The following is a 57,671-nucleotide window of genomic DNA, read 5'->3' as shown; positions in this document are numbered from 1 at the left end:
ACCGCATGGACCGGACGAGCGCTGTTTAGGGCGTACGCAGACCCCTCGCCGGCGACGATTGGACCGGCAATCGGCACGTGCGTAGTAGCGCTGATCGTGCTGAACGCGGCGTTTGCTGCTATCGTCGGAATCCGATGGTCGTTGGCTGCACTCGTGTTCCTCCTCCCTGCGATGGGTCTCTCGCGGGTGTTCGACGTTACCTGATAATCGCGACCGCTCGACGTCACCCGCTAGTCGCGGTCGTTCGATGACCCTGCTAGTCACAAGCGTTCGACGTTGTCAGATGCGACGGTAGAAGAGTGGGGTGATATACGAACCCAATTTGGGGAGCCGGTGTTACCGCTCGAAGTCATCGGTGCGGTGTTCGAACAGTCGTTCGCCCGTTTCCTCGCAGGTTACGGCGATGACTTTCTGTGACCGACAGCACGATTCGACCACTTCCTCGCTCATCTCCGTACTGCCACCCGTAGTCGGGCACGTCTCAAGGAACATCCGGAGCCCGTTTAGGAGCCGTCCTTTCTCCCGGGAATCATACGCATTCCAGTCGGAGACCCGCGAACGAAACAACCGGTTCGCCGCGATATCTGCGACGAGTGCGGGACGGGAAGCCCACCTCCCAACTTGGGCCGATTCGGAGCGGAGGCGGTGAGTCTCACCGTGTACAACGAGTTCGAAAGTTTCGGAATCGCCCTCGAATCCGAACGCGCTGGCGATTTGTGCCGCGGAAAGTTCCGAGTCGGCAATCGCTTTGCTTTCCTCGAGCCAGTCAGCTTCGAACGCCTCGGTAAGGCAGAGATCATCGCTCTCCGAACAGGGTTCGAGTACGTCGTGTTCGAGAAAGAACCGCTCGAGGTCGATCGCCTTCGTCGTCGGTTTACTGGCTGTCGGTTCGCCATCACGGGCACCGGCGTTGGTGGTATCGGTGGTGTCGCGGTCAGCGTCGATATCGGTGGTACTGCCGTCGGCGTCGATATCGGTGATCGCAGTGGTATCGCCGTCGGACGGTGATTCGGTCGCCGGATCGAGTCCACTCGAGACGACAGGCTCGGACCCCTTACCGAACCACTCGAGGACAGTCTGTGGAAGGTATCGTTTCGTTAGTGTCGGCGTTCCGGGAACGAGGTATCCCCGTAAATAAATCGCAGCGATGGATACGACGGCGGTTAACAGTCCTGCAATTTTCGATTTGCGAGCGACCAGTACACTGAGTACGGCCCCAATAGCGAGATTCAGTACCGTACACGGTTCGCATCGATTCTCGCCGGTGAATTCCGGTTGACGGACGGCCTCGAGTATCGATTTCGCCATTCTGTATTCGGGAAAGGAGTGCCACGGTATCTCTCTTTTGTTTACCGTCTAGCCGTCCACGGAACCCGCGAGTGACACGGGCCGATCCGAAGGGCCAACGGGGCCACCGAACTATCGGTTACGCTGAACTCGGTGACTCGGTTCGGGAGGGCGATGTCGGGAGGGCGAGTCTGAAAGCCGACTCGGAAAACGCGATAACAGTGTTCCAGTGACGGATACGAATCACGAAGCGGTCAGGGGAAGTTATTTCATGGTTTGAACGAATGCGTCCATATGACTCGACTTGCCTTCTCGACGAACGCGTACACCACCGTTGGACTCCCCGAGGCCGTTCGCCGAATTTCGGATCACGGCTACGACGGCGTTGAGCTCCTGGCTGACACGCCACACGCGTTCCTCGCCGATTTCGACGAATCCGATCGAAAAGAACTCAAAACCGCGCTCGACGAAACCGGGCTCGAGGTGTCGAACATCAACGCCAATACGGCGACCGGCTACTACGACGACGCTCCCCCCTCGTCGTTTTTCGATCCGACTATTATCACGGCCGACGACGAGGACAGAGCCTGGCGCGTCGAATACACGAAGCGGGCGATCGACCTCGCAGTCGCTGTCGACTCCCCGGCTGTCTGCCTCGCAACCGGCCGTCCGCTGCCCGGAAACCCGCCCGAAGAGGCCAGACGGTACCTTCTCGAGTCGCTCGAAGAAATTACGGCGTACGCCGAATCGGCCGATGTCTCGGTCGGAATCGAATTCGAACCCGAACTGCTCGTCGAGTGTACTGACGAAGTGCTTCGCCTCTGTGAGGAGGTCGAAAGCGATGCACTCGGCGTCAATCTCGACCTCGGTCACGTCGCAGTCTACGGCGAGGAGCCAGCCGAAAGTATTCGACGGTGTGCTGGCCAAATTACTGGCATTCACCTCGAGGATATCGTTGGCGGTCGGCGAGGGAAACACTACCACCGGATCCCCGGCGAAGGGGACCTCGACTTCGAAGCGATGTTTGGGGCGCTCGATGATATCGGATACGATGGGTTCGCAACCATGGAATTGTATACCTATCCCGATTCCCCCGACCAAGCGGCGGCATCGTCTTACGACGCTCTAGAACAGTACGTCTCTTGAGGACAACGGCAACTCTGAACTACTCTATCCTACTCGCCAGCTAAGATCGGTAGAATACGCCGACTATGGTCGTTCTCACCGAACGCGCTTTTGGGAACGATCCCGTTTCGGGCCGAACTGAGCACGGGCGGTACAAAAATCGCCGATCCTCCGTAGCGCGAGGAGGCGCAACTTACCAAGAACAGATTTCGAACGGACCCGTCTTGATCAGCGGCGCTCCTGTAAAACGAAAGCACATACTTGAGAATCACGTGAATAATTTAAGAACACAGTATTGAACGGTTCGAACGGCACCTGCTTCTACTAGTTGAAAGTTAGACTTCATTAGACGGAACGCGGCGGTCGGCGACTGAATAGTAGAATTTATAATGTACGAGAATTAACTCACATGCGAGATAGAACAACACATTAGGGCGTTACGATTGTACTATTGTAATATTAGACCCTATTTTCGGTGAAAATGTTGAAAAACTCCAGAAGTATATTTATTGGACTTGTAGTAAATTTGTATGGTGTGGTTTCCCGCCAATTCTCCACCATCATAACGGTATTATAACAGTATTAGATGGTTTTGTAATACACAAGTACCGATCTTTACTGGTGGTCGAGTAGAAACTAATCTCCGAAACCATAGGAGGGTTTTTATGTATGTGATTGGAGGTACCAAATATGGCAACCGGTGTTTGGATAGTTGGTGCGAGGGGAAACGTAGCGAGCATGTCGATGGTGGGGGCGCGTGCGATCGCAAGGGGTGAAATAGATACGACTGGTATGGTTACGGAGCGAGATCCGGTTACATCACTCGATCTTCCGGATATCGACCAACTAGTTTTTGGGGGTCACGACGTACGAACCCAGAGTATCGAGCAAACGGCACAAGCAGCACACGAAGCAGGGTCCGTCCCAAAACGGGAGACCCTTGAAGCGGTGCGTGAAGACCTCCGCGAGATAGACGAGCGGGTTACTATTGGAACTGCACAGCGTTGTGGACGGGTCGTAGAGGAGCTATCCGACGAACAAGCGACGGAAGAAGCAACGATACGCGACGTTATCTCGCAAATCCGCTCCGATTACGACGATTTCGTTAGAAAACAGAACGTCGATCGGTTAGTGGTCGTCAACGCCGCCTCGACCGAGCCGATGATCGAATCACCGGAGCAGTACGAAACGCTGGCGGACTTCGAAACTGCGATCGAAAACGACGACCGGAACCTTCCTGCGAGCACGCTTTATGCATACGCCGCACTGGTCGATGGACATCCGTACATAAACTTTACACCCAGTACCGGATCGGCGCTGGGTGGACTTCGGGAATTGGCTGACACGCGAAATGTTCCACACATGGGACGGGATGGGAAGACCGGAGAAACACTGGTCAAGTCGGCGCTTGCACCGATGTTCGCGGGGCGAAATCTTCGAGTTCTCTCGTGGGAGGGACACAACATCCTCGGAAACACCGACGGACAGGTTCTCGAGGACGACGCAAACGCCGCTGGAAAGCTCTCGACGAAAGGCGACGTTCTCGAGTCGATCCTTCCGGAAATCGGCCACAACCGGGTTCGGATCGACTACACGCCATCGCTCGGTGATTGGAAGACAGCATGGGACCACATCCATTTCGAAGGGTTCCTCGAGACGGAGATGAAGATGCAGTTCACCTGGGACGGTTCGGATTCGGCGCTCGCCGCACCGCTTGTCCTCGATCTAATCCGTCTCGCCGTTCACGCCGACGAACACGGTGAGGGAGGGCTTCAGCCACACCTTGCATCGTTTTTCAAAGCGCCGATTGGAGTCGACGAACACGATTTCTCCCAACAGCTGAACCGACTATACGACTACGCTGAACGCCACAATCAAGTGGATTAGTCGAACACATCCATGACAGATACCACCCATTCAGATTCCGATCTCACGGAGGGACCGACGAACAGCCACGACGATTCACTCGGAACTCGAGACGGTGAGAACGACGCCGAACGGGTCATCGTTCTCGACATTGTCGGACTGCAACCGCACCATATCGACGACGAACGGACACCGACGCTTCGTTCGCTCTTTCCGAGCGAAAACGTCGCTGACCTCCGTCCGCAGTTCCCCGCCGTTACGATTCCGGCCCAGACGACGCTCGCGAGCGGACAGAGGCCTCGTACGCACGGTGACGTGTCGAATGGAGAGTACGATCGCGAACGGGATGTCGCCGAATTGTGGGAGCGCGACCGCGACGACCGAACTCGGATCTGGGAGGCTGCAAGCGACGATGCCGGGTTGACGACCGGTGTGCTGTGCTTTCAGCACTTGATCGGAACGAGTGCTGATATCGCAGTCACACCGTCGCCGATCGAAGACGAGGACAACAATATCCTCGAGATGAACTGCTGGACGAACCCCGATGACTTCTACGACGAACTGCAAGAAGAGTACAATCACTTCCCGCTACACAGTTACTGGGGTCCCGGCGCAAGCGCGGAGAGTACGGAATGGATCCTCTCAGCCGCCACCGAAGCCATCGAACGAGCGGATCCCGACCTCCTCTGGATATACATCCCCCATCTGGATTACGTCGGACAGAGCGACGGTCCCGGATCCGAGGCGTTCAACGACGAACTGGCAGTCGTCGACGACCTCGTCGACGAGTTCGTGTCCGGACTTACCGGAACGGATCGCTGGGAGCAGACCGTCGTAAACCTCGTGAGCGAGTACGGGTTCCACGACGTGGAGACGCCGATTTTCCCTAACCGGGCGCTTCGTGAGGCCGGCCTCCTCGAGACGGACGCGAACGACGACGTCGATCTGTCACGGTCGGACGCCTTCGCGATGGTCGATCACCAGATCGCACACGTCTACGTAGAAGACGAGGCGATCGACCAAGCGCGTGCTGTCATCGACGACCTATCGGGAGTCGACGTCATACTCGACGAGTCGGGGAAGGTCGAGTACGGCGTTGATCATCCAGATTCCGGCGAATTCGTCTTGGTCGCAGAGAAGAACGCCTGGTTCCAGTATTACTGGTGGGACAATCCCGAGGAGGCACCGCCATACGCTGGGGATATGGATATCCACAAAAAACCAGGGTTCGACCCCTGCGAGCTGTTCTTCGGAGACGAGGGCCTGGTGTCGCTGGATCCGACAAAGGTGAGCGGTTCACACGGTCGCGTCGACGAATCGGCGTACGGTTGCTACGGGCTCGGCGGTCCAGCAGCGCCGACACTCGAGCTGGACGAAACTGCGGATGCGCTGGACGTGACACCGACGATTACGGATATGCTCGGGATCACCGAGTCGGTTTCCATACCGTTCGAACGGTCGTCGTTACTCGAGTAATCGAAACCGCGCGGGTGCGGCTTTCAACTTCTAAATCAAACCAATTAACGCCGTTGCCCGCAATTGGCGGGAGTAACCGATTTAGCTGGGTCGGTTCCATGCCCGTATCGGTACCGAGCGGGCTTTTCGTTCGATCGAAAATGGCCGCTAGGGAAAAGACCGAGACTGATCCGGGCGCTGAGCGACTCCGGAAACTAGATAGAAAATTGAACCATGATGCGGTGTCTCACCACAAGGTTTTTTTAGGTTGGTTCTACAGTAGAGGTGTATGTCTAATCAGAGGACTGGAGAAGAGAGTGCATCCAACAGCAGTAACAAACGCCGCCTCCTTCAGGGGATTGGAGGACTCGGTGCGATCGGATTAGCTGGTTGTGCGGACGAGACCGATGACGACGAAGAGGAGTCAAACGGGGGAGCCGAGCCCGACCCGGACGCCGCGACGAATTGGGACAACTACTCCGTCACCGAACTGGACGTTCACGACAATATGATGTCCATGGACGTCGCTCCCGACGGGCGCGTCTTCTACATCACCCGTGGCGCTACGTTCGGGCAGGAAGGGGATGGGACAGCTCGAGTCAACTACGTCGATCCGAACTCCGACGAGACGGGGACTGCACTCGAGCTTCCCGTCCGTATTACGGACGAAGACGGTGGGCAGGGGCTCGTCTTTGATCCGGACTTCGAGGAGAACAATTACGTCTACATCTTTTATACGCCGACGGAAGACGCCACGGAAGACATCGGCGAAAGTCCATACGCGGAGTGGTACGATCCCAGCCAGGACGAGGAACACGACGGGATCGACTACTCGTACATGCTGGTGTCCCGGTTCGAGATGGAAGACGACGAAATCGACGCCGACACCGAAGAAGAGATCATCCGCATTCCGTATCAGCGTGACCTCTGTTGTCACCTCGGTGGATACCTCGAGTTCGGGCCAGAAGGGGAGCTCTACATTTCGACCGGCGACGACTCCAACACGTTCGAATCGGACGGATTCGTTCCGATCGACGATCAAGACGCCCGACATCCGGCGTTCGACGCCCAGCGCACCTCCGGAAACACGGCTGACCTTCGCGGGAAGATACTCCGAATCATCCCGGAAGACGATGGTTCGTACTCGATCCCGGACGACAACTTGTTCACCGAGGATCAGGGCTACGGTGACGAAATCGAGGAAGGACTCGTCAAACCGGAAATTTACGTGATGGGACTGCGGAACCCATACACCATTGCTGTCGACGAAGAGACTGGCCTTCTCCACGTCGCTGACTACGGACCGGACGGCGAAGAGTGGGATAGCGATCGTGGACCGATGGGGCTCATCGAGTATCGACAGATCTGCGAAGCGAGCAACGCCGGTTGGCCGTTCTTCCACGCGTATTATCCGTACCGACGATACGATTTCGCGACGGAGGAATCCGGTCAGCCGTTCTGGCCCGACAACCTCAGAAACGATTCTGCGAACAATACAGGACTCGAAAAGCTCCCACCGGTTACGCCAGCCGACGTCTGGTTCCCGGAGAGCTCGGACAGCTACGTCGAAGCCCCAGACTGGGTCGATATGCCGAAACCCGGCGAAGTCTCGTGGCCCGAGTTCCCGGACGGTGGGTCCGCAAACACGGGACCACGCTACCGACACTCCGACGAATACGGAGAGGGTGCATTGGATCCGTACTTCGACGGCAAGCAGTTCATCATGGCACCGTTCAACGACAACTGGATGGGATACATCACGTACAACGACGACGGAAGCGTCGACGTGAACGAATTCCTTCCGGACGAGGACTTCGAGACCCCAAACGATATGGAGTACGGTCCAGACGGTCGATTGTTCCTTCAGACGTACGGACCAGGATTCAGCGGCGAAGACGGCCGAATATTCATGATCGAATACGAAGCCTAACGAGTCACCTGCAAACGGTGTACTAGGATCGGCGAACGAATAGCACGGATCGCCGCGAAAAAGGGCGACACGTTCTCCATTTCTCTCGGCCGCGTTCCACGTGTTGGCTTCCCGATCAGCCAAAGTCGAATACGAACGGGACCGACTGCGAGAACCCGAACCGGAACCGGAACCGGAACGACCGACGGGAAATCGGTCAGGAAGTGTTGACCCACTCGTTCCGTTCGTCAGCCCGTTCGATAGCGTCGAGCAGTTCCTGAACGCGGTACCCCTCTTCGAACGACGGGGTGTGATCGCTACCCTGTGCGACTGCCGAAAGGAACTCGTAGTTCGTGTGAACGAACGTGTGCTCCCAGCCGAGGATGTGCCCTGCGGGCCACCAGTGATCGACGTACGGATCGCTCTCGTCGGTTACGAGAATCGACTGGAAGCCTCGATCGTTCGCTCCCTTGTACTCGAGTTCGTTGAGGTTCTCGAGTGAAAATCGGAGACTCCCGTTCGAACCGTTCACTTCGATACTGAGATCGTTCTTGTGGCCAGTTGCGTACCGGCTCGCTTCGATATTAGCTGTCGCTCCGTTCTCGAGTTCCGCCTGAGCCGTAAACGCGTCATCGACGGTTACGTCTCTGACTTCGGAGCCGTCAGGTGTTGGTCGTTCCGGAACGAACGTCTGTAAGTTGCCGCTGATTCGTTCGATATCTCCAGCTTGCTGGCCGACGAGAAAGCGGATCAGATCGATCGTGTGCGATCCGAGATCGCCGAGCACGCCGCTGCCTGCCATCTCCTCGTCGAGTCGCCAGCTCCACGGTGCAGACGGATCTGCCAACCAATCCTGAAGGTATACGCCACGAATGTGGCGAATATCACCGAGCTCGCCAGACTCGATCAACTCCTTGGCGTATTGGATTGCGGGGATAAATCGGTAATTGAACGTCACTCCGGATGTCCCCGAGGACTGACGTGCCGCATCACGCATCCGAGTTGCATCTTCGAGGGTATGTGCGAGCGGCTTCTCGCAGAATACCGACGTTCCAGCCTCGAGCGCTTCGACCGAGGGGTCGGCGTGAACGTGGTTCGGACCGAGGTTGTAGAAGACGTCGACCTCATCGATGACCGCTCGCCAATCGGTGCTCGTCCGTGCGAATCCAAGTTGATCGGCGGCGTCGTCGAGTGCTTCCTGGTCCCGTCCGATCAGTACGTCCCGTTCGACTGCCGGCGCATCCGGAAAGAACATCGGCAGTCGTTCGAGCGCGTTCGAGTGTGCTTTTCCCATGAATCGATACCCCAGCATTCCGATGGATAATTCCTCAGTCATTGTTGTATTACGTCCAGTAAACTTCGCCAGGTGTCGTTTCGAAGACTGTTCGGTCGAGTAGCTCGATCGCTTTCTCTAATCCTTCTCGAGAAGACGTAAGGGAGTCCTCGTGTTCGATCGAAAGCGCACCGTCGTATCCGACCATCCGCAAGGTCGAGACGACATCCTTCCAGAACTCCTCGCCGTGGCCGTACCCGATGGAGCGGAACAACCACGACCGATCGGCTTCGTCAGTGTACGGCGTCGTGTCGAGAATACCTTTTTCGCGGACCTGTGACGCGTACGTCTTGACGTCCTTTGCATGGAAGTGGTGGATCGCATCGGCATCGCCGAGCAGACGAATAGCGTCGGTGATATCTATTCCCTGCCAAATCAGGTGCGACGGATCGAAGTTCGCACCGATCCGGTCGTTCGTCGCCTCTCGAAGTCTGAGTAATCCGCGAGGCTCGTGGACGAGCATGTTCGGGTGCATTTCGATTCCCACGTTGACTCCGTGGTCATCCGCAAACGCTGCGAGTTCGGACCAATAGGGGATCGCAACTTCGTTCCACTGGTACTCGTGAGCCTCGTGGTGTTCGTTCGGCCACGGCGCAGTAATCCAGTTCGGCACCTCGTCGTTGGGACCGCCAGCAGGCAAGCCGGAGAACGTGTTTACGGTATCGACGCCCAACTGCGATGCGAGTCGAATCGCTTCGCGGAGTTCGTTGTCGGCATCTTCCGACTTTTCATCGTCCGGATGGATCGGGTTATTGTGTACGGACAACGCCGAGACGTAAAGGTCGTGCTCATCGAGTGCGTTCTGGAGCTCCTCCTGGCTCTCCTCGTTGTCGAGATACTCGGCTCGAGGGAGATGTGCGTCGCCGGGAAACCCGCCACAGCCGAGTTCCACAGCGCCCACACCGTGATCGGATAGGTATGCGAGCGCATCTGGCAGTGATTCATCGGCAAGCGCTACGGTTAGAACACCTATGTCCATAGTTACACTGTTACGAACAACTACCTAAAATATGACGATATAGTCATTTCCTAGCACGGTAGTCGCTGATTTTCGACTTCCAGATGGAGTGTAACGAGACCGGCAGCTGATCGAACTGTCGTTTCGCAGGTTCATCGGCCGCTAACAGAACGGCGTGGGAAGTGGTGAAAGCTATCTCGAACATGAGTAATTTTATAATGTATGAAAACTACCTGGGTAGTGTAATGGTACCAAACATGGATACGCGGAACGGATCCGATGATACGCAACGCCATTCGTCGACGACTGGGGTTAGTCGACGAACGGTTCTCGCATCCGGGGCGGCCGGAATCGGAACTGCAGCGCTGGCCGGGTGTATGGATGGCGCCTCCGGGGGAGGAGAAACGAACATCGCTGTCATTTCGAGTCCTGCCGGCTTCGGCGACAACGCGTTCAACGACAATGCGGTAAGCGGTCTCGAAGACGCTGAGGACGACTTCGATCTCGAATTTACGCAGGTCGAGGAGCGAAGCGAGTCCAATTATCCGTCAGTGCAGGCCAACACCGCCGACGGTGACTACGATCTCATCATCTGTATCGGTGACAACCACACGGACGCACTCGTGGAGAACGCCGACGAGTATTCGGACCAAAACTGGATGCTGATCAACAACGTTGTCGAAGGTGCCGACAACGTTTCCGGATGGATCGAAATGAACAACGAGATGTCATTCCTCGCTGGCGTCGCAGCCGGAACGCTCACCCAGGAAGACATAGAGCACGAAGACAGTTCCACCGATCCGGACGAAGACATCGTCGGGTTCGTCGGTGGCGAACAGATCGACTTGATCGAAGCGTTCGAAGTCTCGTACATCCAAGGCGTCGAGTGGGTCGACGAAGACATCGAGGTTCTCGACGGCTACGGCGGGAGTTTCGACGACGCGTCAGCAGCGGCGAATCAGGCAGAGTCCCAGATGGACGCCGGAGCGGACATCGTTTGGCACGCCGCTTCGTCCGCCGGGGAGGGCGTTTTCTCCGCCGCACAGGACAACGGCCGCTTCGCGCTGGGCGTCGACACCGATCAGTCCGAATCGGAGGATTATCAAGACGTCATCCTCGGTTCCGCGGTGAAGGCCCTCAACCAGGCGACCTACGACATGGCAGAAGCAGTCACCGAAGACAACTTCGGTGACTTTGTCGGCGAACAGAACCTCAGCCTCGAAAACGGTGGAATCGATTTCGTCGTCGGTCAAGCCTTCGACGGTGATCTCCCCGATACACTCGACGAGAACCTCGAAGAAGCGATTCAAGCGTTCGAAGACGATGAGATCGATCTCGAGTGCGGACCGACCGGTTGTTAACGGCGCCGTCTTTTCAGTTCATATTTATGGGTGAGTTTCCAATAACAAACCATGACTACAAGTAACGCACCTCCAGCCGTCCAACTCGAGGGAATCACCAAACGCTTCGGGGATGTCGTCGCTAACGACGAGGTCGATCTCACGCTGGAGCAGGGCTCGATTCACGCGCTGCTCGGTGAGAACGGATCAGGAAAGACGACCCTGATGAGCGTTCTCTACGGATTGTACGATCAAAACGAGGGAACGATCACCGTCAACGGCGAAGAACAAACGTTCAATTCTCCCCGAGACGCGATGAGCGTCGGAGTCGGAATGATCCACCAGCACTTCCAACTCGTCGAGCCGATGACCGTTCTGCAGAACATCATTCTAGGTCACGAGCCGACTGAAAACGGATTAATCGACGAGTCCGTCGCCAGAGACGAAATCGAGGATATTTGTTCTCGATACGGGTTCAGTATCGACGAGGAGTTAGATACCCAAATCCGCGATCTCGATCTCGGGGACCGACAGCGCGTCGAAATCGTCAAAACGCTGTACCGAGGTGCGGAAATTCTCATTTTCGACGAACCGACGGCAGTTCTCACTCCACAGGAGGTCGAGGGGTTAATCGACCTGCTGAACGATCTCGCGGATGCCGGCCACTCGATGATATTCATCTCGCACAAACTGGATGAAGCGTTGACGGCGGCCGACGACATTACTGTTCTCCGGGATGGAGAATCTGTCGGCACCGTCAAGGCCGCGGATACTACCGAACAAGATCTAGCGCGGATGATGGTCGGTCGAGAGGTGATGTTCGATCGACAGTCACGGGAACCCACCTCAGGCGAACCCGTTCTCGAGGCGAACGAGGTCCACGTTCGGGACGACCGCGATATCGAGAAGGTTTCAGGCGTCGACCTCACCGTTCGATCCGGAGAAATCCTGGGCATCGCGGGCGTCCAGGGGAACGGTCAGACCGAACTGGTCGAAGGATGTACCGGACTGCGATCGCTCGAGTCGGGATCCGTCCGGTTTGCTGGCGAAGACGTCACAGAAATGAGCCGTCGGCAACGTATCGAGGAAGGAATCGCGTACATTCCCGAAGATCGACAAACGGAAGGGCTTGTTCAGGATTACAGCCTCGTCCGGAACGCACTGCTCGGGAACCAGACCATCGAACCGTACGTCAACGACGGCGTTATCGATTGGACGGCCGTCCGCGAGCACGCGGAAGATATCATCGAGGAGTTCAACGTTCGCCCGCCGAACGCCGACGCCGAAGCGGCATCACTGTCCGGCGGCAACCAGCAGAAGTTCATCGTCGGCAGAGAGATCGGCCACGATCCGGATCTCATATTCGCGTCGCATCCGACACGCGGTGTCGACATCGGCTCGATCGAGTTCATCCACAACCGGCTACTCGAACTCCGCGAGAACGGATTGGCGATCGTCGTCGTCTCGTCGAAACTCGAGGAAATTCAGAAACTCTCCGATAGAATCGCAGTTATGTATGAAGGCGAATTTATCGATATCGTCGATCCGGACAACGTAACGGAAGAGCAACTCGGCCTCCTGATGGCCGGCCAGCGTCTAGAAAATGAAGGAGAATTATCGGAACAAGAATCGAAGGGAGGAGCACAGGCATGAGCAGCGCTGACTCGAGCGGAGCCAGAACGGTACTCGACCGCGCCGCAGATCGGATGTTAGACGCGGGCGTACTCGAGCGGGTCGGGATCGCGATTGCCTCGACGACCCTGGCGCTTTTGATCGGTCTGGGTATCGTCGCCATGTCCGGGTACAATCCAGCGTTGTTCGCCAACCAGTTGATTATCGGCGCGATCGGAAGCGAGGCGGCGATGGCACGAACGTTACGGTTATCGACGCTGTTTATTCTGACTGGCGTCGCTGTGGCAGTCGCATTCCGAGCGGGCGTGTTTAACATCGGCGTTCAGGGTCAGTTCATCGTCGGCGGGATCGCGACCGTCATGCCGATCGTTTGGCTCGCACCGCTTCTCCCGAGTGGGCCGATCGGGGGTGTCACACTGATAGTAATCGGGACCACCTCGGGCATTATCGCAGGTGGGTTGTACGCGGCACTACCCGGCGCGTTGAAAGCCTACGCCGGGGCGAACGAGATTATTACTACCATTATGCTGAACTTCATCGCGATCGGTATCGTTGGCTGGCTCGTTATGGGCTGGTTCCAAGATCCGAACGCGCCATCGACGAGAACGGAACAACTTCCGGAGTACGTCGGATTCCCGCAGATCGTCTTTAGCAGTTCGAGTTTCTCGATCATCGGTCTCGGTATCACGATTGCTGTGGTCATACTCGTCGCGATCGTCATCGAACGCACCGGCTTCGGGTACGACATGGTGACGAGCGGTCATCAGCAGTCGGCGGCGACGTACTCCGGCGTGGACGCCAAACGAACCATCGTCGCGACCATGACCTTCTCCGGGATGGTCGCCGGTCTCGCCGGAGCGATCTTCGTAATCATGATAACTGGAAATTTCACCAATCCGGACGGAATTAGCACTTACGGGTTCGACGCCATCGCCGTAAGTCTCCTCGCGGCGAACAACCCGATCGGCGTCATCCCAGCAGGGCTTTTGTTCGGCGGGCTCGATTCCGCCGGATCGCACATCCAAATTCACAGCGACGTCCCGGCTCAAATGATCGACGGTATCGTCGGACTCGTCGTTCTGTTCGTCGCCGCGCCGGAACTGTTCCGTATGGCCGCTGCTCGAACGGGTCTCGGAGGTGACGACCGATGAGCGTCGCTAGTTACACCAGTCAACGACGGGTTCAGATCGGTACCCTCGGTCTCGTTGTTCTCATCCCCCTCATCGCCGTCGGTATCGAGACGTCGCTCTTTACCTACGGGTTCCTCAACAGATCGTTAGCGGTCGCGTCTCCGATCGCAATCGCGGCTATCGGGGGACTGTACGCCGAGAAAAGCGGCGTGTTCAACATCGGTCTCGAGGGGTTCATGATCTTCGGAGCGCTGACCGCAGCGGTAACGATGTTCGGACTCGGTGGCAGTTCGCCGGGACAGGGCTATATTTGGATCGCTCTCGTCGCTTCGGTACTAGTTACGGTAATACTGTCCGCCATCTTCGCCGTGTTACTCATTCGGTACAAAGCAGATCAGATCGTCGCCGGGTTAGCGGTCTGGTTTATCGGCCTCGGATTCGCGCCGGTCATTGCAACCCTCATCTGGGGGCGCAGAAGCAGTGGTGGGCTCTCGAGTATTAACAATGTCGTCGTCCCGGGACTGGCTGAAATTCCCGTCATCGGGCCGATATTCTTCGATCAATCGCCACTTATTCTCTTGACCTTCGTTTTCGTCGCCGTTTCCTGGCTCTTCCTTTACCGAACTCAGTACGGCTATTGGATTCAGGCTGCTGGCGAGAACCCGGAAGCGCTGGATACCGCCGGTATCGACGTCAATCGCGTCCGATACGCGGCGACGATTTTCTCCGGCGCGATGGCGGGATTAGCAGGTGCTGTGTTGCTCGCTCACCTCGGTAGCTTCAACGCTTCCGGAGACACGACAGTTGACGGGCGCGGCTGGCTCGGTATCGTCGCGTACCTCTTCGGGAATTACAATCCGATCGGGGCAGCCCTCGCAGCGCTCCTGTTCGGTGGACTGGATATGATAAGCGTTCAACTCCAGACACTCGGAATCAACCTCTCGAGCAGAATCGTCAACTTGGTCCCGTACGTCATCGTGGTCGTCGTGCTCACCGTCTGGGGGAAGACACAGATGCCTTCCTCCGTCGGAGACCCCTACGAAAGCGAAGACTAGCCAGCAAGCGATTTTTGCTATTCTGGAGCAGTGTCCCAGGACAGGACCGCGGCATCGGTATATCGATGCTGAAAAATGCGTTAATCGCCTTTCCGGTTGCCCGACGACTAGGGGTTTTGCTTATTCGATCTGGATCTCGCCGACCATTGCGCTAGAGTGGGGTTCACAGACGTATTCGCTCATCTCGGACGTCGCTTCGATCTCAAGCGTTTGTTCGTCGCCGAGGTTTCGAGTGATTTCCGTTCCGTAGTCTCGGACAGTATCACCGTTGTCATCTCGTACGACGATATTGTGCGGACCTGCATCGTCGTTTTCCCACGTGAGATCGTACTCATCGTCCTCGAAGAGAATCAACGTCGGATTTTGAACGTCGGCGATCATCTCAGGCTCTACGCCGACCCAACCGGAGGCGTCACCGAGCAATTTGATCGATTCAACGTCTTCCCACTCAGCCGGGTCGAGATCTTGTTCTACTTCACCGTTATCGTCGCCGTTGTCCTCGCTTTCGTTGCCGTTCTCATCGTCGTCACCGTTTGTTCCGTCACCGTTTTCCTCATCAGCTTCGTCGTCGTCATCAAGACATCCTGCTAGAAACGCTACAGAAGTGATTCCTCCAGCGAGCTTCAATGCTGTACGGCGAGATGTATGCTTAGCCATCAGTAAATTACCAGCATTCGTGGATAATAAACGTTTTGTTGTGGCTGGGCCCGGTTTAGCGGTGAGAATCCGGCACCGTGAGCGTATCCGTCAGCGTTCTGTTTAGAAAAGGAAGTAACACGAATTACCATTCAAAACCACCATTAGCGATTAATCATGATATTGGTTATTGATATGAGATAACATACGAAAAGAGTGTATGATAGCCATATATAACTACCGTAGAGAGTATATATCTGTAGTTACTAAAGTAAAATACTCTCTCATTCAGCATGTACGTACCAAGGAAAATTAGGAAAAAGAATTTATAGAGATATATAACCGGATTGAAGAACCTACTACGCCTGTAGTTACATTATCTGTAATTTTAGCAATATCGCGCTCACATTCGGATTCTTATGTATCTTATATTGTATTACAGAGAACGTCTCTTATAACGAAGAGATTCTTCGAGGAATCTCTTAAACTACTTCGATTTCACCGATCATCAATCCCGCGTGAGGTACACAGACGTACTGAGCCATCTCAGCGGTCGCGACGAACTCGAGCCACTGGTCTTCGTCGGGGTCGTTCGTCATTTCGGTAGACAGATCGTCGACGACGGCGCCGTCTCCGTCCCTGATTTCGACGTTGTGAGAGCCACCGTCGCCTGTCGTCCAGCCGAGTTCGTACGTTTCACCTTCGGCGAGGGTCAGCGTAGGATTCTCCTCGCCGTCGATTTCCTCGGGCGCGATACCGATCCATCCAGCCGTCTGGCCGTCGAGTTCGATGGCCGTGCCCGGTTCGATCGCTTCGTCCGGAACCGTGCCCTCGTCCTCGTCGCCGTCCTCGAGTTCGTCCGATTCCTGCGGGCGGACCCACGTGTTACGGAACTCCACATCGCTTCCGTCCTCACGAAGCCGAAGCGGCTGTTCGCCGTGGGGCTGATACGACTCGAGAGCGCCCTCGCCGTTCGGTCCGTCGACTTCGAGGCGAGTCTGGACGGCTACGCCGTTCAACAGCGCCGTCACCTGTGCCGGCTTCTCGAGTTCGCCGTCCTCGAACCGAGGAGACTGCCAGAGAATTTCGAGTTGTTGCCACTCGCCGGGTTCTCGAACCGCGTCGTGATGGGGCGAGGCCTGGTGGGTGTAGGCGCCGGCCCATTCGTCGGGCTCGACGGGGTTTTCCCACGTATCCACGATGTTGATTTCGTAGTCGCCCATCATCAGGACGCCGCTCGAGCCGCGTTGGGTTCCTTCATCGTCGACGTCCTCCGGGGTACGGTATTCGACGTGGAACTGTGCGTCACCGTACTCGTCGTCGCTCTCCCAGTCGCCCTCGCCCGACTCGAGTGTGAACGCGTCGTCGATGAGGATATCGGCGTCTTCGGGCGGCTCGCCCGTCGTTCCGAATCCTCCGGGCTCGACCTGTTCGGGCTCCTCCCAACCGCCGCCGGACGTATCGTATTCGGGAATCTCGTCCGGGTGCTCGCGGTCCTCGACTGGCCGTTCGGGGAGGTCGCGATACCAGATGTTCCGGAAGTGAACGTGGTCGTCCTCGGCACCGTGGTCCTGCAAGGCAAAGGGCACCTCCTCGAGGAACTCGCCGTCCTCATCCTGCGGGTGTCCGAACTCGTCGTCGTCGAAGTCATAGAGCGTGTCGTACCAGACGGGCCCCGGGATGTCGAGGTGCATCTGGACGGCCACGCCGTTGAAAAACACCGACGTCTGCGGATATCGAACCACTTCACCGTCCTCGAATCGGGGACCGCGCCAGATAATATCGAACTCTTGCCACTCTCCCGGCGGACGGATCGGCAGATCGAGCGGGGCGCTGCCGCCTCCCTCCTCGGCCATGTAGTACGATCCGGCGTACCCGCTCGGATAGGTCGGGTTGTCGTAGCTCTGGAGGATCTGGATCTCGTACGTCTCCATCATGAAGACGCCGCTGTTTCCTGGCCCCTGGCCCTCGCCCTCGAGACCCTCGGGAACGCGCCACTCGAGGTGGAGGTGGACGTCGCCCATCGCCTCCTTGGGCCGAAGGTCGCCAGTCCCGAGCTCAACTTCGAAGTAGTCGTCGTGTTCGATCCACTCGGCATCCTCTCCGTCGGGGTAATGTTCCCAGTCATCGAGCGTGGCGTCGTCACCGTTCCAGAGAACCGTCGCGTCCGCCGGCGGATCGCCGCTGAGCCCGCTTGCACCGGGTTCGACGCGTTCCGGAACCTCCGCTTCCGGTGAATCGCCCTGATATTCGATCACGTGGATTCCTGAATACATTCCCATCGTGACGAGTCGACCGTCCGGCAGAAGGTCCATGTCGTACGCGCCTTCGATGGGGTTGTCGGGAAGGAATTCGTCGATCTCGAGGCTTCCGTCTTCATTGTAGGTGAAGTAACGAATAACGTCCTCGTTGCTCGGGTTCATGAAGAACTGTTTTCCCTCGAAGTACGGATCGAGGGCACCATCTCCGTAGTCGTCGGAGTAGCGGTAGGCAATGCCCGCGTCAGCCGAACCGCCAGCGTCCAACTGCGGCCAGGTGGTTTCACCGGGTCGTGGCATATCCGCCCAAGGGGAAACATCCTCGTACGTTTCGAAGTTCTGGGGATGCCAAGCGAGTGCCGGTGTCACGTTCGGAATGTTCTCGATACCGGTGTTGTTCCGCGACCGGTTGCGGAGATTGTCAAACCAGAACGGCTGTCCCGGCTCGCCGGCCTCGAAGTCGTACTGCCGGTTCGGGTAGTATCCCTTGAAGAACGGATAGCCAGCGTTGCCCGGCTTGTCGAACAAGTGGTAGGTCGCCTGACCCACCGTTCCGAGATTCGAATCCCACTCGGTCGCGTCGTTGCCGTAATCACCGATGAACAGGAATCCGGTGTGATCGTCGACGGTGATCGTGAACGGGTTTCGAAGCCCCATCACGTAGAGTTCCGGGAGGAACTCCTCGTCGTCGTACGCCTCGCCGGTTTCTCCTTCCCACCATTCTTTGAGGTTTCCATCCGGGATCTCGTAATCACCGTCATCCGTGGGCGTGATCCGCAACACGCTCCCGCGCAGATCAGCCGTATTTCCGGAGGTCCGCTGCGCATCAGAGACGGCCGCAGGCCGGCCACCGACGTGGCCCTCGCGTTCGTCGGTCATCGACCAGTTGACTTCGTCGTCGGGCGCGCCAACGTTGTTGGAGTCGTCGCCCGTCGTGATATAGAGGTCGCCCTCGGGCCCGAACTCGAGATAGCCGCCGATGTGACAGCACGTCTCGAGCTGGAGTGGAATTTCGATGATGACTTCCTCGGACTCCGGATCGAGAACGTCCCCGTCCATTTCGAACCGGGAGACTCGCTGGAGCATCGTCGTGATGTCCTCGTGATACGGATTGTCGACGAGGTCGAAATCCTCGCTGGAGGGATGGTAGTAGACGTACACGTAGCCGTTTTGCTCGAAATCCGGGTCGATAGCGACGCTCTGACCGCCGAGTTCGCGGGCGTTCCCCCCCGTTATCTCCTCGGAACCGACGATGACGTCGAGTTCGAGCGCGACTTCATGCTCGCCGGTGTCGGGGTCGACGTAACAGACTTCGGCGACGTCGTCCCCGTGGGCAACGAAATCGGCACCGCGGCCAATGTACCAGATTTGGCCGTCAGGATCGACTTCCATCGCCATCGCTTCGCCGCTCGCTTCCTGACCGAGGTCGTGGACGTCGTAGTTAGCCCAATCGGTGGCTGCGTCTGCATCGGCTTCCCAGTCGTGCTCGCGGTGCCAGAGGACCTCATCGTCGACTTTCCCAACCGTCAGCGTTGCGCTCCGTTCGTCGTCTTCGGTAGCGACGATGACGGTGTACTCACCCGGCTCGAGTTCACTCGTATCGACGCCTTCAAACGTGACGGTATCACACTCGCCGGATTCGAGGCAAAGATCCTGTGAATCGACGATCTCATCGTCGATGAGCAGCGAAATTTCCTGAGATGCCTCGACGTTTCCGACGTTAGTGATCGTCACGCTGATGTCGACGGATTCCCCCTGGTCGACCGTCGTCTCCGAGAGCTCGAGGGTGTCCACCTCGAAGACCGCTTCTTCGGGCGCGCCGACATCGATGTCGCCCTCCATATCTTCCGGGTGTGGTTCACAGAGGTACGTCGACATCGCTTTGGTCGCCGTAAACTCGACGGTCTCCGTCTCGCCCGACTCCGAGATCCCGTCGGATGCGATGAGTTCCTCACCGTCGTCATCTACGATTGCGAAGTTGTGAAAGACACCGTCGGTATTCGTCCACTCGAGCGTGTACGCTTCGTCTGCAACTACCGAGAGATCTGGATTCGTTTCTCCTTCTATCGCCTCCGGCGAAACCCCCACCCACGCGTACTCGAGATCTCCGTCATCTCCCGGTGGTCCGGCGTGATCCGGCGGTCCAGCGTCGTCCGGTGCGTTGGCATGGTCCGGTGGTCCGGCGTGATCCGGTGGCCCTTGTCCGTTCTCATCCTGTATGGCTACTGCTTCGAGTTCGATTGTGTTAGTGCTCATTATCTTGTGTCGTTACTGACTCGAGTCTCCGATTGCGATTCCTAATCCGTTCACACCAGTGGCCGGTCGCCCATCGAAACGCGTCGCTGAGGGGAGTTTTCCTCCCTGGATAACCGGCAGCAAACTATTAGTAGTTACTATCCCTCGACTGATTTTGTCTCTCATGGTCCCATTCCAACAGTACTATCGAGAGCATATTATAAATAATTAACTACTAATATACTGAATAGTATTGATTTGGTTACATCAACTACTAGCAGTTGATTTGGCTAGTCCAGCACCAGTTCCGGAGTATTTTCGTCCGCTAGTAGTGCCGGCTATCGGTATCTCTCGGTCGTAATCGCGTAATCTCATTCCAATCGACTAACGAGTACATCGGCGGGACGATCACTCGTCTAGGCGCGGTAGTCAGTTCGCGATCCTCGCTGGCTGAATTTTTGCATTCGACGTAGCTCCAGGTCCCGTAGATGGGTTATTTTATTAAGCCACTCGCCGCGTTTTACGTTGGAATTGGCGTTCCCAAACGATGGAGTTCCCGTGACGTACGTGATACGAGAATAATGATAGTCAACGGCGATCTTAACGGTTTGGATGAATTTGGGCCGGGAGCGTAGACAAGATCGTTCAATGGAAGGAACCGACCCATTGGCTCCTTCGACGGACCGACGATAGCCGGAAACGCTCCAGTTCTGGCTAGTAATCCTCGCTGTCGTTTCACGAAACATACCGTCGTGAGGCGGAACGGGGCAATCACTGTTTCACCGGAATAACCGAAAACGCGGCCATATAGAAGTATATCGCGGTCGTATTCTGCTACGAATCAGTATCGTTTCACCGGACCAGGAAAGCGAACGATGGAACGTGTTATGTAAATATCTATGTTTATATTCAGTGAGTGAATATCACAAACACGATACGGAACACCACATATTACAATTACAATTGTATATTTGTAATGGAAAGCAATCCTGTTCCTTCATGGACGGTCAAAATCCCCTACATATTGAGTATACTTATAGTGAATGATTTTGTCAGAGATACATACGAGGAAAACACCTTACAGCGAGAGTTTGAACACTCCTCGGTAGAGTTTGTCGTGGTCAATCAGCTGTTGTGCGTGGGAATGAAGCGAAATTCGAATCGACAATGTCTCCTCGAGTTTCGCTGGAAGAAAGAACTCGTAGAACGCGACTGGTGTGCGGATGTTGGGAAGTCAACCACGATCTGAACGCGGTTCCTATCCGGTAGTGGTTATCCGTGCGTTCTCCCGTTCACCAGTGACGTTTCCGTTTTCCGTTCCGTTCGTATCGGTCACGTGTGCCGTTTTCCGTGCGCAAAATTGTGGCGTCAAGGAATGCCGACGGATCCTCGTTCAGCTAGTCCACCTCGATATCACCCTGCATCGATTGGGGGTGAGGCTGACAAACGTAGGCAGCCATCTCCTCGGTCGCCGTGAATTCGATAGTTTCCGATTCGCCCTCGTACGGCGTCCCTTCGGACGAGAGTATCTCTCCGCCGCTATCGTCCTCAATAGCGAAGTTGTGGAAGACGCCGTCGACGTTCGTCCACTCGACAGTGTACTCCTCCCCAGCGATCAACGAGAGGGTTGGATTCTCCTCACCTTCGATTCCCTCGGGCGAGACGCCTACCCACCCATCGGTACTCCCTTCGAGTCCGATTCCGTCGCCGTCGTCCTCCGGTTCGTCGTCGCTATCGCGGATCTCGATCCCGCAGAACATCGTCGCGTCGGCGTGGGAGACCGACTCGATCGACAGGGTCCCGTCGTCGACTTCGACGCCCTCAACGATGTGGGAAACCGCGATTCCGGTGTCCCCGGCCTCCACATAGATGTCGAACTCCTCGAGGACCGTCTCGCCCTGTACCAGTACGTCGAAGACGCGCTCGCCGACTCCATCCTGACCGCCGATTTCGGCCCAGTGCAACGTCACGTCGTACGTTCCGTTCTCGAAGTCGAGTTCAAAGGAAAGGTCCTCCGCCCACAACTCCGTCTGGTAAAGAGCGTCGTAGTCAGTGTCCTCGATCGAGCCGTACGAGTCGGAGCTGTCCTCCGCGGTCGCCGGCGGATCGAACCAGGATTCGTCGGCAAACTCACCGTCTTCATCGTAACTCGCCGATAGCTGGGGGACGCCGTCGACATCGTCGATGGCTTCAAACTCGAGATCGTCGATGACCACCGGCGTCTCCGAACCGGGATTTGACGGGTCGCCGCCTGCGTTCATCCCGTACGGCGCCGACAGCGGATCTTCGGGTTCGGGCTCGGGCTCCCCGTCGGTCATGTACTCGATGAGGTGTATCCCCCCGTCGTCACCGGTGAAGCTTCCGGGGGTGGAGTCGTAGTCCATCAAGACGAGCCGTCCGTCGGGCAACACCTCCATATCGGTCGGCGTCCCGAAGTCGTGACCCGGGAGGAACTCCTCGATGTCGAGCGTCCCGTCCTCGTTGTACGTGAAGTACCCCATCCAACTGTCGTTGTACGGTGCCAGTACGAACTGTTTCCCTTCGAAATACGGGTCGAGAGCGCCCTCGTCGAAGGAATCGGAGTACCGATAGGACGGGCCTGCGTTCGCCGAACCGAGCGCCGGGATCTCCGGCCAGGTCGTTTCGCCTCGCCGCGGCATCTCCGCCCACTCGGGGACGTCTTCGTACGTCTCGTAATCCTGGGGGACCCAGACCAGCGCCGGCGTTGCGTTCGGAACGTTTTCGATACCGGTGTTGTTCGGCGATCGATTCCGGAGATTTCCGGGCCAATGGGGCGGACCCGACGTCCGGGTTTCGAAGTCGTAGTAGCGATTCGGATAGTACCCCTTGAAATACGGGAATCCGGCGTTAGCCGGTTCGTCTAACAGGTGGTACGTAGCCTGTCCGACTGTTCCGAGGTCGGGATCCCAGCTCGGCGCGTCGTTTCCGTAATCGGCGACGAACAGGAACCCGGTGTGTTCGTCGACGTGGACGACGTACGGATTCCGGAATCCCATCGCGTAGATCTCCGGGAGGATCTCGTCCTCTCCGTACTCTTCGTCGGTCTCTCCCTCGTACCATTCGTTGAGATTCCCACTGGGGATCTCGTAGCCGCCGTCCTCCGTGGGTTCGATGCGCAGTACCTTTCCGCGGAGATCTGCCGTGTTTTGTGACGTCCGTTGGGCGTCGGAGATCGCGGCCGGACGATCGTTTACGTACCCTTCGCGTTCATCTCCCGTGAAATGATGAATCTGAGGGGTGTCCTCGGACGGAACCCCATCCTGATTCGTGTCGTCGCCGGTCGTTACGTAGAGTTCGCCGTCGGGTCCGAATTCAAGGTAGCCACCGATGTGACAGCAGCCGTCGATCTGCAGGGGTATCTCGAGGATAACCTCTTCGGAGTCGGGATCGAGGACATCGCCGTCCATCTCGAACCGCGAGACGTACTGGAGCATCCGCGTGATGTCCTCGTGGTACGGACTGTCGACGATCTCCATGTCTTCGCTCGAGGGATGGTAGTAGACGTACACATAGCCGTTGTCCTCGAAGTCGGGATCGATCGCGACGCTCTGGGCGCCCAACTCTCGAGGCGCGGTCCCGTTGCCGTGATTCGCCGGCGTATGATCGGTGCCGCCGACGATCACATCGAGTTCGAGCGCGATCTGTTGCTCGTCAGTGGCGGGGTCGACCCAGCCGACTTCGGCCACGCCGTCACCGTCGGACGAAAAATTCGCACCGCGGGTTACGTACCAGACCCGACCATCGGGATCAACGTCAATCGCCATCAGGCTGTCAATGTTGGATCCGACTTGTCTGGTGTGGTAATTGTCCCAGTCGATGGCTTCGGACGGATTCGTCTCCCATTCGTGATCGCGGTGCCAGAGCACCTCGGATTCTTTTGCCTCGACGGTGAGCGTCCCCTCCTGTGAGTCGTCGTCGCTGGCGACGGCGTAGGTGTACTCGCCTTCTTCGAGGTCGCTCGTGTCGACGTCCTCGAAGGTGACGGTGTCCTCGGCACACGCCTCGAGGGTCAACTCCTGGGAGGCGACGGTCTCGTCGTCGAGAATGAAGGTAATCTCTTGCGTGCTTTCGTAGTCGTCGACGTTCGTGATCGTGGCCGAGACGTCGAGAGTGTCACCCAGTTCGACGGTCGCCTCTGCGGGGTTGAGGCTGCTCACCTCGAAGACGGCTTCTTCAGGAACGCCTACGTCGATACCACCCTGCATGTCGTCGGGATGAGGGTCGCAGCGGTACTCGGTCATCTCCTCGGTTGCGGTAAACTCGACGGTCTCCGTTTCTCCCTCCGTTGCGGTCCCCTCAGACGCGAGGGCCTCGTCACCGTCGGCGTCCGCGATTGCGAAGTTGTGGTACACGCCGTCGGTATTCGTCCACTCGAGGGTGTACGATTCACCCGCAGTCAACGAAAGGGTCGGATTCGTTTCACCTTCGATTTCCGCCGGTGACACGCCGATCCACGCGTACTCGGCGTCGCCATCCTCGTCCGGCGGCCCGGCGTGATCCGGCGGACCAGCATGATCTGGTGGCCCTTGTCCGCCCGCGTGATCTGGCGGCCCCGCGTGGTTCGGTGGACCGTGCCCGTTCGTGTCGTCCTGTACAGTTACTGCTTCGAGTTCGATTGTGTTGTTAGCCATCGTCCTGTGAGAGTACTACGCCGCATCGAACCGTGTAGTTACAATGCCCATGCCCTTGGTGATCTACCGGTCGCGTTCGCGCTCGAGAGTCCGACTCGGTTGGCTTCTCGCGACTCCCGGTTGAACGATCGATACTGTTGTTCAGTGGACCGCATCGGTTGCCTTTGTCTCTCATGCTACTATCCGATAGCAATATCGAGAGCATATTATAAATAATTAACCGAGAATGTAATGTATATAGTAAATTAGTTCTATAGGACAAGTGTCAAGCGGGTTTATCCACGTTCTGTGGCGGAAGAATGTATCGCGATATATCCTTCGAACGGTATCGTCGTCTCTCCGTTTTCTCGACGAATTTTCGGTCGGTTGGTTTCCTTCTCACTCGTCGTCGAAGCAGTTTGGACCGCGAATGAATACGATACGACGGCCCATCGTGACGAGTCACCGTGAACATCGGATTGGTGTCGAACAAAGCGTCCGAGAAATAGAACCCACTAGCTATCCATTTCGAACCGTATTTGCGAGATTCGGCGGTAATCGTACTCAATTATTGTGGCTGGTTGCAATCTCCAGAGAAGCCCGTTATCCAAATATCTCTCTTCGCTCACCAAAACAATTAAGATGTTAGTTGGTAACTGTTACTCTATGCCACGAAAGTCAAGAAAACAGAATAGTCCAGATACTAGTGGGTTCAATGTGAATCGCCGCCAGGTCCTCCAGAGTATCGGCGCGACAGGTGTCGCGAGCGCCGTCATGACGGGATCGGCGTATACCCGCAGTAGTCCACAGACTGTCCAGCAGTTGCAGGCCGATCTCACTGACTTGGACCCCAACAGAGAAATTCCGACCGGCTCCCAGTTCTTCTCGTTCAACGAACTCGAGGGGTACTCGAACGCCGACCTGATCCATCTGAGCGCCGACGCGGGGCTGGATACGTACGAGCCGCCCTCGATCGACGACGCCGATGCGATGCTCGAAGCTCAGAACGAAACGGGCGTGTACATGAGCAGCGTCCACATCGATATCGAGGACGTCGAAGCGGATCCGGAAGGGGTAGCCGAGACCTACGAGCAGTTTGCCCACGAGGGCGACTATCCCGCCCTCATCGATCCGTACTACGGGGGCGAAGCGTTCTGGTCCGACGAGGATAACGTCCGCGAGTTCGCCGAGCGCGTCAACGCGGTCGCCGACGAGATGGCCGATCACGGCTTCGAGTTCGGCTACCACAACCACGACTTCGAGTTCCAACGCATCGGCGACGAGTACGCCTACGACATTTTCGCCCAGGAGGTCGAAGACCATGTCCACCTCCAACTCGACGTAGCGTGGGTGTTCGCCGGTGAGGAACGGCCGGATCCGATCGATTACATCCTCGAGTACGGCGATAAGATCCGATCGCTGCACATGAAAAATTGGGAGGCCGACGACTCGCGGACGCACGGCGTGGGCGAGCGAGGTAATGGCTCACTGACGGAGATCCACGAAGGAGATCTCAGCATGCGCTCGATCGCTACCGCAGCACGCAACGCCTCGAACGTCGAGTACCTCATCTACGAGTACGACAACTCGCCACAGCCCTACGACTCGTTCGAGTACGCCGGCGAGTGGCTCAACGAGGTCAACAGTCCGTGGCGGCCAGACGGTATCCCGGGCATTCCGGGCGGGACGGTTCACCCCGCGATAGCCGAAGCCGAGTTGGACGGCGACTGGATCGATCTGTTTGACGGCGAGTCACTCGACGACTGGACTCCCAAGATTCAGGGGTACGAAGCCGGCGAGGACCCCTTCAATACCTTCCGAGTCGAAGACGGGTTGCTCAAAGTCCGGTACGACGAGTACGAAGACTTTGAAAACGAATTCGGTCACCTATTTTACGACGACGAGTTCTCCCACTACGTCCTCCACGCCGAGTGGCGATTCCCCGAGGGCGAACAGCAGGTGGACGGCGGTGCGGCGTGGGCCTACAAGAATAACGGACTGATGCTTCACGGCGAACTGCCGAGCGAGATGGGAATCGACCAGGACTTCCCCCGTTCCGTCGAGTACCAGCTCGTCGGACCGAACGAAGACGGGTCGGACCGACCCCTCGGCGACGTCTGTACGCCTGATATGCAAGTAGAGGATTTGGACGGTGACCTCGTCGATGCCCACTGTTGGCACGAGACGACAGGCGATGCGCTGTACGCCGAAGAGACCTACGACGGTCACGATTGGGTGAGTACAACCGCCGTCGTTCGCGGGAATGAACTTGTCCAACACATCATTCGTGACCAGGGCATCGTCCTCGAGTATCAAAACCCACAACTGGAAGCCGATGGCACGATTATCGACGAGGGGACAATCTCCGTCCAGTCCGAAAGCCACCCCACCGATTTCCGGACGATCGAAGTGCTCGAACTCGATCCTGACGATGAGTTCGAACTGGGCGAGATTCCAGAGGAAGCACAACGTCTGGTCGAGTAACGCTCACCCGATCACTTCCACACCCACCCTACTCAGCTTGATCGAGTTGTCTTTTGCATCGATAACCCACCGAGTGCTGTGAACATCTCGAGGGACACCGCGGCGCTCACGTGGTAGGCTCAGCGCGGAGAAATAATCGCACGAAGTGCTCTTTGACCGGCGTTCTCGCTGTGGTATGCACCGCGGTGAAAACTTTCCCACAGTTCAGCGGACGCGTTGTCTCATCCGTTTAGAACCCCTCATTGAGAGTCGACCGATTCGTACTCGACCGGACGAGGAACTCGTTACTGCGGATCGGCCTGTTCTACGCTCACTTGGACAATTACGCTGATATGGCGGATGTCTCCGCTATCGCCTCCAACGAAAGCCGTTTCCCACCGCTGCGTCATGAGGGGTCTCTCCGTTGTCGCGCCGCTGTCAACGCGTTCAGCCGCTCGAGTGCTGTCTCACCAAAATCAGGGATGCCGTTCTTGAAGACTTCCTCTTCGAGTATCTTGATGTCACCGTCACACTCTGTCTCTACGGTTCGGTTTACGGAGGGACGTTGTTTCGGTTCGGTCGATCAACGAGCGCTCCCAGCGTGTCGGCCGCCAACCGTGACTGGATTGCAGTCTTCGATCGTAACCGCAATTCACTCTATTGGCACTTACTTATCATACACAATCGATTCGCCACGCAAAAACAGTCCGAACCGCTAGTTAGCGATTTTCGCTGGATGTGCCTCGGCGTCCGGAATGCCGGGAATCCCGTCAGGGTCCCATGGGTGGTTTATCTTATTGAGCCACTCGCCGGCGTACTCGAACGAGTCGTAGGGCTGCGGCGAGTTGTCGTACTCGTACACGAGGTGATCGACTTGGGATGCCCTGCGCGCGGCGGTCGCGATTGCGCGTTGGTTTAAATCGCCCTCGTGGATCTCCGTGAGAGCACCGTCGGCTTCGGACCAGTTTTTCATGTGCAACGATTTGATCTTGTCGCCGTGTTCGACAATATAGTTGAGCGGATCAGGACGATCGACGCCCGCATAGACCCACGCCACGTCGAGCTGGATATAGACGTGATCTTCGATGTTCTCGATGAACACGTCGTAGGCTCGTTCGTCCGCATCGTCGAGGTACTCGAACTCGAAGTCGTGGTTGTGGTAGCCGAATTCGAAGTCGTGTTCGGCCATTAGGTCCGCGGCCGCGTTGATGCGCTCTGCGAGTTCGATAACGCTTTCTTCAGTATCCCACTCATTTCGGATCGCAGGCTCGATGAGCGGCGGATTGCGGCCGTCGACGGAGAATTGCTCGTAGGTTTCGGCCATCCCCTCCGGATCGTCCTCGATATCGTCAATACCCACGTGTGCGCTACTCATGTAAAGACCCGTCTCGTTTTGGGCCTCGAGCATGGCGTCGGCGTCGTCAATCATGAACGGTTCGTACGAATCGAGCCCGGCATCGGCGCTCAGGTGAATTAGATCGGCGTTCGAGTACCCCTCGAGTTCGTTGAACGAGAAGAACTGGGAGCTGGTCGGGATTTCTCGCTCCTGATCCAGTTCTTCGAGGTTGGCCTGCACTCGCCGGATGTTTCGGGAATTGGTTCCGCCATGAACCGAGCCAGTCATGACGGCGCTTGCGACACCCGTCGCGCCGATACCCTGGAGAACTTGCCTTCGTTTGACGCTGAAATCGTCGCCGTCTTGACTATCCTGTTTGCGCGTCTTTCGTGCCATGAAGTAACAAATACCAACGACCGACTTAATTGTTTTGGTGATATTACCGTCACCTTCACACAAACTGGTCCCGAGCGAATACAACCCCTGCGACGACTTTCCGTGTCGCTTCGGGTAGCTAAACGGTATCGAGAGACTTGGGCCGTGTGCGAAGATGTTTCAAAAGAGTATCTATTCGCGGAAAATTACTATCAGTGGCGGACGTTCCCAACTGTTGATGAATGCGACAGCGATTCCACTAGTCATCCCAGGCGGAACGGAACTTCTGATCGCATTGGCTATCGTGATCCTGCTATTCGGTGCGAGGAAACTACCACAGTTAGCGCGCTCAACAGGTGGGGCGATAGGTGAGTTCCGGAAAGAAAAAGTAAAGACCGAAACAGAGTACCGGAGATGAGAACGGACGGAACCGCCAACGGACGATTGACGACTGACACCGAGGAGTTGAATACGAGTGTGGACAGATGAGTGCCCGTACTTTACTGAGTCCAGCGGTCGAATTTTGCGATCTGGGTGGTCAACGTAACGCACCTCGGCGGTGATGGCAGAACGCACCGTTTCGGCGTGTATAACGAACACTGATAGCCGAAACCGATTCGCGAGACCGATCAGGTAGACTCTTCTGAACCGAGCAGCGAATCGAACCCCTCGAGTACGTACTCGACTTCGTCGTCGCGAAGACACATCGGATTGATCGTGAACTCGTTTGCATGCAGGCGATCCGCGCCGACGAATATTCTGGGGTCTTTTTTCCGTAACGATTTCACGAGCTCCGTCGCCGTACAGTCCGTCTGATCCGAATGGACCGTAACAATCGCTTCTGGTGCAACCGACCTGTCCTCAGAGTCGCTCAGACGAGTTTCGAGACCATCTACGGTGGCCAGTTCGTTCGCGATCCGTTTTGCGATTTGACGCCACTCGAGTTCGTTTCGCTCGTGGTTCTCTTCGGCAAAGAGCTCGAGCGCTTTAAGTACTCCCGCGAGCTCTTCTTTGCCGACTTTCGTCGATCGACCGATTCCCTGTCTCGGTATCCCGTCCAGTTTGTCGGCATTGATAAGTTCGGGTGGCGGTGACCAGATAGTATCTTCGACGTGCATGTCGAGTTGTTGAAGGGCGACAGACTCGATCAGATCGTGTCGGCCGGCCATAATACCGGTCGTCTGTGGGCCGCGGATCGCTTTTCCGCCGCTGAAGACGACGAGGTCGGCACCCGCTTCGATGAACCGCGAGAGGTTCGTGACCGGCGGAACTTCGGCTGCGGCATCAACGATGACCGGGATGTTGTTCTCGGTGGCAAGTGCTGTCACCTCCTCTAGAGGCGGTTGTGTGTATGATTTCTGGAGGTATCCGATCGCAACCGTTTGAGCGGAGATCGCCGCTTCGATCTCCCACAGCTCGACATTGGAAGAGCCGGTTCCGAGATGATAGTCGTTCGTCCCGACGTCGACGATGGTTGCACCGGCAGCACGGAACGCGTGATCGTATCCGGTTCGGTGCGTTCGTGGCATCACGATTTCGTCGGCGATGCCTTCCGTATTCGGCAATCGATTCATCACCCCGAGATCATCGCCAGCGATAGCGGCCGCCGCTCCGAGCAAGAGGGCCGCACTGGCTCCGCTCGTCACGTACCCGGATTCAGCGCCCGTTATCCTCGCGATACGCTCGCTCGCACGAGCCTGAAGGTCCGATAGTCGAACGAACGAACCAGACATCGCTTGCATCGCTTCGAGTGCTTCCTGGCGTATCACACTTCCACCGATTCGGGTTTTGGTCCCGGCAGCGTTGATGACTCGGGGAACGTCGAGTTCGTCACAAATATTCGAAGTAGCCATATCAATCCGTATTTCGTGATACTAGCAACTGAATATAAAGGAACCGATGCACGCTAACAGTTCGTCGAAGGCGGTTGTTTCGACATCGTAAACGCTTATTAGTTCGATAGTTATTACCATCCTATGAACAAGGAGAATCAAATGGAAACGATCGAAGCGACGAAAACGACGTTCCGTATTTTGCAGGTACTGATCGATAACAGGGAACCACTCGGCGTTACTGAACTTGCCAGCCGCACAGACATCCACAAAAGCACGGTATACAAACACCTGTATACGCTGCGTAAACTTGGATACGTCGAGAAGAAAAACAGTAAGTACAGACCGTCTATTCGTTTCGTCGATTTCAGCCATCATGTCACAGAGCATGAGACGATGATCCAACCGATTGAATCGCTTATCGACGACCTTGCTGACACGGTTAACGAGACGGCGGGCCTCGTGATCGAACGGAACAATGTAGCGGTTGATGTCTACGTCACACGGAGTCAACCAGAACGCGATACAGCCTCCCACAATCGGCGTTTTCTCCACTGTAGCGCCGCTGGTAAAGCACTGCTCTCGGAGTGGTCTCCGGATGCGGTCAAACAGTACGTTACCAGCGAGGAGTTACCGGCGATTACCAACCAGACGTTGACCGAGCACCAGACCCTCCTGGACGAAATTTCCCGCGTCCGTGATCACGGGTTCGCATTCGATCGTCAGGAGCAGTACCAAGGAGTCAACAGTGTCGCGACTAGCGTCACACATCCCGATTTTTCCGCCGCTGTGTACGTCTCAGGAAAACCCGACGAACTCTCTGGAAAACGGTTCAAAGATATTATTCCCGGCACCCTCCAGAGTACAGCCCGAAAAGTCGAATCCAGCTTCGCGTAGCTTCGTTTTGAAAACGGTTGGCTCCTGCCTCCATGACCCTTGTTTACACTGACGAAACACGGTCGTCTCGCCACATATTTTTTACACACATACGGATATAAAGGAGGCCCTAATATTGTGATGAGACAACAAAGACCATGTATATAATACCCATTCATGATAGCATTGGAATCATTGTGTTTCGGCAAGCGAAACAGTTTCGAGTACGTTCTTCGACCACTATACCGAGACGATCGAATGCGAAGTCATGGGACAAGGAAAATAGATCTGCAATCGACGAACACGATCGGCGTAGGAGCGTAGTCCTGCTCTACTGGCCACCGCTCAGTGGCAGTCACCAATCGGTTATACTCCCGTCGTCTCGCCGCCAAACTGGATTGTGCCAGTCCAAGTTCTCTCTCGCTTTTTCGCGGACCGAAGATTCGTCGATTTCGATCCCGAGCCCCGGCCCCTCCGGAAGATCCAGATAGCCGTCTTCGAAATCGCAGATGAACGAATCGGCGAGGTAATCGTCCGCGGCGCTTTTCGGCGTTGTGCGGCTGTCGAACGCGTGGTCCTGAATCAGCAAATTCGGGGCGTACGCATCGACCTGCAACGACGCGGCGAGTGCAATTGGCCCGAGCGGACAGTTCGGTGCGATCGCCACGTCGTGTGCCTCGGCCATCGACGCGATTCGAACGAGTTCCGAAATGCCCCCAGCGTGGGAGACATCCGGCTGGACAACGTCGATCCCCCCTCTCTCGAAAAGCGGCTTGAAGTCCCACCGAGAGTACAGCCGCTCGCCCGTAGCCAGGGGGGTAGTCGTATGTGTCGCGACATCCGGGAGATGCTCGAGGTTCTCGGGTAAGACCGGCTCTTCGATGAACAGCAGATCACAATCATCGAGAGCCTTTGCGAGGCGCTTGGCCAGTGATTGTGAAACCCGTCCGCGAAAGTCGACTCCGATATCGACGCTCTCCCCAACCACGTCTCGAACGTGTTCGACTCGAGCGACGACCTCTCGCACCACCTCCGGAGGCTCAATGTGTCGTGCCTGCGTAACAGCGTCCATCTTCACTGCCGTGTAGCCGGCATCCACTAATCGCCTCGCTTCTGCCCCGACTTCCTCGATCCGATCGCCGCCAACCCACTGATAGACACGGATTCGGTCTCGACTTGGACCCCCGAGAAGTTCGTAAACGGGGACCTCGAGTTGTTTTCCTTTGAGGTCCCAGAGCGCTTGATCCACACCTGCAATCGCGCTCATCAGTACCGGTCCACCACGATAAAAGTTCCCACGATACATCGCTTGCCAGTGATCTTCGATTCGGCGAGCGTCCTTCCCGAGGAGATAACTGTCCATAATCTCGTCGACGGCTGTCCGAACCGTCCGCGCTCGTCCCTCAACGATTGGTTCTCCCCAACCGACGAGCCCGTCGTCGGTTTCGATCTTCAGAAAAAGCCACCGCGGCGGAACTTCAAACAATTCGTAATCTGTGATCCGCATACCTGTCATCCGTTATGGATCGTAATAAAACTCTTCGTACGAATCCGGGTTCAAGGGTTTGATTGATATTTATTGTCTGTTTCTACTACGCGTACTTTGGTCAGATAACACCTCGGTCGTACTTACAACAACCACCGCAGTGGGTCGGTCAGTGATACAGCCGAGACTAATAGATCCTGACTGAATATCTTGCTTATATTCGGTCCGTATCATAAAGTTTTATTTTGGTTGCGACCTACCTAACACAGGTAGTGTTAAATAATGCCACACAATTTTCGAAACCGACGGTTCGACATGAATAGACACGACAGTTCGCGAATCACCCTTTCGAATCGTATTATCGGGGGTAGCACACCCGGGTGCGAAAATTGGACAGGTGATCTGAGAGATTCCGCAACCTCTCGGTCGCGCGGTCGGCTTCCGTCAGCGCAAAACGAGGGCGACAATGAGTAAACTAACGAGACGTCACGTGCTCCAAACCGGCGCAGCTCTCGGAATTACGGGAGTCATTTCACAGGGTTCACCAGTAGCGGCGACGACGGCATTGCCCTCTCTCGAGAAATTCGTCCAACCGCTCCCGATTCCGGAGCAACGAGAGCCCGACGAGGAACGCGACGGAATAGATCACTACGAAATTCCGATAACGGAGTTTACCCAAAAACTACATCCTGATCTCCCGGAGACGACGCTGTGGGGATACGACGGCGTCTTTCCGGGGCCGATCATCAAGAGTCAACGTGATCAACAGGTGAACGTTTGTTTCGATAACAGCGCCCTTCCGGAGGAACATCTCTTCGAAGTTGACGACCGAATCGATGGAACGAGTCCCGAAGACTATCCTGACCAGTACGACGTTTCAGACGTTCCGGAGGTCCGAACGTCGACCCATTTGCACGGACTCAACATCGAACCCGAAAGCGACGGTCAGTCTCTGGCGTGGACGTCCCCCGCAGGAGTTACCGGACCAATGTACGAAAAAGACGTTCAGGAAGTCCCAAACCACCAGGCGAGACTATCAGGGGTGTATCACGACCACGCGCTCGGTATCACCCGTCTCAACGTGTACGCCGGTCTCGCTGGCTTTTACTTCATCGAGAGCGAAGCGGAAACGGAACTCGGTCTGCCGGAGGGCAAGTACGATATCCCGTTGCTCTTGCAGGACCGAGCGTTCAACGAGGACGGGTCGCTCGAATACCCGGACAGGTTCGTCGCGGATTACGCCGGCGACACGGCGGTTGTCAACGGAGCCGTCTGGCCGGAACTGGAAGTCGAGCCGCGTCGGTATCGCTTCCGGTTGGTCAACGGATCGAACGGGCGCGCCTTCAATCTCAGATTGGAACACGAGTCCGACGAATCCGTTCCGACGATGTACCAGATCGCCCCCGATCAAGGGTTCCTAGAGTCCGTCGTTTCGATCGGGTCGGACGAAGACCTCGATTCGCTCTTACTTACGACGTTCGAGCGCGCGGATGTCGTCGTCGACTTTTCCGAATACGCGGGAGAAACGTTCACCGTTACAAACGATGCCGAGTGGCCCTACATGGGCCAAAACGATGGAAGTGATCTCGACGAATTGCTCCAGATTCGAGTCACCGATCCGAGCGAGGAGCCGGCGGATCCGAGTGCAAATCCGACGGAGATAGATCTCCCCGGATTCGACGGCTTCGACGAAGACGACGTCGCGGAGACTCGGCACATGACGATGAACATGGCCCTCGAGGACGGATTGGGTATTAATCTACTCAACGATTCGCGGATGTTCGACGAAGACGCGGTCGTCGAACCGGAGCTCGGATCGACCGAAATATGGGAACTCGAGAACGGAACGAGCCATACGCATCCGATCCATCTCCACCTGGTCGGGTTCGAAGTAATCGGACGCGGGCCGGACGGGACCGACGACCCCGATCCGAACGAACGAGGGGAAAAGGACGTCGTCCGAGTCGAACCGGACGAAACCGTTCGAATCATGACTCGCTTCGAGAATTTTACGGGCAGGTACCCCTGGCACTGTCACGTCCTCGAACACGAAGACCACGATATGATGCTTCCGTTCGAGGTCGTCCCTGCAGATGATGAAGATGAAGGGCATCCGGAACCACCCGATCAGCCAGGCGAATGCGGTCCGCCGGACCACGCGGGCGAGCAAGGTCCGCCGGATCATGTAGGGGAACAAGGACCACCGGATCACGCGGGCGAGCAAGGACCACCGGATCATGCAGGGGAACAAGGTCCGCCGGATCATGCGAGTGGGAGCGGACGTACGTAAGCGGACAGAAAACGACAAATCTGTTTCCGACCCAAATCACTAGTTACAGACGGTCTGCGATCTGCGTGCCGATCTGCATCAACTGTTCGCGTTCAGCAGTCGTAAATTCGTATGTGTCGGGTTTGGCAATTCCAATCGTTCCCACAAGTTCGCCGTCCGAACTGATAATCGGCGCAGCGATAGAGCCCTCCATTCCAGTGTCTCGCGCACGGGATTCAGCGACGCCCGAGTCGTCCGTTTGTAAGTTACAGACTTCCACCGGTTCCATGCGCTCCGCCGCAATCCCCGCCATCCCTTTGCCGATCGGGATCGTTTTTGTCCTCGCAAGAACGGACTCCGGGATACCTTTGTGGGCGATGAGGTTCAGACTGTCTCCTTCTTTCCGATGGAGCGTTCCAGAAGTACAGTCGAACTCCTCGATAGTTTCGTAAAGTTGCGCCGTCAGTTCCTCGTCTCCGTCCGATACCTGGGTAGCGCCGTTTCGTTCATCATTCATCGGTGATGTGTGATAGTCTGAGTTCAACTCACTTGAGTTTTGTGAGAGAGGATTGGATACCCCAAGCCTGGGACGGTCGAGGTAAAACGCCTTCATCGGTGACCGGGTACGTGTCCACTGGTCGAGTACGCACTCGAAATCCGCTACGGCGAATCCGGCGTACGGAGAATTTGATAGATGGGTTTCAATAGTACGCACAATGGGTATTGTCTATATATTACAATACAACACGATCAGAGCTGATTCTTGCTATCGGATGATTTGAATAGGGGTCAATCCGGTCGCCACCTTTCTGCGTAGATATACCGAGCGACAGGAAATCCAAACCGTTCTGGACTCGTCGGAAACAACCAGTAAATATCCCTCTACCGGCTCATATGGGTGATGACTTCAACTGTCCGATCGAATCGACATCGAAAAGCCGTTCTACATTCTTACAAATCGGCTGACTGTACTCACTACTCGTGGGTTCCAATCGGGCAAACTTCGAAAGTGTTCTTGGTAGAAACGCACACTACTATATCGTGAAATTTCGAATTGATCACGTATCAAATAGACTCTCAACGGTTACAATCTGAACGGTGATTCAAACGCTGGCGTCGATGGGATAACAGAGAGACGGTTGCCCCTCGAGACGCCCTCCAGTCCCGAGGGGCCCGCGAACGAGGCAACTAACCCGGAAGCGGCGACCGTCCAGGCGGTGATGGTCATCCAACGAGGAGACGGAAACGCGACGGCGATGGGACCATAGTGTTCGGCTTCCTGTTCACGATGGGGACCCGCACAGACCGTTCACACGTTGTACTTGTTAAGTTCGATAACATTCGCCGTTCGGCAGAGTTGATCAACGATCTCGTTCGTCTCCCACTCGTCGTCGATGCGTGCGGTAGGTGCCGAGATGCTAATCGCACCAATCGTCTCCGGGTTGAACCGGATCGGAACAGCAATACAGCGAAGCCCTTCGAGACGTTCTTCGTTGTCGACGGCAAACCCGCGTTCGGACGTTCGGTCTAATTCCTCGAAGAGTTCGTCTCGAGACGTTATCGTTTGCGGCGTCACAGAGGGGAGTCCGTGTTGGTCGATGATTTCGTTGACGCGCTCGGTGGCGTAGTGTGAGAGTATCGCCTTTCCGAACGCCGAGCTGTGCATGTGGTGCCGACAGCCGATGTACGTATCGAGGTCGACGGCCTGATCACCCTTCGCTCGACTCAGATAGACGCCTTTTCCGTCTTCTTCGACGACGAGGTGGACCAGCTCACCTGACTCGTCGGCTAACTCCGTAATTTTCGGCCTGGCAACCTTGTAAACGTCCATCTCACTTCGGATTTGACATCCGATGTCGAGAAATTTGAGGCTGAGACAGTACCTGTTCCCCTGCTTGACAACGTACCCGTGCTCCTCGAGCGTACTGAGATGGTTGTGAACGGCGCTTTTTCCCATATCGAGTTCATTGGCCAACGAGGTAACGCGTGTCCCACCGATCCGGCTGAGTGTTTCAATAATGATTAATGATTTCTTGGTCGTTTGGACGGGGTGTTTGGCCGGTTCTCCCATACACAAGGTAGATTATTTGCAGATCAATAAATCTTGTTCTATTATTGAAAACAAATCGGAGTTCGTCGGTCAGTCAAGCGATTTGATCTGGGGTACCGATGCTGGAATTAGGGAATGGGGAATCGAATACGCATCGTTACTGTTAGCTATTATTCTTATATAGAGAACGGTCTAACGGGGTCGATCCTATCATGCATCATGCCGTCTAAGATGCAGACTGCACCGCGAATACTGTCGATTTCGAAGAAACACCGAAGGCCGGATATTTTACAAAGGTACGGTCGTAAGTAGAGTGGTCCTTTTAACGGATTCCAATCTGTTCTGGAATAGGGAATAATGAGCAGACCGTTTTCCCCCTCGTCCGATAGACAGGACCAAGAGGAGTCGCTTCAACTTCAAAAATCACGGAGTAAAAAATAGAGCGAAAAGATACTTTTAATAGATATCACGTCTCTTACTTAGATGGTAATCCGATAATGTCCGAGTTAACACTTCGACGAACGCAGCTGGCGACGCCAGCGAGCGACGTGAAAATGATGGAGAGCGCGGCTTCGAGTAATGCCGACGAGGTATTCCTCGACCTCGAGGATTCGGTAGCACCCAACGAGAAGGCCGAGACCCGAGATCCGCTCATCAACGCCGCGAACGAACACGATTGGGGTACCACGGTCCTGTCGTATCGAATCAACGGTATCGACACGCAGTGGTGGTACGACGACGTCATCGAGGTCGTGAGTGGGGCTGGAGAAAACATCGACGACATCATCGTCCCGAAGGTCAAAAGCGCGAGCGATATCCATACCGTCGAGAATCTGCTGGTCCAAGTCGAACGGAACAACGGCCTCGAGGTCGGCGAAATCGGACTCGAGCCACAGATCGAAGACGGCGAGGGGATACACAACGTTCACGAAATCGCCCACGCTTCAGACCGGCTCTCGAGCGTGATCTTCGGTCCGGGCGATTACTCGGCGGCAATGGGAACACCGGGGCTCGACATCGGACAATTTCCCGAGTATCCGGGCCACTACTGGCACCACGCCCTCTCGCACATCAACGCCGCGGCGAAAAGCGCCGGACTCCCGTGTCTCGATGGCCCGTACGCGGACATCGAGGACGATGAAGGCTTCCGTCAATCCGCCGAGAGTGCGAACATGCTCGGTTGTGACGGCAAGTGGGCGATCCACCCGAGTCAGATCGAAATCGGAAACGAGGTCTTCGCCCCCGATCCGGACGTGGCTGACCGCGCACAGCGCATCGTCGATGCCTACGCCGAGGCGATGGACGAAGGGAGAGGTGCCGTAAAGGTCGACGGACAGATGGTCGACGAGGCTACCAACAAAATGGCCAAAGAGATCGTCGAAACCGCCACCGCCGCGAATATCCTCTGACGGTCACGGTCCAATCCTCTACCGGCCACAATCGCCGCGACAATCGAATCTCGACGATTACCTTCGAAAACTGACTTCGATTTTACCCGCTCAGCGACGGTCAGTTACTCGAGGGGTTCCACGAGTTCGACCGTTCGGCCGTCGGGATCGGAAACGAACGCCGTTCGGGCGCCGGCTGCTGGCTGATCACCGGGTTCCTCCACGACACCGTAGTGATCGATAGACTCGAAGACTTCATCGACGTCGTCGACGCCGATAGCGAGGTGGTCCCACTCCGTCCCCCCTTCGAACGAGTCCTCCCCGTCGGTGTCCGAGAGTTGCAGTTCGATACCGTTCGCGTCCGCGATGTATCTGTTCTGCGTTTCGCCGTCAGGCGTTTCGAACTCCCAGCTCTCCTCGAAGCCGAACTGTTCGTAGAACTCGATGGTTTCGTCCGCGTCAGCGACGTTGACGTTGATATGGATAAGCTCCATACCGTTTGACCTGATGACTACCCTATTAAATTCACTGGTTATCCGACTAGAGTGTCCGCTCACGACATAACAGTATTACCGGTGGACACGGCTATCAACAAGCGCTTCGAACCCGACAAATTCGTGCCAAATAGTGTCATGCATGGATTTATGATAATCGGTAACACAATGAAAACTGATGGCCGTCAAGAAGCCACACGGTGACCTCGGTAACTACGAGGAGTTTCGTGATGAACTCGGACACGAGTACAGTGATGTGAGCGACTACGCCGCGCTCGCCGATGACCTTCGTTCGGTTGTCAGCGGCGAGGTGCGCTTCGACGAGTACGCGCAAGTACTCTATTCGACCGACGGGAGCGTCTATCAGGCCCGCCCAGCGGGTGCCGTTTTCCCCCGCGACAGTGACGACGTCCGAAATGCGGTCCGCGTCGCGGCCGACCACGACGTGCCGGTCATCGCTCGGGGTGCCGGGTCGTCGCTCGGTGGACAGGCGGTCGGCCCTGGCTGTGTCGTCCTCGATACGACGGTCTATATGGACGAAATTCTAGAGATCGACGAGGACCGCCGACGAGCGCGCGTTCAACCGGGTGTCGTTCAGGATCACTTCGACGACGCGGCGGAAGAGTACGGATTGAAATTCGCCCCGGATCCAGCCTCGTCGAACCGCGCGACGATCGGGGGCGGGATCGGGAACAACTCGACCGGCGCACACTCGGTTCGGTACGGAATCACTGACGCCTACACCGAGGAGTTAAAAGTCGTCCTCGCGGATGGATCGCTCATTCACACGCGCGAAGTCGTCCTCGATTCTGAGGAGTGGGACGAGATCGTCTCGAGGGACGACCGCGAAGCAGAAATATATCGGACCGTCCGTTCGCTGGTGGAGGACAACGCCGACGAAATAGAGTCGAGGTACCCGGATCTCAAGCGAACCGTCTCCGGTTACAACCTCAACAAGGTGATCTACGAGAACGCCGACGGGGATCGAGTGCTCAACCTCTCGAAACTACTCGTCGGCGCGGAGTCCACCCTCGGAATCGTGGTCGAGGCGAAGATCAGCCTCGTGACGCTCCCCGAGGAAACCTCGCTCGTCCTCTACTGTTTCGAGGACCTCCTCGACGCGCTCGAGGCGGTACCCGAAGCGCTCGAGTTCGACCCCAGTGCTGTCGAGTTGATGGACAGCGAAGTGTTCAGACTGGCCCGAGAATCCGAGCAGTTCTCTCGGTACGAGGAACCGATCCCGAACGACGCGAAAGCGGCGCTGATGCTGGAATTCGACTCCGAACTCTTCGACGACCTCGAGGAGCCGATCGAACGGACGAACGCCCATTTCGTCGACGACGGGGACGCCTTCGAAGCGATCGAAGCCTACACCGAGAAAGACCAGACGAAGCTCTGGAAGCTTCGGAAAGCGGCTATCCCGCTGTTGATGAGTCTCGAGGGAGACCCGAAGCCGTACCCGTTCATCGAGGACGCGACGGTTCCGCCCGAGGAACTCGCCGAGTACGTGGGGAAGTTCATGGACGTCCTGGCGGATCACGACACCTCCGCCGCGTACTTCGCTCACGCGGGAAGCGGGACGTTACACATCCGTCCGATCCTCAACCTGAAAGACGACGACGGCATCCAGACCATGCAGTCGATCACCGAAGACGTGACCGACCTCGTTCTGGACCACGGCGGGTCGTTCTCCGGGGAACACGGCGACGGACTCGCCCGCACCGCGTTCAACCCCAAGATGTACGGCGAGGAGCTCTGGGAGGCATTTCAAGCGCTCAAATCGGTTTTCGATCCGGAGTGGCGGATGAATCCCGGGAAGGTCGTCTACACAGACGAAGACCCGACGGACATGCGGGAGAACCTCCGGTACGGCGAGGGATACACCGCTATCGAACCCCAGACGAAACTCGACTTCTCCGAGGAGGGCGGGTTCGCGCAACTGGTCGAACTCTGTAACGGCTGTGGAACCTGTCGACAAACCGATGACGTAATGTGTCCGACCTACCGGGGAATGAAAGACGAAATCGCGACGACGCGCGGTCGCGCTAACATGCTTCGAGCGGCCATCTCAGGCGAGATTCCCGAAGAGGAGATGTACTCAAAACGCTTTCAGGAGGAGGTCCTCGACCTCTGTGTCGGCTGTAAGGGCTGTAAGAGCGACTGCCCGACCGGCGTCGATCTGGCGAAGCTCAAGGCCGAAACGAAACACCAGTACCACGAACGGCAGGGAGTCGGTCTGCGCGAGCGGCTGTTTGCGAACATCGACACGCTCTCGAGAGTCGGCAGCGCGCTGGCGCCCCTGTCCAACGTCGGCCAACGCCTGCCGGGAGCTCGCCTCGTGATGGAGAAAGTGGCCGGAATCTCCGCGGAACGGAAACTCCCCCCGTTCGAGCGAGAATCACTGCAGGATTGGTTCGAGGCTCGCGGCTCTCGAGTCGATCCGAACGAGGCCGATCGGAAGGTGATACTGTTTCCCGACACGTACACGAACTACAACTACCCCGTTCCTGGAAAAGCTGCCGTCCGCGTACTGGAGTCGGCGGGCGTTCACGTCGAAATCCCGGACGACCTCGGGCCGAGCGGTCGAGCGGCGTATTCGGTCGGGCTGCTAGACGCCGCAGAGGCGCGAGCAAGAGCGAATATCGAGCGGTTCGGCGAGTACATCGACGACGGCTACGAGATCGTCACCCTCGAGCCGTCCGACGCCGTGGCGTTCCAGGACGAGTATCTCGATCTGGTGACCATCCAGAAAGCGGAGACGGTCGCTTCGCACTCGTACGGCATCGCCGAGTACATGGACACATACCGCCTCACTGAGGCGTTACCGCTCGAGGAGACGGACGAAACGCTCGCCTACCACGGACACTGTCACCAGAAAGCGACCGGGCGGGATCACCACGCCGTCGGCGTTCTGCGTCGATCCGGTTACGCCGTCGATCCGATCGACTCGACCTGCTGTGGAATGGCCGGCTCGTTCGGCTACGAGGCCGAACACTACGACCTCTCGAAGGCGATCGGCGAACGACTCTTCGAGAAACTCGACTCGAGCGACGGGACCCCCGTGGCACCCGGCGGATCGTGTCGGAGCCAGATCGGCGACCGAGAAGCAGCCGAGACCCCGCCGCATCCGATCGAGAAAGTCAACGAACTGCTTCCGTCATCTTAGCCCGTGTTATCGGGCTCGATCCGCCGACAGCACCGCCCCGGCACAATCCGCCGGTCGTTTCCCAAAGAGGAGTTGAAACTCGGTCATTCGCTCGAGGCGGGGCGTGTCGACTAGAAGACGTCGAACACCTCCGGGAACACGTCGGGCATGACGTAGACGAAGAGCATCACCCAGAAGCCGACGAACACGGCGTAATACACCAGTGGGATCAGGTTCAGTCGCATGATGCGCCCTTCCTCGCCGACGAGGCCGACGGTCGCGAGCGCGGCGATTATGTTGTGGATCGCAACGAGGTTACCGATCGCGCCGCCGACCGCCTGCGCACCGACGATGATCTGCGTCGGCAATCCGAGCTCCGAGGCCGCTTCGAACTGGAACGCGCCGAACGTGATGTTCGACGCCGTGTTCGATCCCGTCATCGCCGCGGCGAGCGCGCCGATCAGCGGCGCAATAGCCGGATAGACCGGTCCGAACACGTTCGCGGTTGCGACGGCGAGCACTTCGATCATGCTCCCGACATCCGGAGCGTTCGGTGCCTCACCGGAGAGGAGCATGACCTGGACCATCGCGATGACGAACACGAGCGCGATCAGCGGAGAAACGATCTTCTCCCCGGCCTCGCGCCACGCGTTTTTCACTTCGGTCCCGTTCATCCTGAACAGCGGGATCGCGATGATCGCGCTCGCGAGCAACCACATCCCCGGTGCGAATCCCCATTCGATACCGGCTTCGTGGGGCGTTCCCAGGATGTCCGTCCACTCGAGGACGAACAGCGAACTGGTGAGGAACTCCGAAATCGGTTCGATCACACGGGTAACGACGAGCAACAGGACGAGAAAGACGTACGGTGACCAGGCCTTGAACAACGACATCGATCGACCGCCACTGGATGCCTGTGCAGCTTCCGCAGCCTCGCTGCCGTTTGACCCCGGCTCGATCGTTCCGACCCAGTGATCCGGCCACTCCGATCGAGGCGGGAAGTCCCATTCGTCCTCGGGGAGGAAGTATCCCGCTCTGAGCGTCGGAACGACGATAGCCGCGCCGACCATCGCGCCGATCAATGAGGGAAACTCCGCCGTGAGGAACCACGCCGACAGCCAGTAGGGGACTGCGAAGGCGACGCCGGCGAACAAACACAGCGGCCAAACCGACAGGGCGGGCTTGATCGATCGCTCTCCTTTCGGGCTAAAGAAGTAGACGACCATCGCCACCGCGAAAAGCGGCATGACGAACCCGACCAGCGCGTGGTAGGTTGCGGCCCATGCGGCGACTTCGACCGAGTATTCGGAAACGGACATCCCCTCCGATTGAATCGCCTCCCGGGTAAAAGAGACGCTCGCGAGCGGATCCTGAATTCCGACGATGATGGGTGTCCCGACCGCACCGTAGGTGACGGCGATTATGTGGCCGATTAGCGCCGCGAGCACGGCCGCGAGCGCGGGGAATCCGAGAGCGAGCAACAGCGGAGCGACGACGGCTGCCGGCGTCCCGAAGCCCGCAGCCCCCTCGATGAACGTCGCGAGTAGAAAGCCGAGGAGAACGATCTGAACGCGCCTGTCGTCCGAAATTGCGGTAAACCCCCTGTTGATCCGATCGAACGCACCGACCTGCATCAACGTATAAAGCAGGACGAGCGCGCCGAAGACGATCCAGAGGATTTCGAGGGCGGTCATCACCCCCACTATCGACGCCGCGGCGAGATACTCCGGCGGATTGTTCCACATGACGTACCCAATAATAAGCGCCGCTAGCCAGGCGATCGGCATTGCTCGCGTCGCCGGCCACAAAAATCCGACAATGAGCACGGCAACGATCATGAGCGGTAACGATGCAGCGATTACATCTACCACCATCTGACCATCACCCGTCTACTGTCTCGTATCGACTCGGTTGTGACTCTACTAGTATGCGACCCTGGGACACTCGTCCCTCTAATGGCTATTATAATCATCCCACACACCCATACATAACAAAAGATAATAAAATTATGGTGGGGCGAACGCATCCCGCACAAACACGATACTCGAAACGACGTTTCAAACGGACAACGAGGAGAATCGAATGTTACTCAGTTCGAATGAAACGTGACCGGGTTCGAATCTCCGGTCCGATCACCACTCCGTCTCGATCATCGCCTCGTCTCAATCTCCATCGATCACCGCTTTTCTGATCCCTCCCGAAGACATCCCCCGTTCCCGTGTGCCTTTGGCGCTTCTATCATCGCCGCCAGACTCGTTTCCGGCCAGAGCGTTACCGAACCCCCTTGTGCGATGATACCGATTTGACCGCAGCGAACGCCTCTCGAGTAGCGGGCACCATTCTATCGGTTTCCTCGAGTTTGGGGGTCGATTCGTCACCGAGTTCGTGAAATCGGATCATACGTAGGCCATAGACAAACAAGGTACAGTGAAAAAACGCGTTCACATCCACCGAGTACCAGATCTATTACAGTGGCAATCGAATCCGCACTCGATGAAAACGGTTGAACTCTCGACCGAACTCGATGCTCCTCTCGAAACCGTCGAACGGGAACTCTCTCCGACATCGATCGTCGAATATGCCAACACCTACGCGATCCAATCGGTCGACGAATCAGATTCGAAGACGGTACTGACTGTCATCGGAGACACCCTTCAATTAGTGCTCGAATTTACCGAACTTGACGACAGTCATCGCTACACGCAGGTCGGAGAGATCGGACCGTTCGAGGAAATGCGTACGGAAATCATGGTCGAGGGCGATGACCGGACTCGAGTCACCGTCAGGTCCGAGTTCACGTTTGGTGGCACGTTCTCGTTCATAAAGAACTGGCTCGGGACCAGCATTCGTTGGAGCGAACTCGAACGCCTCCTTACGAATATGACCGACGACCTCGAGCGGTCGGACGCCGAGTCGCGATAGATTGATCGACCAAGACAAGGGATTGCAAAGGACAGCATTCGTCAAAAGTAAGTTCTCATATCTTTACCAGGTTGATCAGGACTGTCACCGATCACCGTCACCAACTCACCTCACGGGTCAAAGAGGTGGTCACGGAAGTGACCTGTTAGAGAAACGATTACGGGTTTCAGGTACCGTTCCCATCTGACGCGTCCAGTCGTACTACCGAGAGTTCATTATTCGGGACGTACTCCGAGAAAGATCCGTTTTAGGGTACAACTCGGCAATTGTTGGGATGGTTGGTACAGAGTACCGAGTGTCCCATCCCTCGTCGCTTTCCGAGTTCGTCGCGGAGCTCATCCTGCTCACCGGGCTTCGGCGACGGTTGAGAGGTGTTCGATAGTCCGTTCTTGTTTCACCGAGCAGCCGCCGATAGATCGGGGGCGAATTTCGATGTCGTACGCATCGATCCCTCCGGACGAGCGTCGGAACCGACGCCGGCGTCAAACCGACATTCGTCGACAGGCCATCGGCGGTTCGTTCATTATTTCGACAACATCACCGACGGTATGCGTACTAAATATGGGAATATTATTTTAATGGGTTATGGCGCGATATTCGTTGTCGGAACGCTTCGTACCAACTAAACTCGTATTCGATACGGCACCAGGGCGGCTCAAAAGAACTCGCCACGAATGAGATTTCGGGAGTACCTGGCGATGCTGGATGAAACGTTGCGCAGTTCCAAACGATTGTGAAAGCCCGGATACGACCGAGCTATTCTCGAGTACCGAAAACGTTGGAACCGTATAATACGTACGGAGTAACGGGTGAATCGTCCGGCTGCTCTCGCATCCGGTGGAGACGACGAACGACCGGTTCCGCACGGTCTTCGACTGGACGCCATGGTATCTCCTGTATCGCGACGAACTGGATCGGGAACTCAAGACGAGGTCAAAACCAATAGGTTCGAGAACGCGCCGACGGGTATGAGTGGGTGGGCGAATAACCCACATCCATGTCCATCTACCGGTCGGCGGCGGGACGGCGGGCTCTCGAGCGGTGCTATGATACGGCCGTCGATCGCCTCGAGGTGGACGTAGACGAGCGAATCGTCGAAACGCGCTACGGGCCGACGCACGTCCTGCTCGCGGGACCGGAAAGCGCGCAGCCGATCTTCGTGTTCCACGGCGGGAACGCGACGAATCCGATGACACTCGCCTGGTACACCGCCCTCGCGGACGAGTATCGGCTGGTCGCGCCCGACACCGTCGGACACCCCGGAAAGAGCGCGGAGACGCGCCTCGATCCGGGCGGTGCCGAGTACGGGAAATGGGTCGTCGACGTGATGGACGCTTTCGACGTCGAGTCCGCACCGATGATCGGCACGTCCTACGGCGCGGGGATCATCGTCCGGACGGCGGCGTTCTCTCCGAATCGCATCGACAGCGCGGCGCTGGTGGTCCCGGCCGGTTTCGGGACCGGACCCGTCAGATCGTTACTCCGGATCGGAGTCCAGAGCGTCCTGTACCGGTACCTCCCGCGGGAGTGGGTGCTCGACCGAGTCGTCGCCGCGCTCGTCACCGACGCCGATTCGAACGACCTCTCGCGGGCGACTATCGCGGCCTCTCTCCGATACGTCGAACTGGAACGCAAGCTGCCCGACAGTACTGCGGCGGAACTCGAGGACTTTACCGCACCCGTCGCGCTCTATCTGGGCGAGGAGGACCCCTTCTTTCCGCCCGAAGCGATCGCGCCTCGAGCGCGCGAGCGCATTCGCTCGCTGTCACGCCTCGAGACGCTTCCGGGTGAGAGACACATTTTCTCCACGGACGGTCAAGCGGACGTCACCGCACGAATTCGCGAGTTCCTCGAGGAGTGCAAGCGTCCATGAACGCGTCCGCCGGTCGGACTTGAATCGTCGCTCGGAACAGATTCCGAACGAAAGGGCGATCCCTGCAAGCGGATCGTCTCGAGTGGGATCGGTTTGGTGAACAGTCGCTTCCTGGGACTTCTGACGCGAAACGATTCCTTGAGATCCTCCCCGCTCTGAAGGGCGAGGATGTCAATGAACATTCGCCGACCCATCACAACCGCGCCGACGTCTTCGGGTAACTCCTCGATTATTTCGTCGTCTCAGTTCGTCTTCCCGCCGTCGAGACCGTGTCGCTCACGCCAGCTCATCAGGTCGTATATCTACTCGTGAAGGCGGCCACCGTCGTCGCCGAGCGGATAGTCGGGACTGTCGTGGGGTCCGGCGACGTATCCGTCCAGCGACATCGATATGCTCGCACTCACGGCCGTCACTCCGCATCACCCGCCGGTCGACCGACGTCCGTCTCGAGCTTATCGAAGCTCTGACTCCAGCCCAGTTCCATCCCGTCGAGCGCATCGGCTACTTCGGGTGTCGCGGTCCGGACTTCCACCTCCAGCGTGAGTTCGGTCCTACCGTCACGGTCAGCGAACGTCACGGTCTGGCGAACCTCGAGCTGGAAATCGCCGTCGTCGTCCTCGAAGGCACAACTCGTGGCGACGAGTCGTTCTGGTTCTTTCACCTCGTGGAAGATTCCCTCGTCCGGAAATATCGTGCCATCTGGGGCTTCCATATCGATGCTGAAGGAGCCACCCGGTCGTACGTCCGTCTCGCAACGAGGAACCGTAAATCCCTTCGGACCCCACACTGTGCCACCTGTTCGGGATCGGTCCACGCCTCCCAGACTCGTTCGCGCGGCGCGTCGAACGTCCGCGCGATGGTCAGGTCGTGCTCGCTCGGTTCGAAGTCGTCGGATTCGTTTGCCGCCTCGTCGACCGGTTCGTTTTCTGTCATTGGCTTTCTGTCTCCAGATAGTCAGCGAGCGCGTCGAACCGATCCTCCCAGAACACGCGGTACCGAGTGAGCCAGCCGAAGGCGTCGGAAAGCGGTGCGGCGTCCAGGTGACATCGGCGCACACGGCCGTCCTTCTCGACTTCAATGAGGTGCGCATCCTCCAGTACCTGCAAGTGCTTCGATACCGCCGCCAGGGACATCTCGTGGGGTTCCGCTAGCTCACCGACGCTCTCGGGACCGCCGGCCAGTTGCTCGATGAGCGCTCGTCGTGTGGGGTGGGCCAGCGCCCCGAAGATTGCGTCGAGATCGGGGTCGGGGTCGAGATCAGAATCGTTCCGCGTTCGTTCAACCATCCGGTTAAATAGATGTCGCGCACTTATTTACCCGTTTAGTTAAATAAGAACGAATATCCTTCTCCCGGACCAATTGGGACGCTACGGACAAGCGTGGCGGCTTCGACTGTCGGTCGACATCGGTGAAGCGTCTCAGTTGCTACCACGAACGCGCTCGTGTCAACGATCGCACGACGGAGCACTCGCCTCGACGAACGCTGGCTCGCTCGAGCGTCGCCCTCGAACGATCAGTCCGCGAGCCGACCCGGATCGAAATCGAGGGGGCCACAAGCGATGGAGCCAGCTCCCTCGTCTCATACTGACCGGGACAGTAGCGCCTATATACACCCTTCCGAAAAAAGAAGATCGTGCAAACACTCTCATTGTCGGGACCGTGGGATCTTCGGCTCGACCCCGAACGCGAGGGCGGTATCGAAGCCCTGTCCGACGACGAAATCGACGGGACGGTGTTTCTCCCTGGGACGACGGACGAATACGGCTACGGAACGGAAATCGAAGATCGGCCACGAGATCATCTCCAGCGTACTCATCAGTACGAGGGGCCGGCGTGGTACCGACGAACCGTCTCCGTTCCCGACTCCTGGGCGAACCAGCGCGTGAGGCTACTACTCGAGCGGACCCGACCGACCGAGCTCTGGGTCGACGGGGAGCGAATCGGGTCACGAACGTGTTTGAGCACCCCTCACGTCTACGATCTCACCGGGGCAGTTGAACCGGGAGAGCACGAAATCATCCTTCGAGTGGATAACACGGACGAGTCGATGGACCGTCCGGGGGTACGTCGGTCACACGCGAGCACCGAACACACGCAGACGAACTGGAACGGCGTCGTCGGGGACCTCCGATTGGAAGCGACGCCGCGGGTCCGAATCGAGGACATCCGAACCGATCCAGATCCGAGCGACAACTCGGTCGGCCTCGAGGTCGCCCTCACCAACGCCACGACGAGCGTTCTTGACGGGACGCTTACGGCCGCCGCGCGGAGCGTGAATACCGATGAGGTTCACGTTTCAGAGACGGGCGCGTGCGCCGTCTCGATCGCCCCTGATAACGGAACGAACCCGGATCGAACGACCGTCGAGTTTACCTACGATCTCGGACCCGATGCGCTCACGTGGGACGAATTCTCCCCTGCCGTCTACGAGTTGACCGTGTCTCTCGAGGAAACAGACGGAGAGAACACCTTCGTCGACGAGTTCGAGACGACGTTCGGCCTCCGCGAGTTCGAAGCCGACGGCACGCAGTTTTCGATCAACGGAACGACCGTCTTCCTCCGGGGACGGACCGACTGTTGTGTCTTTCCCGACACCGCGTACCCACCGACGACGACCGCCGAATGGGTCGAGCACATGGAGACCGCAAAAGACTACGGCATCAACCACTACCGCTTTCACAGCTGGTGTCCGCCGAAGGCGGCCTTCGAAGCGGCCGACCGAGTCGGGATTTACCTGCAACCGGAGTGTTCCCAGTGGAACTTCGGCACCTCGTTCGTCGACGACGAGGGGTACGAGTACTTCAAGCGGGAAGCAGAGCGCATTCTCGACGCCTACGGTAACCACCCCTCGTTCGTCTGTTTTACCCTCGGAAACGAAAACAAGGGCAACGAAGAACGGATGGACGAACTCGTCCGCCATTGTCGAGCGATCGACGGCCGCCGACTGTACGCCTACGGGGCCAACAACTTTCTCACCTCGCCACACCCCGGAGCGGCCGACGACTTCTTTATCACCGCCAACGTTCCCGAGGATCCCGAAGCAAGCCACTGGGATGTCGACCGAACACCCATCCGCGGAACCGGACACATCAACGACTCCCCGCCGTCGACGACTGTCGACTACGAGAAGAAACTCGAGCCCTACGACCTCCCCGTCGTCGGTCACGAAATCGGCCAGTACCAGATCCATCCGAACTACGACGAGGCGCGCAAGTATCGCGGGGTACTCCAGGCCCGTAGCCTCGAGCGGTTCGAACGCTCGCTCGCCGATCGCTACATGGAAGGCTCGGACAAGAACTTCCAGAACGCTTCCGGAGAACTCTCGATTACCTGCTACCGCGAAGATATCGAGGCCGCGTTCCGGACGGCCGGTTTCGGCGGCTTTCAGCTTCTCGGCCTCGACGACTTTCCGGGTCAGGGCACCGCCATGGTCGGAATTCTCGACTCGTTCATGGAGTCGAAAGGACTGATCGAGCCCCACGAATGGCGACGCTTTTGTGACGCGCGCGTTCCGCTCCTCTCGTTCGACCGGTACACCTTCACGACCGGCGACGACTTCACTGCCGAAGCGGCGCTCGCCAACTACGGGCCCGGGACGATAGCGGACGCGACCACGGCCTGGTCGATAGCCGGTTCTGACGGGTCGGAACTCGCGACAGGGGACTCGAGCCACGCTGAGATCCCACAGGGAGATCTGGTAACACTCGGAACGATCGACGCCCCGTTAGACGACGTCTCCGCACCCGCTCGACTCGAGGTAACCCTCGAGGTTGCCGGCAGGGATGTCGAGGATGGCTCTGCCGTCGATCTGCGAACGTCCTATCCAATCTGGGTCTACCCCGAAGAGCTCGAGTCTGCCAGCGAGGCGGACGAGTTTGGCGTTTCCCGTCGGTTCGACGAGGAGACGCGAGAGCGACTGACGGACGGCGAGACGATCCTCTTGCTTCCGGAGCCGAGCGCGCTTCGATACGCTCTCGAAGGGTCGTTCCAGCCGGACTTCTGGAACTATGAGGTTTTCAAGCGAAACGGGAAGCCGGGTACCCTCGGAATGACGACGGATGCGGATCACCCGCTGTTCGACGCCTTCCCCACCGAGGAGTACACCGACTGGCAGTGGTGGTCCCTGCTGCGGCGTTCGCGCCCGATCGTTCTCGACGACGCACCCGCCGAGTTCGAACCGCTCGTCCAGATAATCGATACGATCTACCGAAACCACAAGCTCGGCGTCTACTTCGAAACCGCGGTGGGCGACGGAAAGCTCGCCGTCTGTACGCTGGACCTCTCCGGGGACGATCCTTCGGTCCGACAGTTCCGCCACAGCCTCGAATCCTACCTCACCTCCGACGCGTTCGATCCCGAAAGCGCGCTCTCGACCGGCGTCCTCGACAGCGTGCTCAACTCCGGACAGGACGAAGAACGCACCTACGGCGACGACGCCGGTGCGTGGGTCGAACACGAGTGAGTCCCATCGGTGGGTCGAGAGTCGAGGAACTGCCGCGATCGAAATAATCGATTGTGGACGCGGTGCTACGCGGCCTGCAACCCGAGAAACGAAAAGGGCTCGGCGTCAGAGAGTTGATCGGACGCGTCGCTCGAGAAAACCTCGGACTGGTCCGGTCCCAACTGGAGAGTCCGGACGTCGGAACCGGCTGAGAAGTCGACGTTGTCGAGTTCGACCCAGAATACGTTGGGGGCAAGCGCCGACTCGAAGTAGTAGACGCCGTCCTTGTGGTCCGCGACCGTCCGCCAGCGCGTCGACGAAATGTGTGGCTCGTCCGGCGTGGTAATGCCGTGGGGCACCGAGACGTTCCGGATCACGCTGAACACGTTAGCGGTCGCATCGCGGCGGTCCTCGACTTTGGGGATCGCGTCCGTGTAGAAGCGCGCCCGAACGAATCGGTCGGCCGGGCGGTTCGTTCCCGGAAGCATGACCGTGCCGCCGATCTGCTCCCAGTACTCGGCCAGCGCACGCTGCTTGTCGTACGTCGGCGAGTTCGTCATGATCTGGTAGTCGCGGTCATGATGGATGACCAACTCGCCGTCGACGTACTCCATGATCGCGCTGTCTCCCGTCGCATCCGAGAGGGAGAGGTGAAGCGCCGCCAGCCGATCCTCTCCCGGGACGTTCTGGGAGACGACCACGAAGTTTTCGTCGCGAACTGCCTCGACGGCCTCGGATACCGTGGCAAAATTATCGAGCATGTACTGCGCCCACAGCGAGATCGAGACGGCAGGTTCGTCGCCGTCCCAGTCCGGATACTCCGACTCGGGGAGCCACAGCAGGTTGGCCACCAGACCGGATTCGTTCATGCCGTCGGTGGTCGCGATGTCGTAGGCGGTGGCGACGACGCTTCCGTACTCGGCCGTCCACTCGATCGAAGCCGGACCGACCTGACCGTTGCGATCGATACCGCGAGGGAGCGCCCAGATATTGGTCCCGATATCTACCTTCCAGTCCATGGAACGGGCCGTGAGCGTCCGGCCTTCCGGGCCGAGATACACGAGCCGGGTACACATTTACGATCGACCTCCTGAGAAACGAGTCGACACTGTAGTCCTAAGCGTCATACCAGTGTTTGTACGCTGTCAATTTAGATAAAGTCCTAGCGCACCTGTCGTGGGACACGACAGTCAGTCGGGCACGAGAGTCGACAACGCACAACCACAACGTTCACTCTCGAGACAGGCCAGCTCTGCACAGTGGATCGTACCGGTCTGCCGTCGCGCGGCGACCGCTCGGTCGGTTCACGACTCGTTCCATCCAACAAAAATTCGTCCTTACCGACACCTGCGGCGCTCGAAACGGTCAGAAGCGGCTGAACAACTATATTCGAACACCATAGTGACCTGTCGAACAATCACTGCTTGAGTGGCAAGGGCCAAATTGATTTTGCTCGGCGCACATACTCATGACAACCCAGGATCTAAGCGTTTGTAGAACGGCTGGAAAATGTATGACCGGTAATTTGTCAATAACGGACAGACAATCGAAATAAGACTGGAGGTACCTCACCTCGGACCACGATATGCTCCTCTTCAGAGGAAGACGACAGAACGCAGATCAGCGACAACTCGTCGGGACAATCACACAGGCGATCATCCCGCGAACAGGCAAGACAATACTTCTTGTACGTTCAACTGGTGTCGTTGGTAAGTCGCGGGTCGAACGACTCACACAGCTTTGGAAATGTCCGTGACGCTGACGTTCTGGGGCCTCGTCGGGCTTGCAACGGTGGCTTGTCTGTTTATGGCGTGGTCACTCGGGGCGAACAGTAACTCACCCCCGTTCGCACCAGCGATCGGTGCCAATGCTATCTCGACGATGCAGGCCGCCTTCCTAATTGGGATCCTCGCCGCAGCAGGTGCGCTCACCCAAGGGGGGAGTATTTCTGAAACAGTCGGCGAAAACCTGATTCTCGAGACGACGATCACGCCGCTCGCTGCAACAACAGGATTACTGGTCGCCGCATCGTTCATGGCGTTCGGCGTCTACACAGGCTACCCGGTTCCAGCGGCGTTTGCGACGACTGGCGCGATGGTCGGCGTTGGCCTTTCTCTCGGTGGAGACCCAGCATTCGATACCTATCAGCGACTCGGGACGTTCTGGCTGCTTGTCCCGCCGACGTCGGGTGGGATGGCCTTTCTTACAGCGACGCTCCTTCGCAGAGATGATATCCCTGAAACCGTCAGCGTCCCCCTGTTAGCAGCCATCGTCGCGGGAATCCTTGCCCACATTCGACTCGGAGTGATCCCCAATCCCGAGCGTCCGCAGGGGTCAGTCGCAGAACTTGTCTCACACACGCTGGGAAGCCCAACCCTTCTCGGAATCGACTTGTCAGTTATTGCCATCACCATCGGATTCGCCGGAATCGCCTTTCAATACATTCGGCGAAAAGTACACGTGTCGGCCGAGCAAGGAATCCGGACGTTCCTCCTCGGTCTCGGTGGAATTGTTGCGTTTAGTAGTGGCGGCAGCCAGGTCGGACTCGCAACCGGACCGCTGGAGGAACTGTACGGCATCGAACTCGGGCTACCCGGAACCGCGTTGTTAGCCATTGGCGCGACGGGTATCCTTATCGGGGCATGGATGGGCGCTCCGCGGCTGTTACAGGCGACCTCTCGAGAGTACGCACAGTTAGGCGTGCGCCGCTCGATCGCGGCGCTCGTTCCCGGGTTTGTCATCGCCCAAACGGCAATCGCACTCGGCATTCCAATTTCGTTCAACAACATCATCATTTCGGGTGTGATCGGTGGCGGCTTAGCTGCGGGCACTGCGGGCGTCTCCCGGCGGAAAATCGCCGTAACAATCACCTTCTGGGTGCTCACGCTCACGAGCTCTATTGTGATCGGCTTTGGACTCTACCGACTATTCTCGACGCTTCTGGGTATTGAGTAAGGCGGCGACCTGTTCGCGGGAATTACCTGACGACCGTCACCGGCACGGGTGATTTACCGACCACAGCGGTAGCCACGGTCCCGAGCAGACGGCGAAGAGCGCTGCTTTTGGGGCCTCCGTGACCGCCTATCACCACGTGATCCACATCAGAAGCATCGATGTACGCGAGAATTATTTCCGCTGGCTCCCCTGTCTCGACCGCCGATTCGACCGTGCGGTTCATGGCCGAAGCCTGATGGCGGGACCGTTCGATCAACTGGTCAGCTCGGTCATATGCTTCATCGAGTCGCGCCTCATCCGCCTCCAGAATGTTGCCTTCACTCATGGTTGCGTCAAGTGGCGTCACGATATTCAGGACAGTGATACGACAGTCAAAGACTTCGAGTGCATGAGAGAGAGCATCGTCGGCTAATGGCGAGCCATCTAGCGGAACGAGCACGTGTGATGGGACCATATCCTCTGGTTCGAGACCGAGCATCTTGTAGCTCGCGTCGGCCTCCTTTGTTGTCGATCGGTCCTTCGGTTTGAACGAGTTACAGAACGCTAAATATGACTCCTAAATACAGCACGATTCTTCGAACCTACACTGACAAAAATTTCGAGTCAGTAATCACGTTCTTTCGAGTGTCGATGATCAGTTCGTCCAGTGTACTGAACGCGGTTTTGCGGTCAGTTTTGAAAAGAAACCGGCACTGCCCTTGCTGACAAGGGAAGGTCGACGATAGCAATGAGGGAACGGTAACCGAGGCGAACTCGAGGCTGGTGGAGGAGAACCCAGTGTCGATGTCGACAGTATCAGTTCACGAGTGAGCCAGCGTGCTCCGGACTCGAAGAGCGCATTTCACCGGCAGTTTCGAGACCCGGCCTCGGGGGAAGGGTTCGTTTGTGGACGGAATCGGCGTACATCGAGGCGATCTGCTCGGCGGTCTCGAAGTCGATAGCGAGCCCATCGGCGACTTCTTCGACACACGCGTTGTGATCGGCCTCGGCCAGTCGGCGCAAAAACGGATCGATTACATCGTAGGTCGCGCCGAGATCATCCTCGTCGGTTTGATCCGCCAGTAACCCTGCGGTGGGGTCTTTCGTAATGATCCGTCGTGGAAGTCCGATATGTTGTGAGAGCGACCGGACGTCCGACTTGTACAGATCCCCCAGCGGGTAGAGGTCCGCGCCACCGTCGCCGTATTTCGTAAAGTAGCCGAGCAGGAGTTCTGATCGATTCGCCGTCCCACAGACGAGGCGAGATTGCGTGTTCGCGACGTAGTAGGCACAGATCATTCTCGAGCGGGCAACCACGTTTCCGAGCGCCGAAACATCGTTTTCGTTGGGGGCCATCGAGGCCATCGCCTCCTCGAACGCGGCGACTATGGGCTGTAGCTGCATTTCGCGGAACTCGATACCGAGTCCCTCAGCGATGGTCCGAGCCTCCGCCGCGTTTCGGCTATCCGTTTTCAAAGCCGGTAGTCCCAGGCCGAGAACGCGATCGTTTCCGAGGGCTTCGACTGCCAGCGCCGTGGTGAGCGTCGAGTCGATGCCGCCGCTCATCGGGACGACGACTCCCTCCGCGCCAGCGTTCGTCACTGTGCGTTCGATGAACTCGCAAATATCCAGCTTTGTCGCTTCCCATCTGGCGGCATCGTCGAGGAATCCGTCTCGAGCGGTTGGATAAATCGTCTGCGTGGTGGTGTGTTTCGTACTCATTGGGGGCAACTCATTCGACACAGTAGTGAACGCCCATATACTATTTACCTACATCGGTTGTTATCTCTGCGATTGGTTGGGTTTATAGATGGCCAAATAACCTACTATGAGCCAAAATTGTTCTAATTATCCATTTCAACCTACGCCAGAGACGATCAAATAGGGTTGGTAGTTTTCTGACGGCAAAGACAGACTCTTCCCCTCGATAGCGAGGTGTGTACTGAAGACAGCTGGTGTCTCGAGGGAGCGGGTTCGATGTCGTCGGTAAGTTCATCGAGAAATGCCTTGACCGGCTTTCGGAACTCCTGTTGGGGAATCGTAAGGAGCGGATTAGAGCCGGTGAAGTGGTCCTGATCCATTGTGATTTCTGCGGGTTTCCCCCCGTTAAGAGTGAGGACACCAAGTTGCTCGAGAAGATCGACAGATCGAGAGACTGATGAGACATCAGCCCCAGTGATCGTCGCCAATTCCTTCTGCGTGAATTCTTCGAACGGGGTGTTAACGAGATGATGAAGGATATCCTGCATCGCCTGATACCGAAAGACCCGTTCCTCAGGAAAAGGGTAATCGAGGAGGACACGCGTTTGTTCTTGCATAATAGACAAGTTATTGCAGTATGTGCAAAATGTTGTGCTACATGCTGGTCGATGACGGACCCGGAACCTGGCACAAAATCCATCCCTCGAAGCTCGTTCCTACTATACGATCAGGATATCAAGTTCTACACCGACACACGAATCTCGAGCACGCAAACAATCCGTTCACGCCCGGCGATCGCGTCATCAAACCGGATGACGACAATCCAATTTATGGGAAGAAAGAGAGTCGAGAGAGATAGAAGACTATCAAAGCGACGGCGAATACCAACCCGATAATTCGAAGTCCCCCAGCGATCTGTTCACGCTCTTTCGGGAGAAGTTCTGGAATCCCTATCAGTATCCACAGTACGCCGAAGTGTAGTGCCGAAGATGATCCACCAGGGTTAATAATACTGTAGTAACCGTATAGTCCGAGGAAGAAGAGACCTATAGCGATCCATACTGCCCCCGTACGGCGACCATCAGGTTCTCTGAACAGTCGCTTAATCACAACCATAACTGTTGGTCTAGTGGCATCAAATAAACACCTTCGTGTCGATTAGATTGTATCTACACGGGATTAAGCTGCATTTCGTCAGGGAGGTCGATCTCGAGGCGGCTCACCTTGTGACGATTT

At 57.2% G+C, this 57,671-nt stretch carries 40 protein-coding genes and 2 pseudogenes (2 of these 42 running past the window's edge); 20 read left to right on the top strand and 22 right to left on the bottom strand.

Annotated elements, in window-relative coordinates:
* Positions 1–204, top strand: the 3' end of a protein-coding gene (locus QNM96_RS18770) for a UbiA family prenyltransferase (RefSeq protein WP_283838279.1). The gene continues 714 nt to the left of window position 1, outside the view; only the last 204 of its 918 coding nucleotides appear in the window; its start codon lies off the left edge, out of view; the stop codon is at positions 202–204.
* A 132-nt stretch (positions 205–336) separates the two neighbouring features.
* On the opposite strand, the gene QNM96_RS18765 is transcribed toward QNM96_RS18770, so the two are convergent.
* Positions 337–1,308, bottom strand: a complete 972-nt coding sequence (locus QNM96_RS18765; protein ID WP_283838278.1) for a hypothetical protein — start codon at positions 1,306–1,308, stop codon at positions 337–339.
* 273 nt (positions 1,309–1,581) lie between these two features.
* Here QNM96_RS18765 and QNM96_RS18760 point away from each other — a divergent pair, with 273 nt between their 5' ends.
* The 4 genes from QNM96_RS18760 (at position 1,582) to QNM96_RS18745 (ending at position 7,663) form a co-directional block, all read left to right on the top strand.
* Complete coding sequence (locus QNM96_RS18760) at positions 1,582–2,433, top strand: sugar phosphate isomerase/epimerase family protein (RefSeq protein ID WP_283838276.1); 852 nt, start codon at positions 1,582–1,584, stop codon at positions 2,431–2,433.
* Between the two features lie 669 nt (positions 2,434–3,102).
* Entirely contained in the window at positions 3,103–4,299 is a 1,197-nt protein-coding gene (locus tag QNM96_RS18755) for an inositol-3-phosphate synthase (RefSeq protein WP_283838275.1), read from the top strand.
* A gap of 12 nt (positions 4,300–4,311) precedes the next feature.
* Positions 4,312–5,754, top strand: coding sequence for an alkaline phosphatase family protein (locus QNM96_RS18750; protein ID WP_283838274.1), 1,443 nt, complete (start codon positions 4,312–4,314; stop codon positions 5,752–5,754).
* 268 nt (positions 5,755–6,022) lie between these two features.
* A complete protein-coding gene (locus QNM96_RS18745) occupies positions 6,023–7,663 on the top strand; it encodes a PQQ-dependent sugar dehydrogenase (RefSeq protein ID WP_283838273.1) in 1,641 nt (546 codons plus the stop codon).
* 196 nt (positions 7,664–7,859) lie between these two features.
* Here QNM96_RS18745 and QNM96_RS18740 read toward each other — a convergent pair whose 3' ends face one another.
* Together QNM96_RS18740 and QNM96_RS18735 are read right to left on the bottom strand one after the other, a co-directional pair.
* The gene (locus QNM96_RS18740; RefSeq protein WP_283838272.1) at positions 7,860–8,978 is read right to left on the bottom strand and encodes a Gfo/Idh/MocA family oxidoreductase; all 1,119 of its coding nucleotides are present in this window, start codon (positions 8,976–8,978) and stop codon (positions 7,860–7,862) included.
* Between the two features lie 7 nt (positions 8,979–8,985).
* On the bottom strand, positions 8,986–9,954 hold the full coding sequence (locus QNM96_RS18735) for a sugar phosphate isomerase/epimerase (RefSeq protein WP_283838271.1): 969 nt from the start codon (positions 9,952–9,954) through the stop codon (positions 8,986–8,988).
* A 236-nt stretch (positions 9,955–10,190) separates the two neighbouring features.
* Here QNM96_RS18735 and QNM96_RS18730 point away from each other — a divergent pair, with 236 nt between their 5' ends.
* The 4 genes from QNM96_RS18730 to QNM96_RS18715 are packed head-to-tail and all read left to right on the top strand — an operon-like array spanning position 10,191 to position 15,090.
* Positions 10,191–11,294 (top strand): BMP family ABC transporter substrate-binding protein, encoded by a 1,104-nt coding sequence (locus tag QNM96_RS18730; RefSeq protein ID WP_283838270.1) that lies wholly within the window; start codon positions 10,191–10,193, stop codon positions 11,292–11,294.
* A gap of 51 nt (positions 11,295–11,345) precedes the next feature.
* Entirely contained in the window at positions 11,346–12,926 is a 1,581-nt protein-coding gene (locus QNM96_RS18725) for an ABC transporter ATP-binding protein (RefSeq protein WP_283838269.1), read from the top strand.
* The gene (locus QNM96_RS18720; protein WP_283838268.1) at positions 12,923–14,056 is read left to right on the top strand and encodes an ABC transporter permease; all 1,134 of its coding nucleotides are present in this window, start codon (positions 12,923–12,925) and stop codon (positions 14,054–14,056) included. Before QNM96_RS18725 ends, QNM96_RS18720 begins: the two co-directional genes overlap by 4 nt.
* The gene (locus tag QNM96_RS18715) at positions 14,053–15,090 is read left to right on the top strand and encodes an ABC transporter permease (protein WP_283838267.1); all 1,038 of its coding nucleotides are present in this window, start codon (positions 14,053–14,055) and stop codon (positions 15,088–15,090) included. Before QNM96_RS18720 ends, QNM96_RS18715 begins: the two co-directional genes overlap by 4 nt.
* Positions 15,091–15,210: 120 nt before the next feature.
* Here QNM96_RS18715 and QNM96_RS18710 read toward each other — a convergent pair whose 3' ends face one another.
* The 3 genes from QNM96_RS18710 to QNM96_RS18700 all read right to left on the bottom strand — a co-directional run bounded on the left by QNM96_RS18710 (position 15,211) and on the right by QNM96_RS18700 (position 24,871).
* Positions 15,211–15,747: a plastocyanin/azurin family copper-binding protein gene (locus QNM96_RS18710; RefSeq protein ID WP_283838266.1), complete on the bottom strand. Its 537-nt coding sequence runs from the start codon at positions 15,745–15,747 to the stop codon at positions 15,211–15,213.
* Between the two features lie 461 nt (positions 15,748–16,208).
* The gene (locus QNM96_RS18705) at positions 16,209–20,240 is read right to left on the bottom strand and encodes a family 16 glycoside hydrolase (protein ID WP_283838265.1); all 4,032 of its coding nucleotides are present in this window, start codon (positions 20,238–20,240) and stop codon (positions 16,209–16,211) included.
* Positions 20,241–21,616: 1,376 nt separating this feature from the next.
* Positions 21,617–24,871, bottom strand: coding sequence for a malectin domain-containing carbohydrate-binding protein (locus tag QNM96_RS18700; RefSeq protein ID WP_283838264.1), 3,255 nt, complete (start codon positions 24,869–24,871; stop codon positions 21,617–21,619).
* Positions 24,872–25,567: 696 nt separating this feature from the next.
* On the opposite strand from QNM96_RS18700, the gene QNM96_RS18695 reads away from it, so the two are divergent.
* A complete protein-coding gene (locus QNM96_RS18695) occupies positions 25,568–27,334 on the top strand; it encodes a family 16 glycoside hydrolase (RefSeq protein WP_283838262.1) in 1,767 nt (588 codons plus the stop codon).
* A 694-nt stretch (positions 27,335–28,028) separates the two neighbouring features.
* On the opposite strand, the gene QNM96_RS18690 is transcribed toward QNM96_RS18695, so the two are convergent.
* Positions 28,029–29,045 (bottom strand): hypothetical protein, encoded by a 1,017-nt coding sequence (locus QNM96_RS18690; RefSeq protein ID WP_283838260.1) that lies wholly within the window; start codon positions 29,043–29,045, stop codon positions 28,029–28,031.
* A gap of 217 nt (positions 29,046–29,262) precedes the next feature.
* Between QNM96_RS18690 and QNM96_RS18685 the strand changes: the two are divergent.
* Positions 29,263–29,430, top strand: a pseudogene (locus QNM96_RS18685) (twin-arginine translocase TatA/TatE family subunit); the annotation flags it as partial.
* A 223-nt stretch (positions 29,431–29,653) separates the two neighbouring features.
* On the opposite strand, the gene QNM96_RS18680 reads toward QNM96_RS18685, so the two are convergent.
* The gene (locus QNM96_RS18680) at positions 29,654–30,877 is read right to left on the bottom strand and encodes an aminotransferase class V-fold PLP-dependent enzyme (RefSeq protein WP_283838259.1); all 1,224 of its coding nucleotides are present in this window, start codon (positions 30,875–30,877) and stop codon (positions 29,654–29,656) included.
* Positions 30,878–31,000: 123 nt separating this feature from the next.
* Between QNM96_RS18680 and QNM96_RS18675 the strand changes: the two genes are divergently transcribed.
* Positions 31,001–31,753: an IclR family transcriptional regulator gene (locus QNM96_RS18675; RefSeq protein WP_283838258.1), complete on the top strand. Its 753-nt coding sequence runs from the start codon at positions 31,001–31,003 to the stop codon at positions 31,751–31,753.
* Positions 31,754–32,087: 334 nt separating this feature from the next.
* On the opposite strand, the gene dgoD is transcribed toward QNM96_RS18675, so the two are convergent.
* Positions 32,088–33,239, bottom strand: coding sequence for a galactonate dehydratase (gene dgoD, locus QNM96_RS18670; protein ID WP_283838256.1), 1,152 nt, complete (start codon positions 33,237–33,239; stop codon positions 32,088–32,090).
* Between the two features lie 445 nt (positions 33,240–33,684).
* Between dgoD and QNM96_RS18665 the strand changes: the two genes are divergently transcribed.
* A complete protein-coding gene (locus QNM96_RS18665; RefSeq protein ID WP_283838255.1) occupies positions 33,685–35,508 on the top strand; it encodes a multicopper oxidase domain-containing protein in 1,824 nt (607 codons plus the stop codon).
* 43 nt (positions 35,509–35,551) lie between these two features.
* On the opposite strand, the gene QNM96_RS18660 is transcribed toward QNM96_RS18665, so the two are convergent.
* Positions 35,552–36,004 carry a GAF domain-containing protein gene (locus QNM96_RS18660; RefSeq protein WP_283838254.1) on the bottom strand — a complete coding sequence of 151 codons (453 nt, stop codon included), beginning with the start codon at positions 36,002–36,004 and terminating at the stop codon, positions 35,552–35,554.
* A 622-nt stretch (positions 36,005–36,626) separates the two neighbouring features.
* On the opposite strand from QNM96_RS18660, the gene QNM96_RS18655 reads away from it, so the two are divergent.
* Positions 36,627–36,755, top strand: coding sequence for a hypothetical protein (locus tag QNM96_RS18655; protein ID WP_283838253.1), 129 nt, complete (start codon positions 36,627–36,629; stop codon positions 36,753–36,755).
* Positions 36,756–36,796: 41 nt separating this feature from the next.
* Here the strand turns inward: QNM96_RS18655 and QNM96_RS18650 are convergent, their stop codons facing one another.
* Positions 36,797–37,558 (bottom strand): IclR family transcriptional regulator, encoded by a 762-nt coding sequence (locus QNM96_RS18650; RefSeq protein ID WP_283838250.1) that lies wholly within the window; start codon positions 37,556–37,558, stop codon positions 36,797–36,799.
* 476 nt (positions 37,559–38,034) lie between these two features.
* Here QNM96_RS18650 and QNM96_RS18645 point away from each other — a divergent pair, with 476 nt between their 5' ends.
* Positions 38,035–38,946 (top strand): CoA ester lyase, encoded by a 912-nt coding sequence (locus QNM96_RS18645; RefSeq protein ID WP_283838248.1) that lies wholly within the window; start codon positions 38,035–38,037, stop codon positions 38,944–38,946.
* 104 nt (positions 38,947–39,050) lie between these two features.
* Here the strand turns inward: QNM96_RS18645 and QNM96_RS18640 are convergent, their stop codons facing one another.
* Positions 39,051–39,419, bottom strand: coding sequence for a VOC family protein (locus tag QNM96_RS18640; RefSeq protein ID WP_283838246.1), 369 nt, complete (start codon positions 39,417–39,419; stop codon positions 39,051–39,053).
* Between the two features lie 178 nt (positions 39,420–39,597).
* Between QNM96_RS18640 and QNM96_RS18635 the strand changes: the two genes are divergently transcribed.
* Entirely contained in the window at positions 39,598–42,585 is a 2,988-nt protein-coding gene (locus tag QNM96_RS18635; protein ID WP_283838244.1) for an FAD-binding and (Fe-S)-binding domain-containing protein, read from the top strand.
* Positions 42,586–42,695: 110 nt separating this feature from the next.
* Here the strand turns inward: QNM96_RS18635 and QNM96_RS18630 are convergent, their stop codons facing one another.
* Both QNM96_RS18630 and QNM96_RS18625 read right to left on the bottom strand, forming a co-directional pair.
* Positions 42,696–44,438, bottom strand: coding sequence for an L-lactate permease (locus QNM96_RS18630; RefSeq protein WP_283838242.1), 1,743 nt, complete (start codon positions 44,436–44,438; stop codon positions 42,696–42,698).
* A 397-nt stretch (positions 44,439–44,835) separates the two neighbouring features.
* Positions 44,836–44,964: a hypothetical protein gene (locus QNM96_RS18625; RefSeq protein ID WP_283838240.1), complete on the bottom strand. Its 129-nt coding sequence runs from the start codon at positions 44,962–44,964 to the stop codon at positions 44,836–44,838.
* Between the two features lie 93 nt (positions 44,965–45,057).
* Between QNM96_RS18625 and QNM96_RS18620 the strand changes: the two genes are divergently transcribed.
* Positions 45,058–45,486 carry a hypothetical protein gene (locus QNM96_RS18620; protein ID WP_283838239.1) on the top strand — a complete coding sequence of 143 codons (429 nt, stop codon included), beginning with the start codon at positions 45,058–45,060 and terminating at the stop codon, positions 45,484–45,486.
* Between the two features lie 997 nt (positions 45,487–46,483).
* On the top strand, positions 46,484–47,359 hold the full coding sequence (locus QNM96_RS18615; protein ID WP_283838238.1) for an alpha/beta fold hydrolase: 876 nt from the start codon (positions 46,484–46,486) through the stop codon (positions 47,357–47,359).
* A gap of 409 nt (positions 47,360–47,768) precedes the next feature.
* Here QNM96_RS18615 and QNM96_RS18610 read toward each other — a convergent pair whose 3' ends face one another.
* The 3 genes and pseudogenes from QNM96_RS18610 to QNM96_RS18600 all read right to left on the bottom strand — a co-directional run bounded on the left by QNM96_RS18610 (position 47,769) and on the right by QNM96_RS18600 (position 48,645).
* Entirely contained in the window at positions 47,769–48,146 is a 378-nt protein-coding gene (locus QNM96_RS18610; RefSeq protein WP_283838237.1) for an SRPBCC domain-containing protein, read from the bottom strand.
* A gap of 24 nt (positions 48,147–48,170) precedes the next feature.
* Positions 48,171–48,292 (bottom strand): annotated as a pseudogene (locus QNM96_RS18605) (hypothetical protein); the annotation flags it as partial.
* Positions 48,289–48,645 (bottom strand): metalloregulator ArsR/SmtB family transcription factor, encoded by a 357-nt coding sequence (locus QNM96_RS18600; protein WP_283838236.1) that lies wholly within the window; start codon positions 48,643–48,645, stop codon positions 48,289–48,291. The pseudogene QNM96_RS18605 and the gene QNM96_RS18600, both read right to left, overlap by 4 nt.
* 347 nt (positions 48,646–48,992) lie before the next feature.
* Here QNM96_RS18600 and QNM96_RS18595 point away from each other — a divergent pair, with 347 nt between their 5' ends.
* On the top strand, positions 48,993–51,821 hold the full coding sequence (locus QNM96_RS18595) for a sugar-binding domain-containing protein (protein ID WP_283838235.1): 2,829 nt from the start codon (positions 48,993–48,995) through the stop codon (positions 51,819–51,821).
* Between the two features lie 65 nt (positions 51,822–51,886).
* Here QNM96_RS18595 and QNM96_RS18590 read toward each other — a convergent pair whose 3' ends face one another.
* Positions 51,887–52,876: a linear amide C-N hydrolase gene (locus QNM96_RS18590; RefSeq protein WP_283838234.1), complete on the bottom strand. Its 990-nt coding sequence runs from the start codon at positions 52,874–52,876 to the stop codon at positions 51,887–51,889.
* A 730-nt stretch (positions 52,877–53,606) separates the two neighbouring features.
* Between QNM96_RS18590 and QNM96_RS18585 the strand changes: the two genes are divergently transcribed.
* Complete coding sequence (locus tag QNM96_RS18585) at positions 53,607–54,755, top strand: inorganic phosphate transporter (protein WP_283838281.1); 1,149 nt, start codon at positions 53,607–53,609, stop codon at positions 54,753–54,755.
* Positions 54,756–54,777: 22 nt separating this feature from the next.
* Here the strand turns inward: QNM96_RS18585 and QNM96_RS18580 are convergent, their stop codons facing one another.
* From QNM96_RS18580 to QNM96_RS18565, 4 genes are all read right to left on the bottom strand, one after another.
* Entirely contained in the window at positions 54,778–55,209 is a 432-nt protein-coding gene (locus tag QNM96_RS18580) for a universal stress protein (protein ID WP_345782545.1), read from the bottom strand.
* A gap of 341 nt (positions 55,210–55,550) precedes the next feature.
* Entirely contained in the window at positions 55,551–56,456 is a 906-nt protein-coding gene (locus tag QNM96_RS18575) for an NAD+ synthase (RefSeq protein WP_283838232.1), read from the bottom strand.
* A gap of 155 nt (positions 56,457–56,611) precedes the next feature.
* Positions 56,612–57,052, bottom strand: a complete 441-nt coding sequence (locus QNM96_RS18570) for a hypothetical protein (protein WP_283838230.1) — start codon at positions 57,050–57,052, stop codon at positions 56,612–56,614.
* 577 nt (positions 57,053–57,629) lie between these two features.
* Positions 57,630–57,671 carry the final stretch of an FAD-dependent monooxygenase gene (locus QNM96_RS18565; RefSeq protein WP_283838228.1) on the bottom strand. Its footprint extends 1,359 nt past the window's final position, so the window shows 42 of its 1,401 coding nt (coding positions 1,360–1,401); its start codon lies beyond the right edge, outside the window; its stop codon occupies positions 57,630–57,632.

It is taken from the genome of Halostagnicola sp. A-GB9-2 (assembly GCF_030068615.1).
Taxonomy (GTDB): domain Archaea; phylum Halobacteriota; class Halobacteria; order Halobacteriales; family Natrialbaceae; genus Halostagnicola.
Note: the sequence above shows the minus strand (reverse complement) of the source record. Positions and strands in the feature narration are given on the sequence as shown.

Bases quoted from the DNA above. Each gene is read 5' to 3' on its own strand.
- QNM96_RS18640 (WP_283838246.1), bottom strand. From the start codon at position 39,419: ATGGAGCTTATCCATATCAACGTCAACGTCGCTGACGCGGACGAAACC.
- QNM96_RS18720 (WP_283838268.1), top strand. From the start codon at position 12,923: ATGAGCAGCGCTGACTCGAGCGGAGCCAGAACGGTACTCGACCGCGCC.
- QNM96_RS18635 (WP_283838244.1), top strand. From the start codon at position 39,598: ATGGCCGTCAAGAAGCCACACGGTGACCTCGGTAACTACGAGGAGTTT.
- QNM96_RS18625 (WP_283838240.1), bottom strand. From the start codon at position 44,964: ATGATCCGATTTCACGAACTCGGTGACGAATCGACCCCCAAACTCGAG.
- QNM96_RS18575 (WP_283838232.1), bottom strand. From the start codon at position 56,456: ATGAGTACGAAACACACCACCACGCAGACGATTTATCCAACCGCTCGA.
- QNM96_RS18735 (WP_283838271.1), bottom strand. From the start codon at position 9,954: ATGGACATAGGTGTTCTAACCGTAGCGCTTGCCGATGAATCACTGCCA.
- QNM96_RS18615 (WP_283838238.1), top strand. From the start codon at position 46,484: ATGTCCATCTACCGGTCGGCGGCGGGACGGCGGGCTCTCGAGCGGTGC.
- QNM96_RS18675 (WP_283838258.1), top strand. From the start codon at position 31,001: ATGAACAAGGAGAATCAAATGGAAACGATCGAAGCGACGAAAACGACG.
- QNM96_RS18620 (WP_283838239.1), top strand. From the start codon at position 45,058: ATGAAAACGGTTGAACTCTCGACCGAACTCGATGCTCCTCTCGAAACC.
- QNM96_RS18740 (WP_283838272.1), bottom strand. From the start codon at position 8,978: ATGACTGAGGAATTATCCATCGGAATGCTGGGGTATCGATTCATGGGA.
- QNM96_RS18585 (WP_283838281.1), top strand. From the start codon at position 53,607: ATGGCGTGGTCACTCGGGGCGAACAGTAACTCACCCCCGTTCGCACCA.
- QNM96_RS18580 (WP_345782545.1), bottom strand. From the start codon at position 55,209: ATGGTCCCATCACACGTGCTCGTTCCGCTAGATGGCTCGCCATTAGCC.
- QNM96_RS18590 (WP_283838234.1), bottom strand. From the start codon at position 52,876: ATGTGTACCCGGCTCGTGTATCTCGGCCCGGAAGGCCGGACGCTCACG.
- QNM96_RS18570 (WP_283838230.1), bottom strand. From the start codon at position 57,052: ATGCAAGAACAAACGCGTGTCCTCCTCGATTACCCTTTTCCTGAGGAA.
- QNM96_RS18650 (WP_283838250.1), bottom strand. From the start codon at position 37,558: ATGGGAGAACCGGCCAAACACCCCGTCCAAACGACCAAGAAATCATTA.
- QNM96_RS18755 (WP_283838275.1), top strand. From the start codon at position 3,103: ATGGCAACCGGTGTTTGGATAGTTGGTGCGAGGGGAAACGTAGCGAGC.
- QNM96_RS18690 (WP_283838260.1), bottom strand. From the start codon at position 29,045: ATGGCACGAAAGACGCGCAAACAGGATAGTCAAGACGGCGACGATTTC.
- QNM96_RS18680 (WP_283838259.1), bottom strand. From the start codon at position 30,877: ATGGCTACTTCGAATATTTGTGACGAACTCGACGTTCCCCGAGTCATC.
- QNM96_RS18705 (WP_283838265.1), bottom strand. From the start codon at position 20,240: ATGAGCACTAACACAATCGAACTCGAAGCAGTAGCCATACAGGATGAG.
- QNM96_RS18630 (WP_283838242.1), bottom strand. From the start codon at position 44,438: ATGGTGGTAGATGTAATCGCTGCATCGTTACCGCTCATGATCGTTGCC.
- QNM96_RS18600 (WP_283838236.1), bottom strand. From the start codon at position 48,645: ATGGTTGAACGAACGCGGAACGATTCTGATCTCGACCCCGACCCCGAT.
- QNM96_RS18715 (WP_283838267.1), top strand. From the start codon at position 14,053: ATGAGCGTCGCTAGTTACACCAGTCAACGACGGGTTCAGATCGGTACC.
- QNM96_RS18645 (WP_283838248.1), top strand. From the start codon at position 38,035: ATGTCCGAGTTAACACTTCGACGAACGCAGCTGGCGACGCCAGCGAGC.
- dgoD (WP_283838256.1), bottom strand. From the start codon at position 33,239: ATGCGGATCACAGATTACGAATTGTTTGAAGTTCCGCCGCGGTGGCTT.
- QNM96_RS18745 (WP_283838273.1), top strand. From the start codon at position 6,023: ATGTCTAATCAGAGGACTGGAGAAGAGAGTGCATCCAACAGCAGTAAC.
- QNM96_RS18750 (WP_283838274.1), top strand. From the start codon at position 4,312: ATGACAGATACCACCCATTCAGATTCCGATCTCACGGAGGGACCGACG.
- QNM96_RS18710 (WP_283838266.1), bottom strand. From the start codon at position 15,747: ATGGCTAAGCATACATCTCGCCGTACAGCATTGAAGCTCGCTGGAGGA.
- QNM96_RS18730 (WP_283838270.1), top strand. From the start codon at position 10,191: ATGGATACGCGGAACGGATCCGATGATACGCAACGCCATTCGTCGACG.
- QNM96_RS18760 (WP_283838276.1), top strand. From the start codon at position 1,582: ATGACTCGACTTGCCTTCTCGACGAACGCGTACACCACCGTTGGACTC.
- QNM96_RS18765 (WP_283838278.1), bottom strand. From the start codon at position 1,308: ATGGCGAAATCGATACTCGAGGCCGTCCGTCAACCGGAATTCACCGGC.
- QNM96_RS18700 (WP_283838264.1), bottom strand. From the start codon at position 24,871: ATGGCTAACAACACAATCGAACTCGAAGCAGTAACTGTACAGGACGAC.
- QNM96_RS18725 (WP_283838269.1), top strand. From the start codon at position 11,346: ATGACTACAAGTAACGCACCTCCAGCCGTCCAACTCGAGGGAATCACC.
- QNM96_RS18660 (WP_283838254.1), bottom strand. From the start codon at position 36,004: ATGAATGATGAACGAAACGGCGCTACCCAGGTATCGGACGGAGACGAG.
- QNM96_RS18665 (WP_283838255.1), top strand. From the start codon at position 33,685: ATGAGTAAACTAACGAGACGTCACGTGCTCCAAACCGGCGCAGCTCTC.